At 41.2% G+C, this 57,671-nt stretch carries 48 protein-coding genes (1 of these 48 running past the window's edge); 29 read left to right on the top strand and 19 right to left on the bottom strand.

The window, feature by feature from the left end; translation table 11 throughout:
* On the bottom strand, positions 1 to 646 hold the 5' portion of the coding sequence (locus tag B3P16_RS23055; RefSeq protein WP_286844631.1) for a nucleotidyltransferase family protein. 455 nt of this gene lie to the left of the window's left edge; the window shows 646 of its 1,101 coding nt (coding positions 1–646); its start codon is at positions 644 to 646; its stop codon lies off the left edge, out of view.
* 399 nt (positions 647 to 1,045) lie between these two features.
* Between B3P16_RS23055 and B3P16_RS23050 the strand changes: the two genes are divergently transcribed.
* The 7 genes from B3P16_RS23050 to B3P16_RS23020 all read left to right on the top strand — a co-directional run bounded on the left by B3P16_RS23050 (position 1,046) and on the right by B3P16_RS23020 (position 10,480).
* Complete coding sequence (locus B3P16_RS23050) at positions 1,046 to 1,711, top strand: polysaccharide biosynthesis/export family protein (protein WP_236590159.1); 666 nt, start codon at positions 1,046 to 1,048, stop codon at positions 1,709 to 1,711.
* Between the two features lie 8 nt (positions 1,712 to 1,719).
* A complete protein-coding gene (locus tag B3P16_RS23045) occupies positions 1,720 to 4,119 on the top strand; it encodes a GumC family protein (protein ID WP_286844628.1) in 2,400 nt (799 codons plus the stop codon).
* Positions 4,120 to 4,245: 126 nt separating this feature from the next.
* Complete coding sequence (locus B3P16_RS23040; RefSeq protein ID WP_286844626.1) at positions 4,246 to 4,938, top strand: outer membrane beta-barrel protein; 693 nt, start codon at positions 4,246 to 4,248, stop codon at positions 4,936 to 4,938.
* Positions 4,939 to 4,964: 26 nt separating this feature from the next.
* Positions 4,965 to 6,263: an SUMF1/EgtB/PvdO family nonheme iron enzyme gene (locus B3P16_RS23035; protein ID WP_286844623.1), complete on the top strand. Its 1,299-nt coding sequence runs from the start codon at positions 4,965 to 4,967 to the stop codon at positions 6,261 to 6,263.
* 32 nt (positions 6,264 to 6,295) lie between these two features.
* Positions 6,296 to 7,312 carry a gliding motility protein GldN gene (gldN, locus tag B3P16_RS23030; RefSeq protein WP_286844620.1) on the top strand — a complete coding sequence of 339 codons (1,017 nt, stop codon included), beginning with the start codon at positions 6,296 to 6,298 and terminating at the stop codon, positions 7,310 to 7,312.
* A gap of 160 nt (positions 7,313 to 7,472) precedes the next feature.
* Positions 7,473 to 8,435 carry a nucleotidyltransferase family protein gene (locus tag B3P16_RS23025; RefSeq protein ID WP_286844617.1) on the top strand — a complete coding sequence of 321 codons (963 nt, stop codon included), beginning with the start codon at positions 7,473 to 7,475 and terminating at the stop codon, positions 8,433 to 8,435.
* A 131-nt stretch (positions 8,436 to 8,566) separates the two neighbouring features.
* Positions 8,567 to 10,480, top strand: coding sequence for a polysaccharide biosynthesis protein (locus tag B3P16_RS23020; protein ID WP_286844613.1), 1,914 nt, complete (start codon positions 8,567 to 8,569; stop codon positions 10,478 to 10,480).
* A 62-nt stretch (positions 10,481 to 10,542) separates the two neighbouring features.
* Here the strand turns inward: B3P16_RS23020 and B3P16_RS23015 are convergent, their stop codons facing one another.
* From B3P16_RS23015 to B3P16_RS22980, 8 genes are all read right to left on the bottom strand, one after another.
* Positions 10,543 to 12,225 carry a RagB/SusD family nutrient uptake outer membrane protein gene (locus B3P16_RS23015; protein WP_286844610.1) on the bottom strand — a complete coding sequence of 561 codons (1,683 nt, stop codon included), beginning with the start codon at positions 12,223 to 12,225 and terminating at the stop codon, positions 10,543 to 10,545.
* An 11-nt stretch (positions 12,226 to 12,236) separates the two neighbouring features.
* Positions 12,237 to 15,215 (bottom strand): SusC/RagA family TonB-linked outer membrane protein, encoded by a 2,979-nt coding sequence (locus B3P16_RS23010; protein ID WP_286844607.1) that lies wholly within the window; start codon positions 15,213 to 15,215, stop codon positions 12,237 to 12,239.
* 380 nt (positions 15,216 to 15,595) lie between these two features.
* Positions 15,596 to 16,138, bottom strand: coding sequence for a hypothetical protein (locus B3P16_RS23005; protein ID WP_286844605.1), 543 nt, complete (start codon positions 16,136 to 16,138; stop codon positions 15,596 to 15,598).
* Positions 16,139 to 16,195: 57 nt separating this feature from the next.
* Positions 16,196 to 18,658, bottom strand: a complete 2,463-nt coding sequence (locus B3P16_RS23000; protein WP_286844603.1) for a zinc-dependent metalloprotease — start codon at positions 18,656 to 18,658, stop codon at positions 16,196 to 16,198.
* Between the two features lie 19 nt (positions 18,659 to 18,677).
* Positions 18,678 to 20,102 carry a RagB/SusD family nutrient uptake outer membrane protein gene (locus tag B3P16_RS22995; protein WP_286844601.1) on the bottom strand — a complete coding sequence of 475 codons (1,425 nt, stop codon included), beginning with the start codon at positions 20,100 to 20,102 and terminating at the stop codon, positions 18,678 to 18,680.
* Positions 20,103 to 20,114: 12 nt separating this feature from the next.
* On the bottom strand, positions 20,115 to 23,720 hold the full coding sequence (locus B3P16_RS22990; RefSeq protein ID WP_286844599.1) for a SusC/RagA family TonB-linked outer membrane protein: 3,606 nt from the start codon (positions 23,718 to 23,720) through the stop codon (positions 20,115 to 20,117).
* A 31-nt stretch (positions 23,721 to 23,751) separates the two neighbouring features.
* Entirely contained in the window at positions 23,752 to 24,897 is a 1,146-nt protein-coding gene (locus B3P16_RS22985; protein ID WP_286844596.1) for a FecR family protein, read from the bottom strand.
* Positions 24,898 to 24,953: 56 nt separating this feature from the next.
* Complete coding sequence (locus B3P16_RS22980; RefSeq protein WP_286844593.1) at positions 24,954 to 25,538, bottom strand: RNA polymerase sigma factor; 585 nt, start codon at positions 25,536 to 25,538, stop codon at positions 24,954 to 24,956.
* Positions 25,539 to 25,763: 225 nt separating this feature from the next.
* On the opposite strand from B3P16_RS22980, the gene B3P16_RS22975 reads away from it, so the two are divergent.
* Complete coding sequence (locus B3P16_RS22975) at positions 25,764 to 26,672, top strand: DUF4625 domain-containing protein (protein ID WP_286844591.1); 909 nt, start codon at positions 25,764 to 25,766, stop codon at positions 26,670 to 26,672.
* Between the two features lie 78 nt (positions 26,673 to 26,750).
* Here B3P16_RS22975 and B3P16_RS22970 read toward each other — a convergent pair whose 3' ends face one another.
* The gene (locus B3P16_RS22970; RefSeq protein ID WP_286844589.1) at positions 26,751 to 27,074 is read right to left on the bottom strand and encodes a helix-turn-helix domain-containing protein; all 324 of its coding nucleotides are present in this window, start codon (positions 27,072 to 27,074) and stop codon (positions 26,751 to 26,753) included.
* Positions 27,075 to 27,195: 121 nt separating this feature from the next.
* Here B3P16_RS22970 and B3P16_RS22965 point away from each other — a divergent pair, with 121 nt between their 5' ends.
* Entirely contained in the window at positions 27,196 to 28,284 is a 1,089-nt protein-coding gene (locus B3P16_RS22965; RefSeq protein WP_286844586.1) for a PAS domain-containing sensor histidine kinase, read from the top strand.
* A gap of 11 nt (positions 28,285 to 28,295) precedes the next feature.
* On the opposite strand, the gene B3P16_RS22960 is transcribed toward B3P16_RS22965, so the two are convergent.
* Positions 28,296 to 29,039: a hypothetical protein gene (locus B3P16_RS22960; RefSeq protein ID WP_286844583.1), complete on the bottom strand. Its 744-nt coding sequence runs from the start codon at positions 29,037 to 29,039 to the stop codon at positions 28,296 to 28,298.
* Between the two features lie 313 nt (positions 29,040 to 29,352).
* On the opposite strand from B3P16_RS22960, the gene B3P16_RS22955 reads away from it, so the two are divergent.
* The 3 genes from B3P16_RS22955 (at position 29,353) to B3P16_RS22945 (ending at position 32,060) form a co-directional block, all read left to right on the top strand.
* A complete protein-coding gene (locus B3P16_RS22955) occupies positions 29,353 to 30,963 on the top strand; it encodes a TlpA family protein disulfide reductase (RefSeq protein WP_286844582.1) in 1,611 nt (536 codons plus the stop codon).
* 103 nt (positions 30,964 to 31,066) lie between these two features.
* On the top strand, positions 31,067 to 31,777 hold the full coding sequence (locus B3P16_RS22950) for a hypothetical protein (protein WP_286844581.1): 711 nt from the start codon (positions 31,067 to 31,069) through the stop codon (positions 31,775 to 31,777).
* 103 nt (positions 31,778 to 31,880) lie between these two features.
* Positions 31,881 to 32,060: a hypothetical protein gene (locus tag B3P16_RS22945; protein WP_286844580.1), complete on the top strand. Its 180-nt coding sequence runs from the start codon at positions 31,881 to 31,883 to the stop codon at positions 32,058 to 32,060.
* Positions 32,061 to 32,715: 655 nt separating this feature from the next.
* Here the strand turns inward: B3P16_RS22945 and B3P16_RS22940 are convergent.
* From B3P16_RS22940 to B3P16_RS22930, 3 genes are all read right to left on the bottom strand, one after another.
* Positions 32,716 to 33,612 (bottom strand): Abi family protein, encoded by an 897-nt coding sequence (locus B3P16_RS22940; RefSeq protein ID WP_286844579.1) that lies wholly within the window; start codon positions 33,610 to 33,612, stop codon positions 32,716 to 32,718.
* Positions 33,613 to 33,746: 134 nt separating this feature from the next.
* Entirely contained in the window at positions 33,747 to 34,025 is a 279-nt protein-coding gene (locus tag B3P16_RS22935; protein WP_286844577.1) for a hypothetical protein, read from the bottom strand.
* A 78-nt stretch (positions 34,026 to 34,103) separates the two neighbouring features.
* Entirely contained in the window at positions 34,104 to 34,334 is a 231-nt protein-coding gene (locus tag B3P16_RS22930) for a helix-turn-helix domain-containing protein (protein ID WP_286844575.1), read from the bottom strand.
* Positions 34,335 to 34,923: 589 nt separating this feature from the next.
* On the opposite strand from B3P16_RS22930, the gene B3P16_RS22925 reads away from it, so the two are divergent.
* From B3P16_RS22925 to B3P16_RS22910, 4 genes are read left to right on the top strand one after another with little or no spacing between them, the layout of a single operon-like run.
* Positions 34,924 to 35,301, top strand: coding sequence for a hypothetical protein (locus B3P16_RS22925; RefSeq protein WP_286844573.1), 378 nt, complete (start codon positions 34,924 to 34,926; stop codon positions 35,299 to 35,301).
* A gap of 1 nt (position 35,302) precedes the next feature.
* Entirely contained in the window at positions 35,303 to 35,935 is a 633-nt protein-coding gene (locus B3P16_RS22920; protein ID WP_286844572.1) for a TlpA family protein disulfide reductase, read from the top strand.
* A 43-nt stretch (positions 35,936 to 35,978) separates the two neighbouring features.
* Positions 35,979 to 39,134, top strand: coding sequence for a SusC/RagA family TonB-linked outer membrane protein (locus tag B3P16_RS22915; protein ID WP_286844571.1), 3,156 nt, complete (start codon positions 35,979 to 35,981; stop codon positions 39,132 to 39,134).
* A gap of 16 nt (positions 39,135 to 39,150) precedes the next feature.
* Positions 39,151 to 40,503 carry a RagB/SusD family nutrient uptake outer membrane protein gene (locus B3P16_RS22910; RefSeq protein WP_286844569.1) on the top strand — a complete coding sequence of 451 codons (1,353 nt, stop codon included), beginning with the start codon at positions 39,151 to 39,153 and terminating at the stop codon, positions 40,501 to 40,503.
* Between the two features lie 43 nt (positions 40,504 to 40,546).
* On the opposite strand, the gene B3P16_RS22905 is transcribed toward B3P16_RS22910, so the two are convergent.
* Both B3P16_RS22905 and B3P16_RS22900 read right to left on the bottom strand, forming a co-directional pair.
* Entirely contained in the window at positions 40,547 to 40,936 is a 390-nt protein-coding gene (locus tag B3P16_RS22905) for a hypothetical protein (RefSeq protein WP_259255377.1), read from the bottom strand.
* Positions 40,937 to 41,043: 107 nt separating this feature from the next.
* Complete coding sequence (locus B3P16_RS22900; protein WP_286844565.1) at positions 41,044 to 41,667, bottom strand: Crp/Fnr family transcriptional regulator; 624 nt, start codon at positions 41,665 to 41,667, stop codon at positions 41,044 to 41,046.
* 517 nt (positions 41,668 to 42,184) lie between these two features.
* Between B3P16_RS22900 and B3P16_RS22895 the strand changes: the two genes are divergently transcribed.
* From B3P16_RS22895 to B3P16_RS22855, 9 genes are all read left to right on the top strand, one after another.
* A complete protein-coding gene (locus tag B3P16_RS22895; protein WP_286844562.1) occupies positions 42,185 to 43,105 on the top strand; it encodes a hypothetical protein in 921 nt (306 codons plus the stop codon).
* Positions 43,106 to 43,176: 71 nt separating this feature from the next.
* Complete coding sequence (locus tag B3P16_RS22890) at positions 43,177 to 44,235, top strand: histidine kinase (RefSeq protein WP_286844559.1); 1,059 nt, start codon at positions 43,177 to 43,179, stop codon at positions 44,233 to 44,235.
* Positions 44,236 to 44,262: 27 nt separating this feature from the next.
* Positions 44,263 to 45,015, top strand: coding sequence for a LytR/AlgR family response regulator transcription factor (locus B3P16_RS22885; protein WP_286844557.1), 753 nt, complete (start codon positions 44,263 to 44,265; stop codon positions 45,013 to 45,015).
* A 30-nt stretch (positions 45,016 to 45,045) separates the two neighbouring features.
* Positions 45,046 to 45,351 carry a hypothetical protein gene (locus B3P16_RS22880; RefSeq protein ID WP_286727193.1) on the top strand — a complete coding sequence of 102 codons (306 nt, stop codon included), beginning with the start codon at positions 45,046 to 45,048 and terminating at the stop codon, positions 45,349 to 45,351.
* A gap of 370 nt (positions 45,352 to 45,721) precedes the next feature.
* A complete protein-coding gene (locus B3P16_RS22875) occupies positions 45,722 to 46,366 on the top strand; it encodes a DUF6266 family protein (RefSeq protein WP_286844556.1) in 645 nt (214 codons plus the stop codon).
* An 82-nt stretch (positions 46,367 to 46,448) separates the two neighbouring features.
* On the top strand, positions 46,449 to 46,991 hold the full coding sequence (locus tag B3P16_RS22870) for a DUF6266 family protein (protein WP_286844555.1): 543 nt from the start codon (positions 46,449 to 46,451) through the stop codon (positions 46,989 to 46,991).
* Positions 46,992 to 47,019: 28 nt separating this feature from the next.
* Positions 47,020 to 47,406, top strand: coding sequence for a hypothetical protein (locus B3P16_RS22865; RefSeq protein ID WP_205400149.1), 387 nt, complete (start codon positions 47,020 to 47,022; stop codon positions 47,404 to 47,406).
* A complete protein-coding gene (locus B3P16_RS22860; protein ID WP_286844553.1) occupies positions 47,325 to 47,885 on the top strand; it encodes a CHAP domain-containing protein in 561 nt (186 codons plus the stop codon). Before B3P16_RS22865 ends, B3P16_RS22860 begins: the two co-directional genes overlap by 82 nt.
* Positions 47,860 to 48,357 (top strand): hypothetical protein, encoded by a 498-nt coding sequence (locus tag B3P16_RS22855; protein WP_286844551.1) that lies wholly within the window; start codon positions 47,860 to 47,862, stop codon positions 48,355 to 48,357. Before B3P16_RS22860 ends, B3P16_RS22855 begins: the two co-directional genes overlap by 26 nt.
* Positions 48,358 to 48,423: 66 nt before the next feature.
* Here the strand turns inward: B3P16_RS22855 and gldM are convergent, their stop codons facing one another.
* Both gldM and gldL read right to left on the bottom strand, forming a co-directional pair.
* A complete protein-coding gene (gene gldM, locus B3P16_RS22850) occupies positions 48,424 to 49,959 on the bottom strand; it encodes a gliding motility protein GldM (RefSeq protein WP_286768670.1) in 1,536 nt (511 codons plus the stop codon).
* Between the two features lie 30 nt (positions 49,960 to 49,989).
* Positions 49,990 to 50,802 (bottom strand): gliding motility protein GldL, encoded by an 813-nt coding sequence (gene gldL / locus B3P16_RS22845; RefSeq protein WP_286844548.1) that lies wholly within the window; start codon positions 50,800 to 50,802, stop codon positions 49,990 to 49,992.
* 825 nt (positions 50,803 to 51,627) lie between these two features.
* Here gldL and B3P16_RS22840 point away from each other — a divergent pair.
* The 4 genes from B3P16_RS22840 to B3P16_RS22825 all read left to right on the top strand — a co-directional run bounded on the left by B3P16_RS22840 (position 51,628) and on the right by B3P16_RS22825 (position 56,288).
* Entirely contained in the window at positions 51,628 to 52,713 is a 1,086-nt protein-coding gene (locus tag B3P16_RS22840) for a mechanosensitive ion channel family protein (protein ID WP_286844545.1), read from the top strand.
* A gap of 85 nt (positions 52,714 to 52,798) precedes the next feature.
* Complete coding sequence (locus B3P16_RS22835) at positions 52,799 to 53,881, top strand: endonuclease/exonuclease/phosphatase family protein (protein ID WP_286844544.1); 1,083 nt, start codon at positions 52,799 to 52,801, stop codon at positions 53,879 to 53,881.
* Between the two features lie 104 nt (positions 53,882 to 53,985).
* Entirely contained in the window at positions 53,986 to 55,116 is a 1,131-nt protein-coding gene (locus B3P16_RS22830) for an acyltransferase family protein (protein WP_286844542.1), read from the top strand.
* Complete coding sequence (locus B3P16_RS22825) at positions 55,113 to 56,288, top strand: C1 family peptidase (RefSeq protein ID WP_286844541.1); 1,176 nt, start codon at positions 55,113 to 55,115, stop codon at positions 56,286 to 56,288. Before B3P16_RS22830 ends, B3P16_RS22825 begins: the two co-directional genes overlap by 4 nt.
* A gap of 57 nt (positions 56,289 to 56,345) precedes the next feature.
* Here B3P16_RS22825 and B3P16_RS22820 read toward each other — a convergent pair whose 3' ends face one another.
* Positions 56,346 to 57,602, bottom strand: a complete 1,257-nt coding sequence (locus B3P16_RS22820; protein WP_286844540.1) for a tyrosine-type recombinase/integrase — start codon at positions 57,600 to 57,602, stop codon at positions 56,346 to 56,348.
* Positions 57,603 to 57,671: the final 69 nt, after the last annotated feature.

Raw genomic sequence — 57,671 nt, 5'->3', positions numbered from 1 at the left:
GGAAAATCTGCAGTTCTGCCGCTAATAATTTAATTGGAGTATTGTTAATTAGTAAAATTTGCTGATTATCTCTATATTTCTTTTGGAGTTTACTAAGATAGTGAGCTTTAAAGGGGTTTTGGATATCGAACAATTTTTTATGGTGTTCAATGTGCACGTTCTCCCAATCATAGTCCAAACTAAAGCCGGCAAGATCTTGGACTGCTATTTTCTTTTCTTTCACTAATTTCCTAGCGATTGCGTAGCCATTGTTTTCAAAATACCAGTCTATGTCGCCGCTCATTCGATGAAGAGGATTCCTATAACATGCCGCTACACCTTGTCCTTTTTGGAGTATAGGCTTTAATCCATATTTAGTAAAATAGTTGTACTGAGATACTAATACTTCGTTCATTTGCTGATTATAGCGTTCTATTTTGTCAACGCGAACGGTCCATTTAAGACGGAGTGAATATGGAGGAAGTTGTTCTTCTGTCAAAAAGGAAAAACTATCATAAATTATACCTTCTACAGTGTGGTTCACAGCATACCGATGAATTTGGCTCCAGTCTTTTTCATTCAAGGATTTCGGAAAATCTAAAATGCCTTCTCCCCATAATCCAACACGTAACAACTGTAAAAAAATATCTCTAATTTGATTTTTCATTTTAAATATGTTAAGTCAAATATAATAAATATAACGTAGTATAGTCTAGATGAAAATAGAATCAATCATTAAGGAAAGAAATAAAAAGGATAGTTTGGTAAATGCGAAAACTTATCTGTTTTTACTGAGGTTTTATTTTTTGATTATTTTGGGCATAAATATTGCTAGCAGGAGGCAGGCGTTAAATTAAGATGATTATATCACTGTTTTTTGTGGAGTATGAATAAAAAAATATACTTTTGTCAAGAGTTCAACAAATCAATTTATAATTTAAAATAGCACATGCGATTAGTTTCAAAGTATAGTTTAACATTCGGACTGTTAATAGCAGTCTTAGTGATGTTTAGTTCTTGCGGATCGCGGAAGAATATGGTTTATTTGCAGCCTGATTCTACGCAGATGAATACGCTATATGAACAATATGTTCCAAAAATACAACCAAGTGATATCTTGACTGTCGTTGTAACTGCAGCTGATCCAAAAGCTACAATTCCTTTTAATCCTGTTAGTATGATGGCTAATGGCAACCTGACACAGCAAACAGATTTAGCTCTTCGTCCAACCTACACTGTAGATAATAGTGGCGATATAATTTTACCCATGCTTGGCAAAGTTCATGTAGCAGGGCTTACAAGAGTACAGGCAATTGACAAAATCCGTAAGGAGTTGGGTGATTATATTAAGGATCCCGGTGTAAATATAAATTTTAATAATTTTAGAATATCTGTATTGGGGGAGGTTAATCGACCAGGTTCTTTTATTTTGCCAACTGAGAGAGTAACCATTTTAGAAGCTTTAGGATTGGCGGGAGATTTAACAATAAGAGGGGTGCGTGAGAATATTATGTTAGTACGTGAAGTAGATGGACAGAAAACTATCCATCGAATAGATCTAACGCAACAAAATACATTAAATTCTCCTTACTATTATTTGGTACAAAACGATGTGGTTTATGTCGAGCCAAATAAGGCCCAAATTAATAATTCAAAACTTGGTGCAAATACAAATATTATAATTTCTATTGCCAGTTTATTAATTACCGTAATCTCCGTGTTGACACGTTAATATAATTCATGGAACAGCAATCAAAACAGCTTATAGATAGGCGCGACGATGAAGTCAATTTAAGACAACTTTTTGAACAATATGTTTATTATTGGAAGTGGTTTGTATTAGCCATAGTTTTGTCATTAGGAGTAGCGATAACATATCTTCGTTACGCACAAAAAACTTATAGGACGACTGCAAAAATTTTATTAAAGGATGAGAAGAGTGCTTCGGCTGGTGAACTTGCTGGAATCGCTGAGCTTACAAGCAGTATGGGATTCGGTGGTACTCGCGCAGCTTTTGTAACAGACCAAATTGAAGTATTATCTTCCCGTAGATTAATGCGTAAAGTGGTGGAAAAATATCACTTAAATGTGATCTATACAGTGAAAGGTAATATAAGGTCTTCTGAAATTTTAGAAGCTGATATGCCTTTTATTTTCCAGCCACAGCCTGAACAGGATAGTCTGATGTCGAATTTCAAAGTAACTTTTAGAGATGATAATCACTTAAATATAACAGATGTAAAATCGGGTAAGAAATATGTTTCGACATATGATAAACTTATTAAAATTGGTAGGGTAAGTGGTGTATTCAAACGGCAAGATTCAAGAAAAGTAGATTTAAGTTCCAGTTTTGAGGTCCAGGTAATGCCAAAAGATTGGGCTGTGGATGCAAATTTAGCATCAATTAGCATACTACCAAGTAAGGAGATGCAGTCTTTTATTGTCAATTTTGCAATGATTTCTACGTTAGATAAAAAGGCTGAAATAATCTTAAATACGTTAATTGAAGTGTATAATGAGGATTTAACGAATGATAAATCGAGAATGACGAAAGCGACTTCGGATTTTATTAATAAAAGATTGATGTTAATCTCCAAAGATTTGTCAGGCGCTGATCAAGAAGCTGCTGATTTTAAATCTTCTAATTCGATGGTTGATATGGCGACTGAGGCAGGTGTTTTTCTAAATACAGCCTCTGACAACGAAAGAAAAGTTTTAGAATACCGTACACAATTACAGTTAGTTAAGCATATGAATGACTTTTTGAAAAATCAAGAAGTCGGTAAGTTATTACCTTCAAATATAGGACTTCAAGACGCTTCAATTGCCGGTGCTATAACTGCATATAATCAATTGGTACTTGAGCGTGATGATTTGCTTAAATCTGCTTCTGAAAAGAATCCTGGAGTAATTATTTTGAATGAAAACATAGCCGAGAGTGATAAGAATATTCGTCAATCTTTAAATAATTATCAAAAGGTTACTGAGTTGGCCTTAAATAATATAGAGCGAAAGTCCAATGAAATTAGAGGTCGTATAAGTTCTATACCAACTCAAGAGCAAGGTTTCAAAAAGATATCGAGACAACAACAAATTGTGGAATCACTTTATCTATTATTGTTGCAAAAAAGAGAGGAAAGTGAAGTCAAAGCCGCTGCCACTCCAGACAATTTGAAAATTATAGATTCTGCATATGGAAATGGAATGCCAGTCTCCCCTCGAAAAGCTATAATTTTACTAGGAGCATTTGTAATAGGAATATTAATTCCTTTTGCAATAATTTATTTAAAGTTTCTATTGGATAACAAAATTCATTCGCGTAAAGATATCGAAGATCTTGTTAAAATTCCTGTCCTTGGAGAAATTCCAACTGCAGAGGACACAATTGTACATTTAAATGATCGTTCATCGCTGGCTGAAGCCTTCCGTATTCTGCGGACCAACATGAATTTTATGTTTGGCGCTGATAACAAAGATACTTCCAAAGTGGTTTTTGTAACGTCTACGATCTCTGGAGAGGGAAAATCATTTGTAACAACTAATCTTGCTCAGATTTTATCAATGTCGGGAAAAAAGGTATTGTTAATTGGCGCAGATATTAGAAGTCCCAAAGTACTGGATTATTTGGGTTTATCGCACTTACAACATACTAACGTCGGAATTACACAGTTCTTGATAAACCCTGATATGGATGTGGATAATATCATTATTAAGAAACCCGGTAACTATGATTTTGACGTGGTTTATTCAGGATATATAGCACCTAACCCTGCTGAATTATTAATGAATGGACACTTCGATGATGTAATTAAATATGCGCGAGAACATTATGATTACATTCTGGTTGATACAGCACCTGTGAGTTTGGTAACAGACACATTGTTAATTGCACATAATGCAGATCTTACGCTATACGTTTCTCGTGTAAACTATCTAGACAAACGTTTACTTCAAGTGCCGCGTGAACTCTATGTGGATGGCAAATTAAAAAATTTAGCCTCCGTGGTGAATGATGTTGACTTTGCACGTGGTTATGGTTACGGATACGGTTATGGCTACGGATATGGTGACAAAGGAGTCAAGAAGACCGGACTTCCAAAGGTGTGGCAAAATTTGAAAGATCGATTTAATATAAAATAAAGGTTCATAAATTCTAATTTTGGCCTTATTGTTGTTGAACCCCAAGTCGAAGATTCGACTTGGGGTTTTTATTATATTATAATGATGCCTTAACCGTTCTATTGTTAATTTTATACACTCAACCAAATGAAAAAACTTCTCATTTTTAGTTTTATTGGAATTTTATTTTTAACGGGTTTATCCGCCTCAGCTCAGTTCTCAAAACCATTAAGTGTTGGAGCAGGTGCAGGTAGTACCATCAATTTAACAGATTTAGGGAATGTAGAATCCAAATTTGCATTTTATGGAGAATTGGATTATCTATTCACACCTTTCATTTCCGTTGGATTGCATGGAGAAAAAGGGACGTTGGCTGGAAATGGATATGACAGTGATTTTAAGAATAGATATTTTGCTGGAAATATAAATGGAAAAATCCGTGTAGGTCAATTTTTGGGTGAAGCTAAAAATTATAGCTATTATACACTACAAGCAAATATGCTATCTCGTATCCTTTCTAATGTGTATGTAGGAGCTGGAGCAGGATTGGTTAAAAATCGCATTACTAGAAATATTTCGCAATACTATGCAAACTATTTGGAATCGGTGGGAGGAGAGATAAGTAATGATGTAGGTGAAATTCATTTTGTAGTCCCTTTAAATGTGGGCGTTGATATTCCATTTGGTCGTACCCTGTATGGGCCACAATGGGCAATTAATGTTAATTATCAGCATACTTTAACGTTTAACGATAATCTTGATGGCATTATTAATAAGAATAATGATCAATACGGTCTGATATCTGTTGGTGTAAAATACGCTCTATTTAACCGTAAGTAGGCCAGTTTAAAATCTAAATATTAAAAATGATGAATATATTTAAGAAGTACAATAGCAATCGCCTTTTGGGACTTTTATCCTTAGCTATATTAATTGGTTTCGCCGCTTGTAAATCGAATACAGCGATGTACAAGGCGCCCAAAGTTAATGCATTTAAGGGGGGAAAACTACCGCCGCCCCCAGGAATGGTTTATATTCCTTCAGGAACCATTCTGTTCAAAGGATCTTTGGATAGTGGCAATGTAGGGAAAAATGTAAGTGTAAGCGCCTTCTTTATTGATGAAGCCGAAGTCACTAATAAACAATATCGCGAATTTGTAAACTGGGTTGCTGATTCGGTTGCTGTAACGGATTATCTCAATGATGATCAATACTTCCTGGAGATTGCCGGCGAACAGGTAGGTCAAAAGCGCATCAATTGGGCCAAGGTGAAAAAGATATCGCCAATATGGAAAAGCAATGACCCAACTATTCAGGAAAGAATAGCTCCTATGCTTGAAATGCATGGAAATAGACGTGCACTCAATCCAGAGGTGATTAGATACCGCTTCTCTTATTTACAGTCCAAAGGTAATGTAAAGAAGAAATATGTTACTGATACAGTGGCTGTCATGCCGGTCGAAGATATTTGGACAAAAGATTTCCCGAATGCCCAGCTTGCATCTTTAGATGCTAATTATTTTACGCACCCTTCTTTTGATTATTACCCTGTCGTCGGTGTTACCTGGAGACAGGCACGTGCCTTCACAGACTGGCGTGCAAACGAGATGGCCGCCACCGTACTGAAGAATTCTTATTTAAACGGTTACCAGTTGAGTCTAAGCTTGCCGACAGAAGCGCAATGGCAATATGCTGCTTCGGGCAAATTGGATCCACAGGATACGATCGCAGGATCACGGATGACAATTGATGGAATAGAAGGTAAGAAAAAATTAGCTGTCAACTTTAAACAAGGGGAAGGAACCTATTCACGTGACGGTGCCACATTCACACTCCCCGTAAAATCATATATGCCAAATGCTTTTGGTGTTTATAATATGGCGGGTAATGTGTCTGAATGGACATTGGATGCCTATAGCCCTTCAGCCGTCGTATTTGTCAACGACTTGAATCCAGCGTTGTTGTATGATGCGGATGCCAAAGATGGTGATGCCCTGAAACGGAAGGTTGTACGTGGCGGATCCTGGAAAGATAATGGTGAACAGTTAAATAGCGAGACGCGTAATTATTCGGTAGACTATGAACCGCATTCTTATATCGGTTTCCGCTGTGTCATGTCGGCTTTTGAAATGCCTACAGTACAGAGCAAAACACGTAAGTACTAACCCGCTGTTTTAAAACCTCAAAATCGATAACAATGAAAACAAAAATAGTATTGATAGCTGCGATGACTTTTGGAGTTGGGTCATTGTTTGCTCAGCAAGAGACAACGATAGATACTGTACCCAAAAATCAGAACATTTTAAATAATGTCAATTCATCCAGCCCTGTTACATCAGGGGAAGTGATTCAAGATACAATTCCGCTAACAGATGGATTTTATCAGGCCAATAGCATGGAGGATGCTGTCCCCTTTGCATATCCTGAGGTAAATAAGAAGAATATTCGTTTTTACAAACGTGTATGGCGTGATATCGATCTCAAAGACGAAAAAAATAATATCCTTGCTATTCCTGGAAATTCTTTGATTGAGGTGGTCATGAAAGCCATTGAGAAAGGCAAACTTTCGCTCTATAGTCCGGATGATGATTCTTTTAAAGGCCGACTGAGTGCCCAAGAGGGGATGGCCAGATTTGCGGATAGCGTACTTGTGCCAATTTTTGATGGTGAAGGTAATCAGATTGATTCCAAAATGGCGCTGAATGAATTTGACCCGGCGCGTGTGACCAAATTTAGAATTAAAGAAGATATCTTCTTCGATAAGCAGCGGAGCAGATTAGAAACACGGATTATCGGTGTAGCTCCCTTAATGAATATTACAACTTCCGCGGAGCTTGCGGAATCGGTGGGTGCAACTCCTGCATTCTGGTTGTATTTCCCACAGTTACGCTATAGTCTTATCCAAGTGGATATTTCTGATCCGGATAAGGGGCTTTATGACATGACCATGGATGATTTTTTTGTGCAAAACAAATTTGCTAGCACCATCGTGCGTGAATCTTCACCAGGTATGTTGCAAAATCTAAAAGAAACGGAAAATGGGGGACAGCAGTTAGACGGAAAAAAAGTGGAAGAGAAACTAGATGCTTATAAGAAGAAATTATGGAGTAATCCAAAAGGAGTAAAGGCTGAAGAACTGGAAGGAAACCAGTCTAATGATGACAAAGCTTCACAAAGCCAAAGTCAGCAGAAAGAAACGGAACAGAAATTGTAACACAATACAATCTGTCCTGTTCAAAAGCGAGCTTTTCAATTTATAGAAAAGCTCGCTTTTGTTTAATAATTCATTATTTATTAATATGGAAAATTATGAAACTGGTACCAATATTGCTATTCGTTGCACACGCACGATAAAAAAATACATTTAAATATAAATGAAGAACAGTATTGAAAATACACAAAAGCCTATTCTAGTTATTTTGGCCGCTGGTATGGCGAGTCGTTATGGATCGGCTAAGCAGGTGGAAAGTTTCGGCCCATTTGGTGAAAAAATAATAGATTATTCCATTTACGATGCCATTCGCGCTGGATTCGGAAAGATCGTATTTGTCATTCGGGAAGAATTTTTAGAAATTATGAAATCAAATGTTGGTTCCAAACTTCCTGAATCTGTCGAGGTTGCGTATGCCTACCAGGATTTTGACCTAAAAAAGTATGGTATTGATAGAGTTGTGGAACGCCAAAAACCTTGGGGTACCGGTCATGCCGTAATGAGTGCCGAGCATGAAGTAGATAGACCGTTTTGTGTGATCAATGCGGACGATTTCTATGGCTATGATGCTTTTCAAAAGATGGCTGATTTTCTAACCCAAAGAGCGGATGATCAAGAGATGGCACTGGTCGGTTTTGAAGTAGGTAATACCCTTTCCGACTTTGGCTATGTCTCGCGCGGAGTATGTGAAGTGAATGGAACAAATCATTTGCAGAGTGTGACCGAACGAACCAACATTTACCGAAAAGACCAGGATATTGTCTACGCGCAGGGTGAAAAAGAAACTGTGCTGTCTGGAGAAACTCGGGTGTCCATGAATTTCTGGGGATTTACACCCAAAATATTTGAGATTGCCCGAAGCTTGTTTCCTGATTTTGTGGAGAAAAACCATGAGAATCCCAAATCCGAATTCTTTATTCCTGATTTACCGGATTATATGGTCAAGCAAGGTGTTGCCAAATTTTCGGTGCTACCAACCAATGCGAAATGGTTCGGTGTAACCTATAAAGAGGATAAGGAAGAGGTGCAGCACAATATTCACCGATTAATAAAGGAAGGTCATTATCCGCAACGATTATGGCCAGAGAAAAAGGTAGTCGATGAAAGTATCTATTTAGATTTTTAAAACGTAATATTTTTAATCGATACGGTAAAAGTTCTCCTGTATTGCGGGCGAACTTTTATCGCATTTATACTTTTTATTTTGGTACATTTGCACTGACTTAAACTTTGAAAGGGAATTTTAATATATTTTAAATGAGTAATTTATGGAGGGAGGGCTTGTCCATCAACAAGCCTCGGTGGGTCATTCTGATATTAGATATGATGATAGTAGCTATGGCCTTTTTGGTCAGTTATACACTCATTTTTAAGCATCGGGGTGGAGTTGAGCTTGATGCCTTGGGTATACAGCTTATATTGGTATCTACAATATATTTGATCTGTTTTATTTCGCTGGGAACATTTAAGGGTGTTATTCATAAAACTGGAATCCGTGAATTGCAACGTATGGCATTAGCGGTCGTAATGGCTTATTTTTTGTCGGTCATTGTATGTAAAATATTAGAGTGGACACAACCTTCATTCTTGCATGCCGCATTTCCTTTCTCCGATACACAGCTTCTTTTTCATGCATTGATTGTGGGTTTTGGGATGACTTTTAGCCGCGTACTTTACAGAGCATTGTATCATGAGCTTATGTGGGGCGGGAAAGACAATCGAATTCCTGTGATTCTTTTCGGAGCGGGAAATATGGGCAATACAACCTTCCACTTTATCCATACGACTTCGCGCAACAAATACCGTATTGTAGCGATTATGGATGATAATCCGCATCGTATTGGTAATCGAATTCAAGGCTTTAGAATCCATGATATTAATAAATTGAATAAAGAGTTTGTCGACAGGCACGGAAATGCTGCAGAGCTAATAGTAGCAGTCGATAATAGGTCTCCTGAGCGTTTAAGCAAGGTCTTTAAGTTGGCCGAACCGATTCCATTAATCGTTAAGATTATCCCAGATACGGCTCGCCTGATGGCCGGGGAGGTGGCGACCCGACAAATACGCAGTTTGCGCATAGAGGACCTGCTGGGACGTAAAGCAATCGACCTGGACAATCCTGCTATTGCTGCAGAGATGAAGGGACAGATCGTATTGGTGACAGGGGGAGCTGGTTCTATCGGTGGAGAACTGGTGCGCCAGCTCGCGCATACGGATTTAAAACAGCTTATTGTGGTGGATCAAGCGGAATCTTCTTTGTATGATATTCAACAGGAGCTGAGCTCCTCCGCAAATTTTGGGCGTTGCGTATTTATGGTAGGCAATGTCCGGGATGCCATATTTATGGATACACTATTTCAGTTCTACAGACCGACATACGTCTTTCATGCAGCAGCTTATAAACATGTGCCTTTGATGGAAGCCAATCCATACGAATCTATTTTAACAAATGTATGGGGTTCGTATAATGTTGCTTTGCTGGCCGATAAATATAATGTAGCTAAATTTGTTATGGTCTCCACGGATAAGGCTGTGAATCCTACCAATGTCATGGGGGCTACCAAACGTGTCGCGGAGATTGCTATATCGACGGTGAATATAAACTCCAAAACCAACTTTATCGTTACGCGTTTTGGTAATGTATTAGGTTCCAATGGTTCTGTCATTCCATTGTTTGAAAAACAAATGCTCAAAGGTGGACCGCTGACAATTACCGATCCGAATATCACCCGTTATTTTATGACCATACCCGAAGCCTGCCAATTGGTACAGGAAGCCGCAGTAATGGGTAAAGGCGGTGAAATATTTGTCTTCGATATGGGCGAACCCGTTAAGATTATGGATCTCGCCAAACAGATGATCCGCTTAAAAGGCTACAATTACCCCGAAGATATTGATATTAAAGTCGTAGGCCTCCGTCCAGGTGAAAAGATTTTTGAAGAGCTCCTGGCGAATGGGGAGAATACCGAAAAGACGTATCATGAGAAGATTATGATTGCAAAGGTTAACACCCCAGACTTAGCATTGCAAAAATCGCGAATTGAGCAACTTTGTGCACTCGCCAAGACTGCGGATCCGAATGATGATAAAATGAAACTAGTGCAACTGGTGAAAGATATCGTACCTGAATTCCGCTCTCAGAATTCTGTCTTTATAGCATTGGACAAGTAATTCTAATACAGAAAAAGCCAACCTGCATAAGCAATCGCAGGCTGGCTTTTTTATTATAAATTTTAATATCCCGGATTCTGTGCCAGGCTGCTGTTACCGGCAATAGCCTGGTTGGGTACCGGAAAACGATTCAGATGCGTGGAAGTACTTGGATTATGATCCCACCACTTTTCTGTCGTGAAAGCTTTCCATCGGATCAGATCGGTACGTCGTCGACCTTCTCCTAAAAACTCAATACTCCATTCATCCAAAATACGATACTTGTCCATATTGGCAGCAGTTACGGGATTAGGATCTGCAGCATTGGTAAAGTTCCGTTTCCGGACGGTATTGAACAGTTCCACAGCCTTTTCCTTATTTCCTAATCTATAATCACATTCGGCAAGCATATAGTAAATTTCTGCCAATCGGATAATCGGCATATCAGCTCCCCAGCGTAAAGTATTATTGGCGAGATTCGGGATGGGTACCTTCACAAGACGTACACCTGTGTTTTCCTCGCCTTCGGACATTTTAGAAGGTAGCTGGTCGATGGAACTGTATTTTTTCCCTGGACCAACTTCTGAAAAGCGACCCACCTGGTCGACAAAGTTCAGGGGCTTGTCCTTATATTCCTCACCGCCAAGAATAGCCTCGCCGCTCGGTGTTTTATGGGGACCAACGATAAACATGCCCTCATATTGGTCCGAGCCACGGTAAACGTAGGGTGCTTTGCGCAAATCGCCTTGGTCGAAGGTTTCAAAAGGTGAACCTAGCTTAAAGTCTGCGGTATAAAGTGAGCCATTGGGTTTCTTCGACGGCGTCAGGTGGGCTCCATTGTTGCCGCCCATGTCCTGTGCAAAGAACTGTTTCGTGTTGTAATGATAGAAGTCGGCATAAAACCAGTTGTACTCCAGCATCTTGAATTCTGATGGCATAGACCAAATAATCTCGGGCGATTCATTGTTTTTAAACCCATGTACTCCGTTCCATTTTGTATCTAGGGCATAATTACCATAAACCTTATTGACAATGTCCTGTGCCAATTTTTGGCTTTCAGCATACATTGCTTTGCCGATATAGGCCTCTGCATTGAAGTAGAGCTGTGCTAGCATGGCTGCAGCGGCAGCTTTTCGGATCGCGCCTTCTTCCTTGTCCCCGGCCTTCTTTGCCGGAAGATTTTCAATAGCAGCTTTGAGCAACTTTTCGATATGGGCAAAAAGTTCCTGATCGCTATTGCGCGGTAGGGACTCTTGGTCTAGGGATTCGAAAATAGGCATCCCCCCAAAATAATCCAATCCACGTAGATAAAAGTAGGCGATCAAGGCATCCAATTGTGCGAGGTCTGCTGCTTTCCGCTCGTCACTCAGGGCAAATTTGCCATAGTCCAATTTGCTCAGATCGCTCTTTGTATCCAGTGCGAGGGCGACCCCCATCAGGGTTCCGCGCCAGCTTCCCCAGATCCAATTGTCATCAGCCGTCCAACGGTGGTAATGATAGCGCTCATTCTCGCCACCATTATACCAGTGGCGTCCCTTGGTGGTAATGGCAAAATTGTCTGCCGTATATTCCTGTAGTCGCCAGCGGTCTTCGCCCATATACCATTTGGCATGGGTAAATGGTCTAAACAAGGCCGCCTTGATGTCTTTCTCACTTTTGAAAAAGGTGTCCGGCGTGACCGAACTATAAAATTCCTGATCCAATTTGGTGCATCCTGATAGCAATAATGCTACGGATAATGTTGCTATGGAAATGTATTTTTTCATGTTTGTTCAGTTTAAAAATTTACTTGTAATCCCATCATAAAAGTCCTTGTCTTTGGATAGACATTGCGCTCCTCAAAGCCCGGTTCGAGGCCATTGATATTGACTTCGGGATCCAGGCCACTGTAATTTGTAAACACAAAAAGGTCGCGTGCAGTGGCATAGACACGCATTGATTTCAGTGGTTTGATCCAATTTTGGTTAAAACGATAACCGATGTTCAGCGCGTCAACCTTCAGAAAAGTGCCTTTTTCCAGCCAGTAATCGCTCAACTCTTTCTCTCCCTTGATATTTTTATGTTTGTCATAGGCCTCTTCCAATACATTCTGTCCTTTTACATTGGGGAGGCTATAGTACATATTGATCATATTGAATACATCGTGGCCGATCCAGCTACGCATATAGATACTTGCATCCCAGTTTTTATAGGTAAATTGGTTGTTCCAGGATAGTTGTAAGGTCGGGATCGCATTGCCTACAAAAGACTTGTCGCCAACGGTCTTGTTGCGGTCGCGCACATCAAAGGCATTTCCATCCTTGTCATAGAGTTTCCAATAGCCGTCATCTGTAAATCCGGCAAATTTCCAGAGGAAAAACTGGCCAATATCCTGCCCTGGGTACAACCTGACCGCCGAGCCTGGTGAACCTGGTGCCGGGAAGTCTTTCCGGTCGGTAAAGGTCTGACTGCCCCATAAGGTGTTAAGCCTACTTTTGTTATGCGAGGCGACAATGCTGGTGGTATAACTGAAATGCTCATTATCTACGGCTTTAAAGTTTAGTTCAAATTCATATCCCGTATTTTGCATGCTACCCACATTCATGGTGGTTTTATCGTGGATCGCCGGTGGTTGTGAGACGCTGATGTCGTAAATCAGATCGTCGATCTTGCGTTTGTAAATATCAAAGCGACCGCTTAAACGGTTGTTCAGTACGGTGAAATCTAAACCGAGGTTGTATTCTTTTTTGACCTCCCATTTGATATTTGGATTTTGGTTGTGCATCACGCCATAGGTTCTGAACCATTTGCCATCCTGCAAAAACCAGGTATCGGCGCTATACATCCGTGTGGCAACTTTTGCATCAAAGCCTTCATTGCCCGTTTCTCCGTAGCCTGCGCGTAATTTTAAGTCATTGATAAATTTGACATCCCGTAGGAACGGTTCCTGGGAAACACGCCAGCCTGCGGACAGTCCCGGAAAGAATCCCCATCTGTTTTTAGGCGCAAATTTGCTGGAGCCTTCATAACGTGCCGTTGCGGTCAGGATATAGCGGTCCAGATACGAGTAGTTGACACGTCCGAAAAAAGCAGCAAGCTTGACCCAGGGGTTTTTCCAGGAGCCAATGCCTGCACGTCCATCAGGCAAATAGGTTCCTGTGCCCATATCGTTTTCGCCAATACCATCAACAGGGAAATTGGAGTTTTCGGCCGAAAATCCTTGTCCATTAAAATCCTGGTAACTATAGCCTGCCACAGCATTCAGGGAATGAGAGTCCCATCGGTTTGTATAGTTGGCGGTCCATTCGAAGACGCGGTCATTGAACCGGCTATAATATTGTTTGGCGAATCCGTCCACATTATTCTCCCGCGAAATGCGATGTTGTGCCGATCGGTAATAATTGCCATGTTCGCTGTTGTTCTTAATTCCGATGGTTGCGCTCGTGGTCAGATGTTCTGTGAGGTTTAGTTTTAAGGTCGCATTCGCCAAAAGGTATTTAAATTGTTTTTCGTCGCTGCGAAGACGTGCTTCGGCCACAGGATTCCAGGTATCATAACCCCCTTCCAGTACATTATATCCACTGACATCATTGGCATCATACGGTGTTTCCGTAGGATTCATCACCAGGGCCATGTTAAAAATGTCATTGTTGTTAAAGATGTCGCCATTGGAACCAAATGCTTTCACCTGATTGTAACTTACATTGGTATTTAACTCCGCAAAACCGTCGAAAAATTTGAATGCACTATTGATCCGTCCACCGATTTCATCCCGTTTAGACGTGATCGCCATTCCTTTGGCATCGCGTTTGGTAAAGGTGGTATAGACATTGGCATTTTCGGAACCGCCGCTGATATTGGCGACTTGCCGATGGCTGAATGGATTATTGTTGGTAACCTCATCATACCAGTCGGTGCGATGTCCCAGATCTTCACCGCGGCCATATTCCACAAATTTCTCTGCCGATAGGACCTTGGGACGTTTGCGGATGGATTCGACAAAGTATTCGGAGGTAAAATTCACCTGTGCTTTTCCGACCTGTGGTCGTTTTGTGGTGATCAAGATCACACCACCGGAGGCACGCGTTCCGTAGATCGCGGCAGCAGAGGCGTCGCGCAGCACGTTAATGGATTCAATATCTTCCTTCGCCACGGAGTTGATATCACCGCCGGGAACGCCGTCAATAACCACGAGCGGTCCCTGTGAGGCGTTTACTGAATTGACACCGCGCAATTGCAAGGAGATACCGGCATTAGGGTCGGTTCCATTGGTGGATATGACACTGAGACCAGGTACTTTTCCTTGGATCGCCAAAAGGGGAGAGACAGCACCCGCTACCATGTCTTTCTGTTTGATGCTCGAAACGGCACTGGTCAATTCTTTCTTGTCAAGGGAGCCATAACCGACGACGACAGCCTCCTCGAGCTGCTGCGTGTCAGATACCAGTTGTACGTTTACACTGGAGCCACCCGTATACGTGATTTCCCTGGGGCTAAAGCCGATCATTCGAATGACGAGGACAGCATTTCGCTCCACGTTGGTCAGTGTGAATGTACCATTGGCGTCGGTGGAGGTGCTGCTATTGCTTCCCTTTACAGACACCGTGGCTCCGGCTAAGGGATTGCCCTGTTGGTCCTTAACACTCCCCTTGACCGTTGTTTGGGCTTCCTGCACATAAGGTGCATGGGGTAGGGCATAAGCGGCTCCAGCAAAAAAACTGCTGCTGAATAGCAATAATTTAGTAGCCACTTTAAAACTGTTGATTTTAAAATTCATGTGCTAATGTTTATTAAAGGATATTGGTTGTTTACGAAAAATGAGCTTGACAGGATTTTTGTGGAATGGTCGATGTCAGCTGTCGGCTCCAGATAAAATGGATATGTTCAAATTCAAGATACTGCATATAATTGGTGTGATATGAACACTAAATTTACAGCATTAGCAGTATAGGTACTGCTGCTTGAGACAATATGAGGATATTTTGAGACAATTTGTAAGGTCAGCTTTCACTTGAAATAATGTCGGTATTTGGGAACAGATATATACTCGGATTTTAAGCTTAGACTTATTCATTGTGAGTCGAAATTTCTAAAACAAAAAAGAGCTGATAAAATTTTATCAGCTCTTTTTTCGAATTTCTATATTGCGTACACGCTTTAATGGCAGGCCACGGGCTCGGGGTAATCAGCTTTAGCCATTCCTTTGACCAATTGGCCACAATGGCGCATCGACGCTGCGTAAGGATTTTCAATCGCCTTGTCGTAACTTAACCAATACCCTTTCTCCATCGGACAGTACTGTAGATAAACGGCTTCATCTGTACATTTCATCGTTTCCATAATGGTAAATAGGGATTGTGTGACAGCAGAAAAGGATAGCTTCATCGCTTTCATATCCTGTGCAGATTTTAAGCTGGCAGCATCGGTCTTCATGGTCCGGCTCACCTTTTTTAGGCGCATCATGTCATCGAGCTGTAGACCCTTCAACCGGAAATTCTGAACTTCCTTTTCGAACTGAACCACATGTTCCTTACTGCCGACAAAGTTTTCGTCCATGATGTCTTTTTTTACTTCCATATAGGCTTTAAACAACTGGTCGCGTTGTTGTTGGGGAACATCCTGCCCATGGCTTGATTGACAGGAAATCATCATGATACAGATCAAGCATATTGTGTAAATTCCTTTTAAGTTATTTTTCATCCTAATATTTTCTTTTTAATGGCTGATGAGCGATCGAGCAATCTCGATTTCATCTTTTTAGTCTTTGTTGATTTGATTTTGAATACGTTTAATTTCGAGGAGCATGAGATCTAAATGCTGTTTATTTAGGGCGTCTACCTGTTTTGTGGACAGTTGATTGATCGCTGGAACTAAAGCAGTCAGGTAATTTCTGACAAAGAGCTGTATGTCGCTACGTTGTGCCTGTGAAATGATATCTGATCCTTGTGCAATTTTGGGATTGATGATCTGATTTACCTTTTCCAGAAAAAAGCGTTGCTGTCCACGTTTGAAAACATTTACGCGAGGGTCACCACCTGGCAGGGTCCAAATCGTTCCCCCGATATCGTTTAGATATTCATCAAGTCTGTAGGGATTTTCATTCGTCAGGGATTTCATATAGACATTATAGAGCATTCCCGGGCTCATCAACATATTCAGCATCTGTTCCTGTTGATCGGTGATTTCCTTATTTGCATCTTTTCCGATCAGCTCCTGTATATCTTTGGGATACAGCCACAGGGGTGGGGTTAATACGTTGTCGCTCACATACTGCATGGCAGCTTTTACCTTTTCTCGTGGAATTGCCGCATAGACAGTGCCTTGTTGGCCCCGTACCTTTTTTGTAATCTCCTGACTGCCGATATTTTTCAATACATGGTAAAGATAACGGTCAAACTGTGCGCGCACCGCTTTATGCATATCTTTTAGATTACTGTAATCATCTCCAGTTTCGGCAGTCCATGCTATCAAATTGGAAACGACTCTTTTCAGATTTTTGATACCATAGCTACTGGCCAACATCGAGTCATCACCGAGATCTTCCTTCTGACTGCGTGGATCCTCTTCGTTTCCTTCACCGCCAAACCACAACTTGGGGTTCGCCGTTAGGCTGTCCGTCAATTGTTTCGATAGATAAACTCGTTCGTCTTCGTCATTTGAAAATTGTGGAAGGTACTGATAGCCCCATTGAATGGCCCATTTGTCGTAGCTGCCGATGCGCGGATATATTCCCGCTAGCCCCACTTGGTCTTCGGGCTGCGCTACATAATTGAAACGTGCATAGTCCATAATGGATACCGTATGGCCATTTTTTTCGACCCATTGCTTGTCACGCAATTTCTCTACGGGCGTTTGGCTGCTTGCTCCCATATTGTGGCGGAGACCTAAGCTATGCCCCACCTCGTGCGACGAGACAAAGCGAATTAACTGGCCCATCACCTCGTCATCCAACTGCATTTTTTGAGCAGCCTTGTTTAGCGGTCCCACTTGCACCATAAACCATTGCTGAACGAGTTTCATCACATTATGATACCAGCCTACATGTGCTTCGATAATCTCGCCACTTCTGGGGTCTGAAATACGGGGACCATAGGCATTCGCTTTTTCAGACGCAAAATAACGGATCACGGAGAACCGGGCATCCTCAAGGCTCATCGTGGTATCCTGCTCGGGCCATTCTTTGCCCACAATGGCATTTTTAAATCCTGCTTGTTCAAATGCCTTATTCCAGTCATTGATTCCAGCAATCAAATAGGGACGCCATTTTTTTGGTGTTGCTGGATCGATATAATAGACAATCTGCTTTTGAGGCTCTACCAGCTCACCTTTTAAATAGCGTTTTACATCTTTCGCTTTGGGTTCAAGGCGGTAGCGCTGTATAAAATTAAGCGTTTGGGACCGTTGACCTTTATCGGTGAAGAGGATATACTTGTTGGCAAAGTAGCCCACTCGGTCATCGTATATCCGTTTTTTCATCGGCTCTTTTGGCAACAGCACCATGGAGGTGTTGGTTGTAAAAGTTAAGGATCCTGTCAACATAGCTGCAGGAGTACCCGATGTTGAGGAATATGTTTTTGTCGTTTTTACTTCCAGGTTGATCGGAAATACCTTCATATCCGTAATGAAAGACCGGTCGTCCGCCAACGATGAAAGCTTATTTTCGCTTTTTATCTTGCTGTCAAAGGAAAGTGCGGCGTTGTCTTTCCGAAAAAGATCAGTTACCTCGATCAAATAACTGTTGCCTCCTGCCTGTAGTCCTTTGATATCCAAAATAGCGACAATCGGGTCTTCCTGCGACTGCATTAACGCTGTACGAATGGCATCGTTTTCTGGAGCGTCCTGTTTATAAATTGCTGCCCGCAGCTGTATCCGGTCACCAAGACCTTTTTCAAAGTAGAGTGTCTGCTCATTCAGCTTTTCTCCTCCGTACATCGGAAATCCCTGTGGAGCTGAAACCAAGCGGGTTACGGTGAGGAAATACCGGTTCAACAGACTGTCAGGGATCTCCAGATACCACTTCTTTTCCGACTCGATAACATTGAAAACGCCTGAGCGAGGAATTTTTTGCTTATTTACAATCTTGTTATAAGCTTCATGGAGGTCATTTTTTGATTTTAGCGTATCTGTTTTAGCCGCTGTCTTATTCGGGGTCTGCTGTGCTTGAACCATAGCTCCAGACAAAAGAAAGGCGAGGGTACTAAAGATAATTTTGTTTTTCATGTGTTTGTTATAGCATCTATTAAAACGGTACAGCTTCGTCTGTATTTAACCGCAAGTTTGGGTTTAACTTCATGACATCCAATGGAAATGGAATAATGTACATTCTGGAGTTTGGTGCCAGTGTGTAGGTCTTTTGTTCGACAGTCTTATTGACAATCGGGAATACACGGACAAGTGTTTTCGCATATTCTTTTTCAAGATTCAAACGTTTCAGATCAAAGAAACGATGGAATCCGATAGGCAGCTCCCGTCGGCGTTCGTTAACGACCAGATCCATGGTTTCCTTTCGGGTAGCAGGGACTGCCAATAAGGCTTTACTCCCTTCGATCCGGGTTTTACGCAAGGCATTCAACATATTAATAGCCTTCGCAAATTGATCCTGACGGGCATAGCATTCTGCCAACATCAGATAAATCTCCGGTGTTTTCAGTCCTACTGTGGGGAAGAAAAAAGCCGTATATTTCACGTTGTAGTAACTTGCTCCGGCGCCAATATCCAGAAAACTAGCATTGGACTTGGTATAAAATAAACTAAAGCGCTTATCCTCCTGATCAAACATGCTCGTCAATTCTGGACTTAAGATATAGCTGTAACCAAAGTTCATTTCTGTATAACCGTTGACATACATGTAGCTTAATACTTCTGGATTATTTTCCGCGATGATAGGCGTTTTGCTGGGGCCGCCCAACTTTTCATACTGGACAAGGTCAATTAACTGCCCATTCAGCTGCATGGCTTTTTCTGCAGCGGCTTGTGCTTCTGTAATTTCTCTTTTGAAGAGATGTACCTTTGCCTTCAGGGCATATGCAAAAGCCAAGGAGGGATGATAGGGGTTGGTGGGTTTTTCCTGCAGATGAGGTATAGCGTCGTCTATATCTTTTTGGATAAAATCGTATACCTGCTGCACGGTTGATTTTACTGGCTTCGCTTCCAGATCATATTTATCCATGATACAGACACCGCCGTCCTGGGCTGCTGTACTGGCATCATAAGCTTTTGCATAGACATTGATCAGATGGAAATAATCAAAGGCCCGAAACATCTTGGCTTCCGCCTTGGCGAGCGTCTTTAATTCATTGTCCCCTGTACTTTCACCAACCAAGGAAATAATCATATTCCACTGTGCAATGTATTTATAGCACTGATTGTAAAAGCTTGATGCGGAAAGTTGGCTTACCCGATCTTCCTGTTCCTGAAACAGAAAGTTGATGGTATTGATATTGGGCGTCAAACCAATGACATTGGATTCTTTGAGGTATTGGTCATCGACCAGATACTGAAAGTTGTTGATCGGATAGCCTCTATTTGGATAGGCGACCAAATCGTAATAATCTTGAGTTGTACGCACCAATTGTGAGCCTTTGGGCGTTATATCAAGGTATTTATCGCAGGCAGTAAAGACCACTATAGTCGCACATGCTGCCATTAAGGTTTTTATAGTCATCGTAGATTCGGGTTAAAAAGTGAGTGAAAGTCCCATCAGGAATGATTTGGCCAAGGGCAGATAGCGCGTTCCGCTATTGAGCGAATAGGATTCTGGATCGATGTCATTGCCGGCGGCGCTCCAGGTCCATAAATTGTTCATCTGCAGGGTTAGTTTGACGTTTTGCATCCCAGCTTTATGGGCCAATTGCTTGGGCAATTGATAACCTACGGCTATGTTCCGAAGCTTGATATAATCAGCCGACAGAATCTGCTGATCACTATAGCGCCATAAAGTGGATAAGGTTCCTGCGGAAGAACGTAGGTTGTCTGGATAATCGACCAGTAAACGGGGATAATCGTTATTGGCTCCTTCTGCCCATCGGTTCACCAAGCCAGCGTTTGTGAGTTCATCGCTTGCCAGATCGATGGCATCTTTACGTAATTTATGTCCGCCAGAGAAGACAAACATGGCCGAAAGATCGAATGCTTTATAGCGTAAGCGCTGATTGATAGACCCTGTGTATTTTGGGAATAGCGTGCCCATGTCGACCAACGCATCGGGCGAATTGATCGCATTAATTTTTGTAGGGGTACCGTTTTCATCAAAAATAACATTGGATTCGCCGTTTTGATCCAAAAAGTAAGGGTAGCCATTCACCATGCCGCCATAGCGGTAAGCCAGGACAGCGTTGTAGCTTCTTCCTTGGAAAAAGTAATTCGTTGGTGAACCAACATAGGACTGTGCGGTCGCAGTTAAGCCGTTGACTTTCTCGACCTTGTTTTTATTAAAGGAAAAAACCAGTTGGGTGCTTGCTGTTAAATCTTTCTTTTTAAGCCACACAGTATTGATATTAAACTCAATCCCTTTGTTGCGTAATGCACCATTGTTGATAACACGCGAATTGGCACCTACGGTTGGGTCGAGAACAGCACCGATCAACAAATCGGAGCTGTAGCGACTATAGGCATCAATACTAGCAGACAGGCGGTTGTCGAAAATCGAAAAATCTATACCGAGGTTTGTCGTTGTTGTTTTTTCCCAGCGCAGCATGGGGTTTGGTAATGATTTTTGTTCCAGATATTGCAGGTAGGGGAAAAGTTTATCGGATTTCCAGGTAGCCGTACCGTAGCTTGAGCTTTCTTGGTCCACATTACCGGTAATACCGTATGTTGCCCGTAGTTTGAGGGAATTCAACCAGTCTTTATTTTTCATAAATTCTTCGTTGCTGACATTCCAGCCTGCTCCTACAGACCATAACGGACGGTACTTAAACTTCGGATCTACCCCAAAGAGATCCGCCTGATCCACCCGTATGCTTCCCGTAAGGTTGTATTTGTTGCTAAAAGTATATCCGGCATTGGCGTAAAGCGAGGTGAAGCGGTGTAAGGTTTCCTTTTGTGCGACGCCATTCAGGTCCCCCAGGCGGACATTCCCCCCATAGATATAGCTGGTGATACCAGATTTACTCAATGTGGCCCAGTCGATGGTTGTGGAGGTCAATGTCACGGGATTGTAGCCCACAAGTAATTGTTGGATAGGGCGCGGTACATGCGACTGACGCATCTCGAAGCCGGCCAGGGCGGTTAGCTGATGTTGGCCATATTGGCCAAAGGTATTATCATAATTAAATTGATTCCGAAACGTATAGTTGTACCGTTTGGATTCAAATTGATAGTAGCGGCCTCCTGCTGGTAGGTTTTTCGTGTATACTCCTGTGGCAGCATTATAGCTCACCATCGCGTTTGAGGCAACACGCATCATGTAGCTATCTTCGTCGTAGAAACTTTCACGGGATGCTTGCCCCAATTCATAGGAAAACTGCGTTTGAAAAGAGAGGCCTTTGTAAATAGTGGCCCGCAACGATGTAAATGCGCGAAGATTTAAACTCTTGTTGCTCTCGATACCTTCGCCTAAGGCTTCAAGGACATTAAAGGATGTACTTTTTAAATTTCCGTTTGCAGCGATCTGTTCGGCTGTCTCGCCGTTTATGGCCGATCCGGGCCCGATAGAACTTGAAAGATCAACGTAAGGCGCATAGATTAGGTTGCCATTTTCATCTTTAATGCGTGTATAACGAGGCTGTAAGAACAGATCATTGTAAATGCCATCCGTTTCTTTATTTACGGAATATGTGCCGTTCAATCCGACTGTTGCATTCAACCATTTGGTTATATTAAAGGCCGATTTTAGATACAGGTTAAATTTCTCGTTTTTTTCGTGGACAACCTGTCCTTTTCCTTTGTCGTAGTTGAACGATACAAAGGTGTTGCTTTTGGACGAATTCTGGGAAATACTTGCATTATACCTTTGGCGTGTTTCATTTTGCCAGACATTATCAGTAAATTCCTTGATGTAATCGTTTTTCCGCCAGGTATTTATTGTTTCATCCCGTTCTTGCTGATTAATTGTCCCGATGGACTCTTTACGAAATAGATCGTACAGCGGTGAATAGTATTTTAAGCTTCCACTACCCAACTTTCCATAGTAATTGAACAAAGATTCGGTATTCGCATAGCGCGAACGCTCTTTGTTGTAAACATCAATTTCGTAGTCTATCAGATCGGACGTACTGGCATAATGCATTTTGGCGATATCCGGTTTCTGCGTAACGAATTGATCGACATTAAAGTTGACGGAAACGCCTTGCCCTTTTCCTTTTTTTGTGGTTACGACAATAACTCCATTGGCTGCCCTGGCTCCGTAAATCGATGCAGCTGTTGCGTCTTTCAGGACGGTCACGGACTCTACGTCATAGGGGTTGATATCGTTTAAGGTGAGCTCGGTGGGTAAGTCGTCAATGACGATGAGCGGATTGGTGGTCACGTCACTGGAATAGGTACCGATTCCGCGAAGTACGGGATTGTCTGCGGCAACGCGCGCGGGGTTTTTGATATAGGTCAACCCAGCTACTTGGCCTTCGAGCGCAGAAGTTAAATCGACATTAATCTGTTTGTTCAATTGATCATTGTTGATCATGGAATAGGCTCCAGGACTACGTTCTTTGCTGATTCGTTGGTAACCTGTTATCATAATTTCGTTGAGCATAGATTCCTTTGCACTCAACATCACACGGACCGGTCTTGTTACTTGCTCAGGACTGAAACGCATGACTTTTTCATTAAAAGAGACATGTCTAAAAGACAATTGGATCTCCGGGCTGGTCACGTTGAGTTCGAAATCGCCTTCTGCAGAACTCATCGTTTGGCTATTGTCCTGTATATTATGAATCGAGACACCGGGAATTGTATTGCCTAGGCTGTCGATTACTTTTCCCCGGACAAGCTGGCTATTGTTCGATAGGGTTTTACGATACAGAATAATCCGTTTATTTTCTAAACGATAACTGAAGGGCTGATCCTTAAATAAAATGGATAAGGCATCTTCAACGCTTGCTAGTTTGAGGTTAACGCTGATGGGGCGGGCCGCTTTTAATAGATTGCCGTCGAACACAAACTCATAGCCATAGTGATCCGATATGCTCGTAATCACCTCTTTGACATCGGCATTTTTAAAATTTAACTGTACCTGCTGGGCATGTAGTTCGTAGGGGTCAATCATGCTCATCAAGGCAATTCCAGCGACCAAACTCAAGTATTTCCGCAAAAATACCGGTCGCTTTTGGGTTAGGTAGGACATGGTAGATGAAGGTTAATGTACTATTTAGTTGTTATTTTTTATATGTAGTTTTTAATATGATTTTTTTATTGTTCAATTGAAAATCCAGGCCGCTTGCTTCATTTAAGAGATGCAGCATTTCCTGTAATGGGATATTTTTTCGGACCTTCATATAGATCGATTGGTCCGTAGGCAGCGCGATGGTATCGACATCGACGCCATACCATCTAGACAGGTCAGACAGGATTACGCGAAGTGACTGATCCCGATAGTCAAAGTAGCCGGCCGTCCAGGCCACAGCTTGCTTTGGAGCTAAATGTTCAATATGTATTCCTTTTTGATCGGTTACAGCTGTTTCCCCTGGACGAAGTATCATCCTTTCAGCTGTGCCCGATTTGCTTAAAGCGATCCGTCCGGACAGCAGGGATGTTGTAACAAGTCCGTCGCCTGCGTAATTTCGCACGTTAAAGACCGTTCCCAGCACTTCAACTTTTGTGGTACCAGCAGTTACAGTAAAAGGCCTCTGCGCATCATGAGCAACCTCAAAGTATCCTTCTCCTTCTAAGGAAACCTCTCTTCTGGCTATATCAAAAGGAAGCTGAAACCGTAGGGTAGATGCGGCATTCATGGTAATCTTGGTCCCATCTTCCAAAACAAGCCTAAAGTCCGAATTGGGGGTATAGATCGTTTGCAAGCTTGGATTTTTGCCTATCGCCATTACTTTTACAGTTTGACTGTCGATACGGGAAAATGCAATGTCTCCTATTTGCCATACAGAATCTATCTTTGGCAAAATGGCAATTTCTTTCCCGGACTTATCTTTAACATATAACGTGGGTGCTGAAGGCGCAGTGACATCGGCAGGTTTTGGGCCTTGCCCTAAATAAAACCAAGTCGCCAATCCAGCGACAAGTAGGATGGAAGCGGCGGCCCACCATTGTTGTTGTCGTCTTAAACGAATAGATTTTTTCTTCGATTCGTTTAATTTACCTTCCAACCGTTCTTTAATTATTTCGATATGCGAAGCAAAGGGTTGTTCGATTTGATCTTCCTCAAAGTCGATCGATGCCAAAGAAGTAAGGGTTTCGAGCTCCTCGTCGCTTGCTTGATCGAAATAGTGAAGCAACCTATCGAGATCAACGCGATGGATACTTCCGTTTAAATAGCTCTTGTAAATATTTTCTATTTTTTTTGCCATATCTATAAGTTAATACGCAACTTATTAGCAAAAACACTATCGTAATCTTGATTTTTTTAAAAAAAATAGAATGTAACAAGAATTACCAAAATCTCATCATAATGGTCCTGTACAAATTGGCGAATATGTTGATTGGATTTGACCATCGCGTTGCTTACCGTGGATACAGAAATATTCAATTTTTGGGCAACTTCTTCGTAGCTTTTCTGCTCTAATTTACATAAGACAAATATTTCTTTTCTACGCTCGCTTAAGGTATTGAGTGCTCTTTCTAATAATTCGGCTTGCTTTTCATGGATATCGCTTTCTGTTTCCATGAGGTAGAGCTGCTCGAAATGTTGGTATAAGTTTTCCTGCATCGCGGTTTCTTTTGCTAATTTTCTATACCAAGAAATAACATCATTTTTAGCTATGGTAAAAATCCACGATTTAAAGCTTCGGTTTGGATCGATGCTGGCTCTTTTTTCCCAAACTTTCAGGAATACATCTTGCACGATCTCTTCACTGACCTGCTTATCTCTAACCATTCGAAAGATAGTGGAAAATAAGGCGTGGCTATACTGGTCATATAAAGCAAAAAAAGACTGTTCGTTTCCATTGGAGAGCGAAATCAATAGCTTATTTTCTGCAGTAGCATCCATTGTAGAGTTTCAAAAGGGCAGATAGTATGCTGTTTAAACACCTAATCGGCGTTCAAATTTACAAATTTCAACTTAATATTAAGGGCAATAGCTTTCATACGGATATTAATATGCAGTTAGCGTTTTAAGATTAAAATTTAAACAATCGTTTTAATGCAACTGTATTGCTTTTGCGTTGGTTTTATTATATTTGCAACAATATTGCAATAATAAGTACTATACCATATGATCAAACCAATAAAAATTATCCTGGCATTTATGCTCATATCTGGGCTTTTTGTATCCTGTAAAAAAGAAGGGGAGACAGCGGAAGTGGTTTCACCAAAAGCAGAAAATGTAGAAATTGGCTATGCCAATAATAAGCAAGCAATCCGAGGGCGGGATTTTCATTTTAATGCAGATATTCTGGCTGGAGATAAAATCGAGTCTGTTCAAGTTAAAATTTTACCGAAGGCTGGGCTGAATAATTCATCGCCATGGAAAATGGAAATTGCTTGGGAAGAGTTTAAGGGATTAAAAAATGCCAATGTGCATAAGCATTTTACCGTTCCAGTGGAAGCGCCTGAGGGCAAATTTGATTTTTTCTTTATCGTAAACGATGTTAATGGATCAAAACTTGAGTTAAAGGAAGATTTTCAGATCTTCGATGCGGCTAATATGCCTGTTGACCCGATGGTAGACCGTGATATCTTCTCCCGAAACGATGATATGGTATACTATATGAATACCTATGTAGAGAATCCATTGGTTTTCAAAAAAGGGGATAAGTTTACGGCACGTGCGCAGATCAAGCAAATCCAAGGGGATGGTATTCTATATACAGCATTGATAAAGCGAACGCTGAATCATTTTCCTGAAACGGTTGATAAACTTGACTTGACGAAGGCTATCATTATCTCTAAAGTGGAGCATAAAGATCTGGGACCGGCATCAAAAGTCAATACTTACAAGTTGGTTAATGGCGTGATAAGTGGCGATGATATTTTAATCGGAGTAGAGAAAGATGGTTTAGACAGTCAGATTGCAGGTGACCGACAATGGCAATCTGGTCAGTATAATCTCGTGATATTATATAAAAATACCACATTTAATATGAGTACTTTTAAGTCGATTCCAATTACTATTTCTTATTAAAAATTCGTTATATGCCTCTTAACCCAAGCTTCCGATCAAGCACGAAGGAAGTTTGGGATTAAGGAGGAAGTTTCAATCCTAATACAGTTGACCATAGAGATCGATGACTTTTTTCTGAAGTTGTATTATTTCCTCTTCCCGTTCTTTCAGCTTTTGTTGAATTGAAGTTATTCTGTCAACATTATCATTTACGTCATCTGTCTCAGAAAAAGATAAAAGCTGCACCGCTGTAAAATTAAATAACTTGGCGATTTGGATTAATCTGGAGAGATTAAGATCGGTAATGCCTGTTTCCATTTTTGAAAATGCGGGAATGGAAATCCCCAGTTTTTTTGCTACATCCTGTTGGCTCCAACCTTTTTGGTGCCGAAGTAACCTGATTTTTTTTCCTACTTTATTCATATAAAACTTTCTTAAAGGTTAAGATACAAAAAAGGTTACAAAGAATGGCATCATTTCTGTTGCATTAATTTTTTAGAGTTCCCTATATCTATACATTCACGATTGCTAAATTTCTTTCTGTATGCCTTTTGATGAGCACTTTTTGCTGTCGGTTCTGGAACGGTCTCCTTTAGCCACGGCTATTTATGACAGTCCGGAACTCAATATTGCCTTTGCCAACCAGGCGATGCTGGATACATGGCGTGCAAGCAGCTCAATTTTAGGACATACTTTGTGTGCCTGTTTTCCCAGCTTTGAAAAAGAAGGATTTTCATCTATTTTGAAAAATGTGTGGAAGACAGGGATTACCTATCGTGCCAAGGATACTCCGGCAGATATTGTATCCGGGAGAAATATTATGAAACGGTACTTTGATTTCGAGTACAAAGCATTATTGGACGAAAGGGGAAATACTTATGCTATTTTACATTCCTCATGGGATGTGACGGAAAGAAAACTTGCCTATGATAAAGCTGAAAGCCAAAAAGAGCAAATATCTTTTAATAGAAAGCTGGATCTATTATCAAATACCCTTTCACATGATTTAAAAAACCCATTATCCATTCTAAAGATGGGAAATGATATGCTGCGTAAAAATATAAGTCTACCTAAAGATGTTCAGCAAAAATGGTTCGACAATATGCAAGCTGCCATAGAAAATATTCAGTCTATTATCAACCAAACCCTGCAGCTAAATAAAATTAGAGCTGTCAATCCGGTCAGGGAATGTTTAGATATGGATAAAAAGATCGCGGAATGGATAGATGAGGTAAAGCTTCTTTATCCAGCATCACAGTTGGAGTTTAGATTGGGAAATCTCTACAAGCTGGATGCAGACTGTGGGGTTGCTTATCAGATTTTTTTTAATCTGATTTCCAATGCGGTGAAATATGCTAAAGATACCGAGCAGGATTATCTTGCGATCTATAGTGAAAAGACAAGCAAAGGGATTGTATACTATTTGGAAGATAATGGGATCGGTATTCCAGATGAAGACCTAGATGTTGTATTTAAAGCCCATGAGCGCGCAAAAAATGCGCTTGCAGCACAGGGCTCAGGGATAGGACTCTCCTTAGTTAAGGAGTTGATGGAACGTCTGGACGGTAACGTTAATCTCTCCAGTAAGCTGGGCAAGGGGACGATCATTCGCTTGTTCTTTCCGAATAATTAGGTGCTGTCTCGTTATTGTCCGTTAAAAGGCAGTTTGCTGATGTAAATGATCGCTGTATCTGTGGACGTCGGATAAGTACGCTCATTGCCTTTAACAGTCCACTCAAAGCGTGTTCCTTCAGCGCCAATATAAAGTCGGTTTTTCTTATCGTGGTAAATATAGTTCAGTTGTCGGCGGAAAGGAAAATCAAGTAGCTGTTCACCTTTATCAGTAACCCTTACTAATTTGTCGGGCTGCATTAACGGACGTCCATATTCTTTGTCGATGATTTCTTTCGGCTGCGGGATGATTTTGTAAGATTCGTTTTCACTGATCTTTGTTTCTTTTCGATTGACCTGTATTTTATCATAGACTTCATACCCATATTTGCCCTTTCTGCTCCAATTTTTACCCTGGTCCAACGAGAATAAAGTCGGACTTGTCGAATGGTCTTGGAAATTACTTAAAGCCATCAGTTCTCCCTGATACATACTGAAGCTAGGTATGCCAAATCCAGCATCGTTGACCATTTGCCACGAAACTCCTTTATCCGTAGTCATATAAATCTTGTACATGGTAGCCACAACCAGGGTGTCGTCGATATTGCCGTAAATAGCCGATGTGCCTCTGAGCTGTCCTGGGATACTCAATTTCGTCCAAGTAGCATCTTTCGTTTCAATATCGATACGACCCTTTGGATTAGAAGGGTCGTCCTTTTGGCAAGAGCTGAACAACAGGCTTAGGGCGCAGACAAAAAGCAGTGGTCGTAGAGTCATTTTAAATTGCATGTTTTTTGCGATTTGAGTAAACAAGCTGTGTGATTTTTGAGCTTTATATAATTTTAAAGATAGTTATGATAACTGAAAGTTATTGTATGGTTCAAATTTTATTTCTCTAGCAGTTCGTATATTATATGAGGCTGCTAATAAGTCTTCCTATCGGACATTTATCTAATTGGATGAATAATCAATCTATTGTATTTATTCAAAAATTTGTTTATTCCTATGGGAAGGGAATTCAATTATAAACCATTTTATTCGTTGTTGTCTAAATGAAATGATTAACTTTATGGAAACCAATAGCCTAGTTATGAAGTTGTCATTACTTTCTTTTTTTTATTTCTTCTTGTTATCATTTGCTACAGCGCAATCATCCGCTGAAAAACCGCTTAAAATCAATGCAAATGAGTGGATAATGCAACAGCTGGCTAACGCTAAAGTGAAAAACAATCTAGTGTCGTATAAAAACAATTTTTTTCAATTTGATACGGTACGTTTAGTTGGATTTATCGAAGATTATACTCCTGGACTAGAATTCACAAGTGGTATTATTTATAGCAGCAATGAGCTGACTCGCGAAGATTATCCTACTACCGTACAGGTTTATCCTGACGGCCGTTTTGAGGCGAGCTACTTGGCCACAAGCCCGAAAATTAGTTATATTACGTTTAAAAATAACCGTTTTAAATTTTATATCGAGCCGGGACAAACGCTGGCGTTGCGATTAAGAGTTACTGAAGATCAAAATTTAGCGTTAATAGGTTTTGATGGTCCCCTTGCTGCCGAGAATCAACATTTCAGAAGCTTTGATTGGGAAAATAATTTACGGACCTTTTATCAGGACATGGAAAGCCGTTTGAAAGCGCAACCAATTTCAGCAATCAAAAAGGAAATCATGGGAGCCTGGGATTCGGTGCAAAATGAAGTAAATGGACAGTTAAAGAAATCAAATTTTTCGCCTAAAATAAAAAATCTGATCCAAACGGAAGTTGCACTCAATTATACAGTACAATTAATGGATCTGCAGATGTATCGAGAGCATTACCTAAGAAATAATCCTACAAATGCCTTTCTAAAAGAACCGCTACCCAATGATTATTTTAGTTTTATAACTCGTTTAGACCTAAATGATCCGGTTATTTTGGTACAAAATGATTTTTCAACATTTATCAACCGATTTGAGTATTCGACGTTATTTCGTACTGATGCATATTATGATGCCCTAAATAGTCAACGTAAAGGGAATCTATATTTGGTATTAGATTCGGCAAATCTAAAGTCTAATCCTACGATCGCAAATACTTTGGTTTCAGAAATTGCCAAATTGCGTACCTTGAAGTTTGCATTAAGTGGTGCGGCTGATACAGTTGGGATAACAAAAACTACAGAACAATTATTGGCCGTGTTAAAAAATAGAGATTTAAGGGATGAAGCTCTCCAACTATCAAACCGTGTAAGGAAGTCCAGAAACGGCTATTTGCTGCCTCATACTGATGCTGCAGCTATCTTTAAGAACATGACAGATAAATACCGTGGTAAAGTCGTTGTTGTGGATTTTTGGGCGCAGTGGTGCGGTCCCTGCCGCTCCGGTATTGAATCATCGCAAGGGAAACGCTTAAAACTGAAAGATAATCCGAATTTGGCGTTTGTTTTTGTAACAGATATTGAGGGGACTCCAGATATGGAGTTTTATAAAGATTATATCGTTAAAAATAGCATGTTTGAATCCTATCGGGTTTCTGCCGATGAATATAGAGCATTGCGCGAATTATTTAAATTTAACGGAATTCCGAGGTATGTACTGATGGATCCTGATGGTAGAATTAGAACTGATAATTTCCAAATGCATAATCTGACAACTGAACTTCCAAAAAATTACCCACAGCTTTTTACGTATCAACAGATGCAAGGAATCAATTAATTCGGTGTGCAACAACATAAAATGCTAATTATATTAGTATTTTATGTTGTTGTTTCCTATCTTTGTACTGTTAACCAATTAATAAATAATTAAGACTCAAATTATGGGCGTGCAGCAAGGTTTTAAGCCTCCAAAGAAGAGCGATGAACTTCTGAAGGCTATCTTTGAAGATAACTTTCCCGACTTTCTGCGGTTTATGTATCCCAAAGCCGAGGCGATCTTTGATTTGGACCGGGGATTGACGTTTATGGACAAAGAGTTATTGGAGATCATCCCCAACCGTGAGCGTAAAAAAGGCAAGCGTATGGCGGATCTATTGGTGAAGGTATTTTTGCGAGATGGTACGGAGAAATGGATCTTGGTGCATACGGAAATAGAGGGAGGCAATGATCCGGGATTTTCACATCGGATATTTCAGTACCATTATCGTTTATTGGACCGATATCGAGTTCCAGTAGAGACGATAGCTATTTTTACGGGCGATCGTAGGCAACGGCGGCCTGCTATCTACACTTATACGGTATTCCAGACATCGTTGGAATTCCGTTATCTTAATTATCAGATCTTCGATCATAGTGAGGATGAGCTTCTTGTTATGGACAATATTTTTGCGTATATTGTATTAGCTTGTCAGAAATCCTTACAGGAAGATAAAGTTCCTGAAGAAGAGCTGGCGGAGCATTGGAGTACAATTGCACGTACACTGATTCAGACGAATCGATACAGTAAAGATCGTATAATGAGCTTTTTAGTTTTTTTAAAGAGTTTTCTATTTATACGAGATAAAGAAATAAATAGTAAATTTCCTCTATAAATTGTTATTCTGTGGCTGAGGAGAGAGCGATAAATTGCTTTTTATTTGCAATTTATCTAAGTTTGACCAATACATTTATCAAGTGACAGGAGGCACAATTGAAATGGGAGTAATTGAAACAATAAAAAAACAGGAACGGGAAAAAGGTCTTAAGACTGGCATTGAAAAAGGAAAGCGGGAAGAAGCTATTGCCATTGCATTGGAGTTTAAGAAAATGGGATTACCTATTGCTGATATTGCTAAAGGAACCGGTCTTTCTATCGAAGAAATCGAAAAACTGTAATCAAATACTTTTAAAGTTTATAGATATTTATTTTGAGCCATTTCCGGAAGGGAGTGGCTTTTTCATTTTAAAGATGCTATATGCTCAAAAAAACTCCCCTTTCGTCGCTGATAAAAGAGGAGAAACTTTATAAATCTAAATTATGAAAAATCTTATTATTAATAATGAAGAGCCCTAACAGATTGAAGCTCTTCGCTAGATGTTGGTAAATCTCAACCGGCTGATTTAATATAGAATAATTTTTTGAAATTGAAAAGTTAAAAATAATTTTTTGCTGTTTGTTTTTCCTCGTTTTTGGGGCTGTCTTAGCTGAGTATACATTATTGGGCGCTTACTGTGCAGTAAATGTAGTCGAAAAAGTTGGCTAGGGGACGCTTGCTAATCTTCTTCACCTTTGTAATACTCTTGTCTTTCAATTCCTTGGCTTGGCGTTGAATTTTTTGTAAGGAAATACTGGACTTGTTTGAATTTGCTTGAACTGCCAACAGGTCCATCTCTAAGAATGATATTTTGTAGTTCATTTTTAATGTTTTTATTTATGCATTTCAGATATAGCGATTTATTATGATATTTCTTGTAGCTTTTGGCTTCTATCAAATGTATTGGATCGAGTTAATACTGATTACAAGATTAGAAGCGACGGTGCACATGAATTTTATAAGAAAATAGGCTCATTAAACCAATATTGAGGAAACCCCATTTTGTAAATTGCTGTATTTGGAAATGACTGTATTAACTCATGAAGCTCTTTCCTTAAGGAGTGACCAGAGGAAATTTTGTCATTCATATATATCATTGCACACATAATCGGAAAAACCTTTTTCTTTTTTTGTTCATCAGGTACATAGCTGAGAATGACATTCGTCAAATTTGATGGCCAAGAGTACTTGGTTATCAAAACTCTATTCCATAATCTACTATGATGTGCTATAATGTTTCTTATTAGCGTGATCGTCCTGAGCCAACTGGAAAAATCTTTAGCACTACTTAACCCAAACTCATTTGCGATTTTAGATTTTTCAGGAAGCTGGGGATTTAAGTTATCGAAAATTTTAGAAAGTGTGCCTAAAGTGACTACTTCTAGCCCTTTCCAAGCCTCGGGATAGTCATCGGGATGGTTCTGGTAATGTTTGACCATAAATTCCTCACTACTCTGACACATATCATTTAGAAGCTTAGATAAGAATTTTATATGTTCCTTTTTGTCTTTAAAGATAGATTGCATTAGATACCATTCAGCTCCATATGCCAAGGAAAGGTGATATATCAATTTAGTTCTTAGTGCAATCTCAATCCTTTCTATGGCATTGAAAATAATCAATCGAAAATGCCGATCAAAATTATATAAATCAATAACATCCTCGAATACAGAACCCTGTTTGAAATTATGATTCACAAAATCAATTTGCATTTCCCACCAATACCCTTTCAATCTATAATAACTGATATTCGCTAGAAAATGAGGCGCCACGGTGATGTCTCGAAACGCCATGTTACGCTGTTGGAGCAGACTTAACTGATCTTGTATTGTCAATGGAATTTTTCCAGGCATTAAAATATAATTGGCTATAAAATAAAAAGACTCGCATGCTGTTCTAATGGGAAGCAGTACGAGTACCGTTAGTACAAAGATAATAATATTAGTATTATTAACAAAATAATTAAAATAAATTCTGGAATAATTTCTTAATTTAATATGTCAATTTGATTCTTTATCACTTTGTAAATTAAATCAGGATCTAGATCACATCGATCTGCCATCTTAAATATATGGGCAAAAGTAAATTTTTGAGGGTTGCCTAGTTTATCAAGGCAGGAATTATATTGAAGGCCTAAAGCCTTGGCCATCTTCGTAGGCCCTTGTTTTTCTAATAACTTTATGGATTTGATGATGCCCGATGCAAATAAGGATTTTATCGCAAGAAAACCAGGATCAGTATTGTTAGATTTAGTTGAAGTATTCATTTTTTACGATTCAAGACAGCCTTAAATCTCAATATTGGCCAAATTATAATTTAAATGGCTATCACTGATTATCCAAAGTCAAAAATTTAATAATTCAGATAAGGTAATATCGAGGCTATCTGCAATCTTTTTAATAATTGAAATTGTTGAATTTGTTTCAGCTCTTTCTATGCGTCCAAGTTGACGTATTTCAATGTCACAGATATTAGAAAAATATTCTTGTGACCATTTTTTGTCTTCTCTTATAAGTCTAATACGGTTACCCAATTCAATTAGATATTTTTGATCACGATATTGTTTTCCAGCCATATTAAGAAATATCTTGAAATGTTATAATTTAAATTGAGACATATTTGTCCTATTGTTTATTTATTACTATATTTGCTTATAACCTCATTATAGAGGTGTACATTTTTGATCTGAAATAGCTTTGCTCGACAGACCTAGGAAATCTTAAGCATGTAAAGCAGCGGTGAGAAAATGCCTACATTTTGTATATTTGACTACAAATGTAGGCTCTCCCCGTGCACATGCTTAGAGGTTTCGATCTCTGCCCTTCCTAGGGGGTGTCGAGCGTACGGGGGGAGCCTACTATATATTCCACTCAAAGCTTTTTAGCGAGATAAACTGAAAAGTGATGAAAAAACAGACAACAAAAAATCTTATTACTGCTCCCGAGTAGCTCGGGTAGCTAAGTCAAATATGATTTGACCCTACACTGCTATGGATTGCATCACGCCAATATATAACCTTTGTGATTAACCATTCAAATGCGATCTAGCTCCTCAATTAAATTATTGTTTACCTGACCTAAGCAAGTTTAGGCATTCCCAAAAACAGCTGATTTCGGTCGGATAGGGAATGCTATGTGCTATGGTCACAGCTAAAAACTAAACACATGAAAGCCATTTATGAAGATCTCCTGCATCTTGACAGGCCATTCTACGAGATCCATGAAGACAGTTACGATCCATTGAAATGTATCGAAAGCTTTTGGGATAATTATCCGCTAGTCTCAATACGCGAAAACCTCTACGCATTAGACCTCAAATGCAAAACCCTCGGTGCAGCTACTGAATGCAAATTAGAGGCTCTACAGCAAACGCTGTTTTTGTCGGATATTTTGCGCGCGCTAATAGCCTATTTCCTGACGCATAGCCGCCATTTAGATACAACCCAAGTAAAACTGTCGACACTGGACCTGAATATGGAAGAAATCAGACTAACCAAAAAAATCAACGTTTTTTTTCAATCCATTAACCAACCAAACCCTTAAGATGATGAAATCAATACTATATAATTATAATTTATACAAGGCTTTTAAGAGCAAACGAGCACGAGCGATACTGCTGTGTTTGGTTTCTATGTTTAGTTTATCTGCTCAGACGCCCCGCAAGGACAGCGGGGCGGATGGGCTTCCTGCAGTTGCAGCAATCAATGTAGGCGATCGGGTTCCCGAAGATGTTTATACCCGACAGTATAAAGTTTACACGAATGGTAAGGCTGTCACTACAGATCTAAAACACCTGAAAGGTAAGTTGGTCATCTTGGACTTCTGGGCCTCATGGTGCGGAATGTGTCTAACCCAGATGCCCAAAGGAGAGAAGCTGAGTCAACGGTATGCAGATACGCTAGCTATAGTCCTTGTCAATACCAGACATCGCCGGGATGATCTCCAAAAAATTAAAAAGACCTATAACGAAACCTTATCTCGGATAGGAGGAAATTTGCTCCCTACTGTGTATGATGATGAATACTTGATACGCTTGTTCCCGCATGCTTCAATTCCGAGATATGTGTGGATCTCGCCACGCGGTACCGTGCTGGCAATTACAGGTCATACATACGTAAATAAAGAACAGATTGATAATGTAATTGACTTGTTGAGGGGGCAAGGTAATTATGACTAGATGGTTAATTTACGCGCTGTTCATTACATTATGCTTCATGCAGATGGAATTGAAAGCGCAGCACAACTATACTGGAACAGTAGTAGATGAGTCAACCCACCCAGTTGCCGGCGCAAGCATTACGCTGTTAAAAACGAAAACACAAACTAGGACAGATCGCGAAGGTAAGTTTCAAGTATCGGCGACTGATCTTAGTGAACGGCTATCTGTCAGCTACATGGGGTATGAAACGCGTGTACTGGCGCTCGCTGAATCCAAAAATAAGAACTTTTGGATCGTTCTTACCAAGAAAACAAATCAGCTTGATGAGGTGATGGTCGAAACAGGCTATCAGCGCATTCCAAAGGACCGTGCTACAGGGGCTTTTGCACAGGTAGATGATAAGATCATAACCCAGAGACTATCATCGGCCAACATTATGGACCGCCTGGAAGGGAATTTTTCAGCGCTGCAGATGGATCGGCGCGATGGTACCAATCAGATCAATATTCGTGGTATCAATACGCTTTCCAGTGCGCTCATGGGGCCACTAATTGTTGTCAATGATCTCCCTTTTGAGGGTGATATAAATGCGATTAATCCGAATGATGTGGAGAGTGTTACGCTACTTAAGGATGCCGCAGCGACATCGGTCTGGGGGGCACGGGCTGGAAATGGTGTTATCGTGATCAAACTAAAAAATCGCAATAAACAGGAGGGAACAGCGGTGGACTTTTCGTCTAACCTGACCATTACCGCAAAACCTGACCTGATGTATTTACCTAAAATGTCTTCGGCAGAGTTTATCGATGTCGAAAAAATGCTTTTTGATAAAGGATTTTATAATACCATATTGAACGGTACTAATTCGAATAGGGGTATTGTTTCTCCAGTTGTAGACGGCCTGTATGATCTATCCAAAGGATTAGTCACACAAGAGGAGATGGATGCACGTATCGAACAATATAAGACGCAGGATTATCGAAAAGACCTGCTCCGCTACGTCTATCGCAATAGTGTCTTAAGCCAAAATAGCATCGCCTTGTCAGGCCGTGGTGAGCAGAGTGGTTACCGGGTAGGGATCGGCTACGATAGAAATATGCTCAGCAAAAGGGAGAGCAGCAATCAACGGCTGGTGATCAATGGAAGTTATCAGCTGAATTTCTGGAAACACTTTAAGCTGGAGAGCAACTTGCTTTATTCCAATATGAAAAACAGCTATAATCCGGACCTCATTGATTATCCAATAGGTGTCGGCGGAGGTAGGACAAATCTATATCCTTACGCACAGTTGATGGACGATGCCGGAAATCCGCTGGCGATTCCATCACAATATAATTTTAGGTATATGGAGTCTGTAGCGACGCGCAATGAGGGCCTGCTGGACTGGTTTTACCGACCTTTGGACGAATTTGGTACATCCAGAGCCAATAATAATACCAATTATTGGAATGCAGGGCTTAAGCTGTCGGTCCAACTGTGGAATAGCCTGGATATTACGGGCCAATACGGCTTTGAAGGTCAACTGGGTGCGAATCGAACCTTACGCGGACAGGAATCTTTCTTCACGCGTGATCTGATCAACCGTTTTACGCAGATCGATAATGGGACGGTAAAACGGATTGTGCCGCTGGGAGGGATACTGACCAATGGTAACAATGATTTCACCAGCCATAAAGGAAGAGTACAGCTCAATTTTGCACACAAATGGAGTGACCTACATGAACTGAGTTTCTTTGGCGGGGCTGAAGTGTCGGCACGGACGGAAGAAAGCGGCCTGTTTACAACCTACGGTTTTGATGAAAATCTGTACAATAGCCAACTGATAGATCCGATAAACGCTTATCCGATCTATGATGGTCTGAGTGGATTGAGCCGTATTCCCTATACAAATGGGTTTGATAAACGAATGCGTCGATATGTATCGCTATTTGGGAATGCTTCCTATACCTACAGGGGGCGTTATATCTTTTCGGTAAGCGGCCGGAAAGATGCCTCTAACCTGTTCGGAGTAAATGCCAACAACAAATGGAATCCTTTGTGGTCGGCTGGACTGGCATGGAAGCTGTCGGACGAAGCTTTCTTCCCGAAGAATAGAATGGTTAATAGCTTGAAGCTGCGGTCTACATTAGGGCATAGTGGTAATTCGGGTGGTATGACAACTAGTTTGCCTATTATCAGTTATATGTCGGGACTAAATACAGATGTCAGTACTTTTCCACGTGCCATCGTCTCGTTGCTGCCCAATCCATCGCTCCGTTGGGAAGATGTCCGCATGTTCAATGTAGCGTTGGACGCTTCCTTGTTCAATAATCGTATTATGCTTTCCGCGGATGCCTATTTTAAAAAGTCGACGGACCTTTTTGCTTCGGATCCCATCGACCCGACTTATGGTTTTAGTACTGTGCGAAGGAATGTGGCTATTGCTTCGGGAAGGGGTATCGATATTGATCTCAATGCAAAAATATTGGATGGAAACTTTAAATGGAACGCGAAGGTGCTATTTACAATCAATAAGGATAAAGTGGACAAGTATTACGGCGGTACCTGGCGTGCTTTGACCTTTACAGCTTATTCTGGGCGAAATGTTTCTCCAGTCGAAGGTAAGGCGCTTTATCCAGTATTCTCTTACCGCTTTATGGGACTTGATCCTGAAAATGGCGATCCGCAGGGATCGCTGCAAGGCGCTATTTCTAAGGATTATACTAAAATCCTGGCAGACTCTATCCAAAATCTGGTGTACCACGGTTCGGGAATCCCGCCATATTACGGTTCGCTCAACCAGACTTTTAGCTGGAAATCCTGGCTCTTGAGTGTCAATATCGCCTACAAGTTTGGCCACTTCTTCCAAAAGGAAACAATTCGGTACCTCGATCTTTTCAATGGTTGGCGTACGCATGGGGATTATGCCAAACGTTGGCAGAATCCGGGAGATGAATCTCAAACAACCGTTCCATCGATGACTTATCCGGCCAATTCAAACCGTGATGATTTCTATGCTTACTCGGAAGCCAATATTGGTAAGGGGGATATTATACGCTTGCAGGATATTCGTTTGCAATATCAATGGCTGCTCATGCGTAAGTTTCCCGTACAGGCTTATGCTTCGGCCAACAATGTAGCGCTGTTATGGAAAGCCAACAAATGGGGCATAGACCCCGATTTTAACAATATGCCTCCCGCTCGAAATTACAGCTTGGGGTTATCAATTCATTTTTAATAGAAAGGAAGAGATTATGAAAAATATGATATGGATAGGCATCTTCCTATGGAGCCTTTGCTGCCAGTCTTGTACTAAATTTTTGGACGAAAAGCCGCAGTTATCTGCGGCGACGCCCGACAAGGAAGAGGACCTAAGGGCGCTCTTGGACTTTGAGTCTCAGATCAATCTCTATTATCCGGGATTGATTGAATTGGGGACAGATGACTATTATCTGAACCATGATACCTACAATAATATGTTGGCCAGTTTTCAGGAGGCTTATCGATGGGATAAAGAAATGATCTCAACGGATGTCGCCTACTGGAGAGCCTGTTATAATACCATTATGATCGCCAATATTGTGCTGGAAGGCGTGGATCGTCTGAAGCCAATCAAAAATAAAGATATTGAAGGCGAAGCCCTATTTGTTCGTGGACTGGCACATTTCTATGCGGCTCAGTTATATTGCCCGCTTTATAATGAGGCCGTGGATAGCCCTTTTGGGCTGCCGATACGGCTGACTTCTGATTTTAATGTTCCTGTTACACGTGCTACGGTACATGACACCTACAAACAGATTATTGATGATATTAAGGGGGCAATCCCGTATTTGAGGGATCAGGCCGCTGAGATCAATAGACCGGGCAAACGAGCAGCGTATGCAGCATTGGCAAGAATATATCTGAGTATTGGAGACTATGAGCAAGCAAGGTATTATGCCAATGAATGCCTGAGATTAAATGCAGATTTGATGGATTTTAATGTCATCGATGCTAAGCTCAATTACCCCATCACGCCTAAAAACGTAGAGATGATCTACTATGGCTCGACTATTTCGGGGAGTGCTGCACTGAACAGTAGCCGGGCCAGAATACCTATGGCAGTATATAACCTATTTGATGCTAATGATCTCCGCAAACTCATTTATTTTAGATCCGTGAATGCAACAGAATATGCTTTCAAAGGTTATTATTCTGGACGTTCGGCTACTTATTTTGCGGGTTTTGCCAACGATGAGCTTTTTCTGATCCGTGCAGAATGCAATGCCCGTTTAGGAGCTACGGAGGCTGCATTGGCCGATATCAATAAACTGTTGGAACATCGGATCCGAAAGGGTTCATTTACGGAATTAAAATTGTCAGATCCGAAAGATTTATTGCTTTTTATTCTCAATGAACGCCGTAAGGAAATGTTATTTCGGGGTGTAAGGTGGTCAGATTTGAAACGATTGAACCTGGAACCCAGCCATGCCGTAAATTTAGTACGGGAGGTCATAACTAATGGAGAGACAAAACGATATGAGCTACCGGCTAACGATGCTCGTTATCTATATCCCATTCCGGACGAAGTGATTAATCAAAGTAATATTGAACAAAATCCGAGGTAAGAAACGGAAGCAGGCTTCCGATGAGGGAAGCCTGCTTTCTTGTTTACTGGTTGGAGCGAAATGCTTGTACAGTAGTGTTGGTGTTGGAACTGGATACTGCATCTTCAATCTGATCCTCAACTGTCACGCCGGGTGATACTTGATGCGACATATCGGGCTGACCCGAACCGTTGTCTGGTGCTTTGATGGAACAGATCTCCTGGTCATCGTCACCACACTCAAATTTAGGTGTCAACGCATAATTCGCTGGATTGGTTGGATCTGAATTGACCAGCTCATTATTGTACCAAGTCTGATCATCAAGTGATCTTGATACTGTTTTCTCCATTTTCACCTCTTCCTTTTCGGTGAAACTTTGGGCTCCATAAGCGAGGCCCAATCCTAATACGGTTAATGTGCCGGCGCGTAGCCAGCTGTTTCTTTTTGTAAGCATAAGCTTAATGTTTAGTTTATAAAATGTTTATCAAAGCCAGCAATTTCGCTGCCTCTAATACAAAGTTGCATGCAAAACAAGTCTGATATAGGCCTGTACCATAGGAGCTATTTTTGAGCATATTTGCCCGTCAGCAGAAAATACTGCGCCTGCTGAACCGTGTGGCGCGAGATGCCGAGCAGATCTGCCTGCTCAATTTGAGTGGTCGCAGCTTTAATTTCGGGCAACAGCCGGGCAAAGTTGAGGTAGCGCTCAAAAGGCGAGTAGCCCAAGGTAGCCTGCCTAAGCAAAACCAGTTGCCTCTTCTTTTTATTACCCAATACGTCAATCAATGTATCGATGGATTTTTCCTGTTCCTGAAACTGCCGTAGTACCGAATGTGGGATCGCAATAATAATTCCTGAACGGAGTGCTACAATATGCCCGCTGTGTAGATGATGTGTATAGAGGTGATTGGTCGTCATCAAAGCCATATTAGGAATAGCCAGACTCATGATCCTGCGCTTGCCTGTTTCGTTGTTTTCTTCGACCCGTGCCAGGAGGCCTTTCGCGACAAAATAGGTCATCTCCGAATGACGGTCAGCTGAACTGAGTTGCTCGCCTCGTTTGACAATCTTGACTTTGAGGTTGTCCTTTGCCCACTGATAGTGAAATTGATCTATCGTGTGATATTTCCCCAAAAAATCAAATAATAGTTTGAATCCCGCCTTGGGGTTATGCTTAATTGACATAATAAAGTGTTTTGTTGGTTTATCGAGTTTACTGACAGTAATATCTATTGAACTAACAAAACTACGATGATTGAAGATCAATGACGAAACTACCCCTATAAGATCTTTTGCCTCTAGAAAAACCTCTTTTGCCCCCGAAGTTATCTACAAAAAGGAAAGTTTAGGAACCAAATGGTAGATGAAGGCGATGTCCTTTGGCTCTCCAATTATTAGTTGAAATTTTACTCCCGATCGATCCACAGTCTTCAGTGCCTGAAGCCGTAATGCTGTTGCGAGAACAGCCTATGGTTTTATCTTTTACGAGAAACAACGTGGAAATAACAACATTATTAGCCCAATTTGGACTATACAATCCACCTCCTCTGACCATCACTGACCTGATGTTAGGTAGTGATGAAGAGGACGATGGAGGGAAATGCAATATCGTTTTCCCTTAAGAACGTGGTGATAACTGAGTATGCTATGCCTTATCCTTGGGCATAGCATATTCCCAATATTAACCCTAAAATATTTTTATATGCAATTTACTTGGAGAGCCGCTATGCAGGTTTACACCGAAAAGGACTGGCGGGACTTTGTTTTTTTCTCGGCCAATGTGCAGCATCTTTTGGGTATCCATCAGCTCGATATTCAGCAAAATCTACACCGTGCGGCGATCAATTTCTCAAGGCGGCAGGCAGAAACGGACGCTATTAAATTTCAGTTTAAGGACGAAACCTATTGGATTGCTCCAGAACGCGCTCAATTTATCTTAAGTTTTCACTTTGGCTACTATAGGGCCGTCCCAGCTTTTCTGGTTCAGCGCGGCTATAAACTTTGTATACCTGTGGCTAAAGAGGTTATATTGCAGCAGTCACAGCATTACGCAGCTTTGCTCGGTGATCGTTGGCAAAAACAAGTTGTATTTCTGGAAGCCGAGGATCCTTATCTTTTCTTTAAGTTAAGGCAGCAGATGGATCTTGGCTTTCACATATTCTGCTACCTCGATGGCGGGGTAAGTGCCGCAAAAGATTTCCAGGCGCAAAAATTAAGGGAAATTCCTTTTCTAAATGGCAGCATTAAGATAAAGCATGGGATTCTACATATGGCTTTTTTGCTTCAAAAAAATATAACCGTTTTGATTGCCAGAATAGTGGCAGAAAATGAGCCCATTGTTATTTGTGAATTGAGTCATTGGTATAAAAACTGGTTTCCGAGCGGCAGGCAGTTTACGGACTATTTTAGCCGCATTATTTATGAGGATTTTGAGGAAGCCTTATTAGAATATCCGGAGGCCTGGGAGGCCTGGTTTTACCTACACAAAATCATGTCACCGAGCTCGGATGTAGCATCCTGGCCGGCAACTAATCGCATAATTTCATTTAGCATGAAGGAGAAACAGTTGCTGCTTGATAAATTTACTTACCTGAGTTATCGCTTGCCTGGAACTATTTTTTGAAAAATTGATCTAGATACTTGTTTAAACATGATGTTATAATTATCTTTAGGTTATCAATATAAACCAATAATATGAATAGGTTCTTTAAAGGAAAGTGGTTGTTGCGCTGCTACTTCTGGATAGGATATAGTTTTTATTTTTTCGTGGTAAATGCACTGGGCAATTCCAGACTGAATCTGGGAGCTTCCTTCATCACCGTATTTTATTGTGCGATCATCTTCTATGCGGTTTATCTGATCTTGAAGTATGTTTACGATCGGGGTCATATACTGGGAACTCTAGTGTTGATGATAGGCTTCTATTTACTCTCCGGAATATTCGTGTACTACGAATTGTATGGAAGATTTGGTCTGGAGATAATAAATAATAGGTATGTCATCACTAAACACGCTTTTAGTTGGGCGAAGTATATCCAGACCTTTCTCGTCATGCACAGTAATTATACGGTCATGGCGGTGGGCTATTATTACTATAAGAGCAAGCTTCGTGAATCAAGTGATAAGCTTGAAGCTGTAAACGCACGTCTCGCCGCAGAATCTAGCATGAAATCCTTTCAGTATACAACCTTATCTGCGCAGGTGCATCCGCATATGATGGCGAATATCTTTAGCCATTTAAAAAATAAGGTAGACCCATATGATGTTGAATTGGGTATGCAGCTTTCGGAAATTTATCGCTTAATGAAATTCTATATGGAGGCTCATCACGTGGAGGGGGCAACCCATATTTTATTGGCGGATGAAGTGACAGCACTGAAGCAGTATCTGTCCATACAGGAGAAAGTCGAACCAAATCCTTTTTACATAAAACTTTCCTGCTCGGGCAACCTGATGCGATTTAGTATTGCACCAACAGTATTGCAGACGCTCGCTGGTAACTTATTTAAGCATGCGGACTTGTGGGATAAGGATCACCCGGCCCGAATCGACATCCTTGTCGGCCATGCCGGTTATCGGATAACGGTTCAAAATAGAAAACGAAGCGGTCCTCAAATCCTACCAAGTCACGATGTGGGACTTCGGAATGTAAGAACACGCATGGATTACCTCTTTGGAACGGACTTTTCGATGGAAGAAAAGCAGGACGATGAGCATTATGAACTCACGTTATGCGTGCAACGCTACAACTAATTAAAGGAACAAAAAATGACGGAAAATATGAATAGAATATGGATAGGAATCATCATTGATGACCAAAAGTCGCATATAGACCATCTGCTTAAGATGGTCGAAGAGATTGGCTATGTGCAGATTGCCAAAACGTTTAGTGATCCGCAGGAAGCCCGGATTTTTCTGCGTGCCAACAAAGTGGACTTTATGATCCTCGACGTGGAGCTTGGAAGGATTAACGCTTTCGATTTTTTAAGAACCTTACCCAGCTCAAATCTAAAAACGATACTTTATACGGCACACCGCCAATACGAAGATCCGGGATATGATCTCGGTGTCGTTGATGTGTTGCTTAAAGAGGTGTCTAAGAGCCGTTTCTATGCCGCACTGCGCCGGGTGGATGAAGCGCTCGCTAAATTGATCCCACTCGCTGATCACGATTCACTGGAAAATTATACGTATTATTTTATGATCAAAGGGCCGGTGCGTTATCAGCGTACGGAGGTACGTATGAAAGAACTTGTTTATGTGGAAAGTACCAATGGACAGGTTAAATTTCACATGATCGGGGGTAAAACACTGAGCTGCAGTAGTACCATGCGGGAAGTACTGGCGGGACTGCCGGTTAAGTGGTTTAAGCAATGCCATCAGAGTATTGTAATTAATATCAATTTTTTTTACAGCTATGGAGTCGGCGGTGTCTTGATGACTGAAGGGACGAAAAAAACACTTCCTGTAGGTGATAAGAAACTGTATGCAGACTTCTTTAGCTTCATTAACTCCAATATCCTTGGTGGCTAAGCGTATTTGTCATTATAAACAATTAAAAATATGAGAAAAGATTCGTTTAACAATATCGGCCGTAAGACAGATGCGCATCTCTTGCAGGCTTTACATATACTCTTTACAGAAATACAAGTTTTAAAAAGAGCAATACAGGATAGCTTTCAGACAGCGGATTCTACTGTCGAACTTCGTGATACAGCATTTGTCAAAGACACCGTAGGCGTATCAGACCGTACGTTGCTGCGGTATCAAAACTTAGGCCTTATTCAGGTGTACCAGCGCGATAAAGGGGGCAAAAAGTATTTTAAGCTTGATGACGTGCTCCGGCTCAAACGTTACTTAAATGGCTAGCGCCTCGCGCCTGCTTATGCCTTTATTCACTCCTTCCATAGGCTTTGTTCGATGATATCCCTAGTCTGCACCTAGTTTAGACCTAGTGTTTACCTACTAAACTAGGTCGGAACTAGGGGCTTCGTCGGTAGCTGATAGGTTAACCTCAGACGCAGGTCATAAGCGGCCCTGTCAATGGTCTGTGCAGCGGCGTTGGCGTTGGCTATTGGCGGTCGTCAGACAATTCGTAGGCAACCTTCGGACAAGCGTCGGACAATCGGTTCTGTCCTGTATTTTTCTGTTTATGAATGCCTTATGTTTGTTCTGTCAAGCAAAAATACCGGTATAAAAATCTTGGCGATTTATTTTTTAATCCTTAAAATTTTTAAAAATGGGAACAATAGTAAACGGAGCAAACGGGGGCTTTAGTGGTAAGGCCGGCTCAGTGATCGGTGCCAGCTGGAAGAGCATCAACTACATCAGAGGACTCGCTAAAAAGAGCAACAAACCTTATACGGAAGCGCAGCTCATTGTGCAGGCAAGATTTAAGACACTGATGCGCTTTCTGCTGCCAATCAATAATTTTCTAAAAATCGGTTTTGGCCAAAAGAAGGCAGACCGTATCACGCCACTTAACTATGCTTTTCAGCTGAATCAGGAACTGGCTATTCAGGGTGTTTACCCTTCACTTAATTTGGATTATAGCAAGATCAGAATTGCCGATGGAATCTACGGTGGTGGTGGAACAGTAGAAGCGGGATTCGATTCAGATGCCCTAACAGTGGTCTGGTCGACGGCTAATAACGATGTCTACGAAACAAAGGGTGACGATCTATTTTATTTAATCTGTTATCATCCGGTGAAAGATGAATTTATGACTTCGCCGACCGTGGCGAAAAGGCAAGATGGAGAGGTCACATTTGGGGTACCTGAGCATCTGCTGGGTGATGCTGTGCATATCTGGTATTTTATGTCCGATCGGACAAAGACCAAAATCAGTAGAAGCAGTTATCTCGGTGAAATAATGCTCGCATAAGCTGGATCAATTGCCAGGGGATCATTTGCCCCTGGCAGATTTTAGAAAGGAAATTTGAACGTTATCATTAGTACAGTTTCAGATGAAAAAAAGAAAACAAAATAAGACAATAGGCATGCTGCTGACGCAGCAGAAGTTTTACCTGGCGAGCCAATATCTGCTTCCATTGGCATCGATTATTAAGGACGGGTTTGCGCAGCGTGTACAGCGGGAAAAAGCAAAGCATCTGTCTGCACGCAATCTGGCGATGGCGCATGCTGTAAAATATGCTATCAGGGGTGAGTACCCCCAGTTGTATGTTGATCCGGCTCTTATCCTGCTATCCGATGGCCCCGTGCAGGATGTAAGCGTCGAAAATATTAGACTGGAAAATAATGCCTTGCGGCTGAGTTTTGACGGTGGTGAGATTACATCCTTAAACCACGATGACGAGCTGCTACTAGTGGTTTATGATCCGATAGCCGGAGTTGCTATCCGTAATGAGACGCTGGTAACGCGCTCGGACTCAGGATTAGTGCTCGAACTACCGGATTACATGCAAAATGTCGGCCTCGATGTCTTTATCTTGGTGCGCGACCGGAATCGGAACCGCTATTCGCGCAGTCAATATGTAGGTAAGGTATAACTATTTTATATCATTAAATTATATCACTATGAACAGTGTAGAAATGAAAGGACCATGGTATGGTCTAACACAAAAACTACCGATTGAGCCCAAGTATCTGCTCGGTATGGCAAGTATATTACTGGTAATTATTTTCCTATTTGTTGGGAGTATATTACAATTTTTCGACCCGGCATCAGCTGCGCTTGATCTGGGGGTACTGTCCCTGCTTTATTTTGGGCTAATGGCCGGACTGGTCTTTATATGTTGCTGCATCTGGTTGCTGGAATACCTATGGAGACCCTTCAAATATTATAGACAGGATATTTATTACCATTTTAATCAATTGAACTCATGGCAACAATCCATTCTTTATTTCTCGGTTTTCTTTCTATTGCTCTTTGCATTTCTGCTCCTACTGGAAATGCTGTTTTAGAGAAAACGTATAGCAATGCTTATACGACAGGACGTAACACCGATCTGCTTAGGCAGCAGATCTATGAAATTGCAGCGAATGAAATAGGGGTAAGGGAGGCCGGAGGCGATAATAAGGGGCCAGAGATTTCGGAGTACCTGGCCTATGTAGGCCTAGGTGATGGTTATGAATGGTGTGCCGCATTTGCCAGCTGGTGTTATGGGCAGGCTGGTCTTTCAATACCGCGCAGCGCATGGAGTCCTGCGCTATTTCCGAAAGCACGTCGTCGTCCACAAAACCAAATCGATAAGGGATATACCAAGCCGTCAGATCTATTTGCGATCTATAGCAGCCAATTGAAACGGATCCATCATGTAGGCCTAGTTAAAGTTATACAGGGTCATATGTTGATTTCGGTAGAAGGCAATAGCCATGACCGGGTAGAATCGCGGCGGAGACCCTTAAAAACCATTTATGCGATTGCAAATTGGATCGATTGAGGAGGGCACGGTCATGAATAAATATCTAATTTCGGTCGTTGGAAACCTCCTGTTTTTCCTCTTTATTATCAGTACTGCGGTAGTCATCAGCTGTAGCGTTTTCAAGGGAAAAAAACAGCTGGAAGAGAAATCCACGAAGATCCATAATCAATATGAGCAGCAGAATTTTCAATTTCATCAGAAGCAGCAGGATAGTTTGTCTTCCTATTGGTATTTTAGTACGGATAGTGCATTCTGGTTTCACCCGGATAGTGGAATATGGGCTAAGCGCGGAAGAATTTTTTCCCACCAATCGAACATAAAACGTGCCGAAGAGAATTGGCAGTTGCGGCAGGCAAACAGCGAGGCGGCAAGCGTTTCGGATTCGCGTGTGAAACGGGAAAATAAAGTGTTGTCAACCGATATTTTTGCGATAGGAACCGTTTTGTTAGCTGGTTTAAGCTATTGGATCTGGTGGCGGCGGAGAAAGTAGGTTCAAAAAAGCCCTGCTTCTTTTTGGGAGCAGGGCTTATTACGTAGTAGATGTAGGTCGGTTATATTAATTTGCCGTCAAAGCAACTGCATTGAGCTGTCTGGAGGTTCCATCAGGTCCTACAGCAACGATATTGTCGAAGATAACGCGTGTGCCTGGTACAATGCCATTGAGGGCTGATGACATGCTTGAGCTTAACTGGCCTCCAGAAGTGGACAGTACGATTGCATCCGCACGGGGCTTGGCAATGATCATCGTAAATTTGGTGACCCTAAAAGTTGCATCAAAGTCAAAGTTATCCAGTTTTGCAAACAATGCATTTTGTGCCTTAAGTGCAACGGTAGCCATTGATCCTCCTGTTTTGCCCGCAAACTTGGCAATAGGGTCCGGAATACGTTTCACACGGAATTCTGTCGAACTCAAGGTTTGTGTTTTTCCTGGCGCCACCTCAGCCGAAACCGAGATATGTGCTGTACCCGGAGAACTTACTTTCACATTATATTTACCACCCCCCGCGCTGGAAATACTACCGCCACTCATGCTGACGCGGATTTTATCGGTAGATGTACCCGGAGCTGATACCGATATCGGGTTGTTCACTCCGATATAAAGTACATTCATTTTGTCTGGTGATACGACCGCCGAAGGACGCGCAACCTGATAAGTCTGTACAGGGGTACGATATTCTTTATAAGATCCGTCTGTCTGTTTTACTTTGATCACACCGGTCCAGGTATAAATACCTTCACGACTGGTATTGACCGAATAAACACCTTTTCCATCCACCACCTGAAGTGATGATCCATTAACAGAAATGGCCGGTTCAGATTTGGAATCGGACGCCGTTAGAAATACCTCGGCTTTATAGGGCTGTCCTTGCACCAAATAAGATGTAGGAGCTACAGCAACCGCTGCAAATTTATCGAGGTTCACGACGGCCTGATCCATTTTACCTAAAATAAGCTTAACCACATCAGACTCTGCGTTTTGTGCGTCGGTCTGTATTTTGGTCAAGATGGTCATGGCTGCGGTCAAAGGGGTACCACTGCCAAAATTAATTTCCTCCCAGGATTTTTTGCCGTTTACAGCCTTTTCTGGATCTTTCGCCTCCAAAGAGAATGAAACCATTTTTTGTTCTTCAGGTGTCAGTAGGGCCAATAGTTTGGTACGCGTGGTATTGATTTTGTCTTTTAAGAGCGTACCCTTTTTCTCGTTGATCATCAGATTTGGGGAGATGTCTTCGTTTTCACGTTGAGCAAGATCGCCCTTTTCTTCATCGTAGCCACCGCCTTGTTTGACGAACTCTTCTTTTAAGGAAGCGATATATTGATTGAGTTCCCCAATAATAGCCTGTGCTTTTTTAGCCTTGTCATAAATGGGCTTGGCACGTGCGGGCTCTTCCTTTAATTTGGTGTTTTCGAATGCGGTGAACAGCTGCTGAACGGCCGTGCTGACATTCGACTTGGATGTTTCGAGACTGTTGTTAATATTTTTGAATGCATCCAAGATGGAATCCGGTACATTGAGCGCCAATAAGGCGAGCAAGACCAGATAGAGGATGCCAATCATCCTTTGTCTTGGAGTTTCTCTTCCTAATGCCATTGTTTTTGATTTAAGTGATACAAGAATTAATTACACACGCGGTTGATTCATCGCGCTCAACATGTTGCCATAGATGGCATTCAAGGCATTGAGGTTTTTCGCTAGCTTGCCCACTTCATCTTTAAACGCTTTGGAATCATCCAGCGATTCGTTGAAGTTCTGCATGGTAAAGCTTAGGTTCTCATAAAACTTGTTCATGGATTGTAAATGTGATGCCGAATCGCGTAACTCACGCTCATACATCGCATTTAATTGACTTAGATTGGTCGTCAGACTTTTTACCTGCTCGTGGTAGTTGGATGTGTCACCCGAGGTATTCGACATGGCGACTAGGTTTTGCGAAGCTTTTTCAAACGCTAGGCTTAAGTTGTCAAACTTAGAAGTTGCTGTGCGGAGTTTATTCGTGAACTCTTCGGTTGCTAATGAAACATCAGACAGTTTATTGATGGCGGATACTTTTTCACTAAAATCACGCAGGCCACGACCGAGATTTTCAATGCTTGCGGGCTCAATATTGGCATCGGCAAACATCTTATCCAAAGCGGCTGTGGCCGATGGACTTGCGGGTTGGGCAACAACAGCTTTTCCTCTTTGTGGTAGCTCACCATTAAAATTGTCGTCCAATTCAGGATAAACCCGGGTCCAGTCTGGTTCCGGTGCAGGCGGATTGAAACCCATTAAAAAGAAAAGGAAGGCTTCTACACCTAAACCGATTCCGATCATATAATTGGCTGTGGTGCCGCCGATATGTAGAATCTTAAATAGTACCCCGATGATGACGATACTCGCTCCCCAGGATATGGCCACATTCAGCCATCTAGAATTGTCTTTTTTCTTGCTCATTGTTATCTCTATGTTTTGGTTTAATTTTTCTTGGAAAGCTTGAAATTCCCACGCTTTGAACTTTATTATAAACGGTCAATATCTTTTTTATAGTATGTTTATGTGAAGCACGCCATGTAAAGCTACCATCTGTTTGTAATTGGCTCTTTAGGCTCAAAAAACATACCAAAAGGCTATTCATCACTACCAAAATGTTTAGATACTGAGAATTTAAGTTGGGAATTGAGGGTCTTGGGAATATTTCTGGTAATCTGCTAGAGATTGATTGGATTTTATTGTAAAGGATGTTTAAAAAGCACCTTTTTTGATGTTTAAATATAAAATAAAAAAAAGGTTTTCACTCGGGGAGAATGAAAACCTTCAAATAACCAATTATAAACCTATCAAGGTGATGTAAATATATGGTTTTTTTTGTTCTGTTTGCAATTTTAATCCGTTTTTTTATCTAATTTTTTAAATTTATGGTTGTTTTTATTGATATTTTAGTTCAGAGTGTCTGTTATTTTGCATTTTATTATTAATATCATGTTTTTTTTATTCAATTTCCTGTCTATTTGTGGCAAATAGGTGTTTTGTTTGATTTTTTACTTCTTCTTTATTGAATAAGGGTGTGTTTGTGTGGTTTTAATCGTATGGAAGGTGTAAAATTTTGTTTTAAATCCCATTTTTTTGGATCGGTAAATGCTCGTCTAAGTTTAGCTATATGCGTAAAATTGTTCTTAGCTATCCTTTCAACCGATTTTTTTCAAAATAAAACAAACGTTAGACCTTCATGGCAGTTATACTTTAATGAGATATAAGTCGTAAACAAAAAGAAATAACACTATGTTGAACGAAACATTAATTCAACTTTCACAGAAGTGGCCCGCCTGGCTCTGGAATATTGCATTAATCCTATTTTCATTTTTGATCGGTATCCTGATTAAACTCATATTTATTCCTCTACTACGGCGTCAGGCCATCCAACAGGAATCCTACTCCCTTTTCCGTTCCTTTATCCGCCGCTTTAATCGTGTGCTGAGTGTGTTTATCCCATTAATTGTTTTCAATAGTCTATTGCCCTTTACACAATTTAACGAAAGGACCCTCCGCGTGGTGAGCAAAATCAATGAACTTTTATTGGTCAGTTTCTTTGCAGTTGTGCTGATACAGGGGATTAAGGTTTTTGAAGATTATCTCTACCATCGTTTTGATATCAATAAGGAGAATAACCTGCGCGAACGAAAGATTAGGACGCAAATTGTCTTTATCCGAAAAGTGGTGGTCACGCTGATTATTGTGATTTCATTGGCAATTATCCTTTTAAGCTTTGATAGTATGCAAAAGATCGGCGCCGGTTTGCTCACGGGAGTGGGGGTTGGCGGTATTATCATCGGTTTTGCTGCACAGAAGTCCTTGGGAAATCTCCTCGCTGGCTTTCAGATTGCTTTTACACAACCCATTCGTATGGATGACGTATTGGTTGTTGAAGGGGAATGGGGGCGTGTGGAGGAAATTAATCTAACTTATGTCGTGGTCAATATCTGGGACAAACGCCGTTTGGTATTGCCCATCACGTATTTTATTGAAAAACCCTTCCAAAATTGGACACGCACGACTTCTGAAATATTAGGTACTGTATTTATCTATACAGATTTTACCGTACCTGTCCAGCTACTGCGTGAGAAACTGACGGCATTACTCACCGGACATCCGCTTTGGGATGGTCAAGTAAACGTGCTTCAGGTGACTGATTTTAAAGAGCGCACCATGGAGATCCGCTGCCTGATGAGCTGCCGCAATTCGGGTCAGGCTTTTGACCTACGCTGTTATATTCGGGAACAAATGATTGCGTATATCCACACGAACTTCCCGAATGCATTGGCCAGAACACGGGTGGATTATATGGAGGGCGAACAAAAGGGTATGTAATAGCTGACGAGCGCTTGATAAATGATGGTCTGTTGAAAATAAACGTAATTTGTTTAAGTTTGTTTAAAATGTTTGCGCGAATGATATGCTGATTTTCTATACTGTTTTCTCAGGATTATTAATTTTACTGAGTGTATTGCCCTTTGCCCAAAGCCAGCATTGGATTTTTCGGGTAGCTGAATTTGTGAAGCTGCAGCTGCTGGTATTTCAGGTGCCCGCATTGGCGATGGGTTTTTATCTCGTGGGGGATGATTCCTGGATATGGTGCTTGCAGGTAGTACAGTTGGCGCTGATTGTATACCATGCCTATATATTGATCCGCTATACCAAATTTTGGCGTCGTGAAAAATATGAAAAGGGCAAGGATGCTTCTGATAGTATCAAAGTGATCTCCTGTAATGTACTGCAATTTAATACGGCTTATGATCGCTTTATTGACCTGATTCAGAAAGAAAAACCGCATATTTTTTTGACCATGGAAAGCGATGCGGCATGGGAAGAAGCCTTACGTGTGCTGGAAAGTGATTATCCAAATTTTGAGAAGGTAACGCTCGACAATACCTACGGCATGCATTTTTATACCAATCTGAACATCAACAAATGTCAGGTGCATTATTTTGTGGCGGATGATATTCCAAGTATTGAAGCTGAACTGGAAACCGCCGATGGACATCGTTTTATCTTTTTTGCTGTTCATCCACCTCCACCGAGTCCGACCGAAGAAGAAACTTCCAAAGAAAGGGATGGCGATCTGCTCAGTGTCGCCAAACGGGTACGCGATTATAAAATGCCAGTGGTCGTTACTGGGGATTTTAACAATGTAGCCTGGGCCAAATCTTCGCTCTTGTTTAAAAAAACCAGCAAATTGATTGATGCACGTATTGGTCGGGGTATTCTTTCCACCTTTCATGCCAATTATTGGTTTTTCAGAGTTCCTTTGGATCTGCTGTTTCATAGTCCGACCGTATTTATCGACAAGTTGTTTATCTATCCTTCTGTTGGATCCGATCATTTTCCCATGGGCTGTACCTTTTTTATCGACCGCTACTCCGAAGAGCAGGCGGAAGATATTGAGCATTTGGAGGAAGGTGACATGGCCGAAGTCAATGAAATGATTGCTGATGGTAAAGAGGAAGAAAGTGACAATCGAATTCCAGAAGGGAAATAGGGAAGTTAAATTCCGGATTGGCTTTCTTTTTAATGAAAAAAGGAAGAAAATTTGTTTAAAATGCTTAATTTAACGACACTAAGCAAGATAGCCAAATCCAATCCATGGAAAGAGATCATTCTTCTTCGTTAACTTCGGCAATGCTCTTGTCGAAAACTATAGATTTTCTCCGCTTCCCCCTGATCGTAGGGGTCGTATTTATTCATACTGATTTTTCGAATATCGTCATTCAAGGTTCAAAACAGGTTAATACGCTCCATTTTCCTGTTTTCGCACAGGTCTTTTTCTTATTTTCGAAGCTCGTCTTCGAAGTCTGTGTGCCGCTTTTCTTTTTTATATCAGGCTTTCTTTTTTTTTATAGTACGGAGTCCTTCACGTTTGAGGTCTATTTCAAAAAATTAAAGAGCAGGCTGCATAGTCTGTTTATTCCTTATATTTTTTGGAACTTGGCGGTACTGCTTTTTTTCTTTCTGGCACAGACTTTTTTCGGTGGACTTTTATCGGGCGCCAATAAGCCAATTGTTCAGTACAGTATATCAGATTGGCTTTGGTCTTTTTGGGATACTTCGCATATCCATGTCCAGGCGACAAAAAACTTACCCATCAATTCGCCTTTTTGGTTTATCCGTGATCTCATGGTGCTTGTGGTCCTGTCGCCCATCGTTTATATTTTAATTAAAAACTTACACCTATTCGCAGTGCTGGTAATAGGGGCTATCTGGGTCTGCAATCCCTATTTTTATCTGCCTGGATGGAGTACGGTTTCTTTCTTTTTCTTTTCGGCTGGGGCTTACTTTAGTTTGCATAAGATGAATTTTGTGCTCCTCATGAAGTCTTTCTTGCCCTGGCCAATTCCATGTTATATCCTGCTGCTCGTATCGTCATTTTATAGTTTGGGCGAAGACTGGTGGAGCTATAGCTACTGTGCTAGTGTATTGGTAGGCTTAATAAGCGTGGTTGCAGTAACCGCCTGCTTTATCGAAAAGGGACTCTGGCGGCCTAATTACTTTTTGGCCAGCGCCAGCTTTTTTATATTTGCTTACCACCGTTTGCCATTGGTTTTTATTATCAAATTCTTATTTAACCAGATCAGACCGCAAACGGATGCTACACTGCTGTTTTTGTATTTTCTCTGCCCAGCTATTGTTATACTGTTGGGACTATTGTTTTATTGGGCTATGAAGAAACTGTTGCCCAGCTTTACGGCAGTTATCTGCGGGGGTAGATTATCATGAAAAAAAAGAATTGGATCATTTTAGCAATCATCGTTGCTATATTGGCAGCCGTAGCCGTACTTTATAGATTTTATTATCCGAAAAATATAAAGTTGCTCAAGTCAGAGTTTGTTTTTACGGAGTTGATCCGATTGAAAAGTACAACAGTGAAGAACCAGGGCGCTTCCAATACCTGTTGGTCTTATACCGGGAACTCTTTTCTCGAATCAGAAATGATCCGAATGGGTAGAGATCCTGTAGCGATTTCGCCACTATATACCGTCAGGAAGGCTTATCTTGAACGAGCGAGAAACTACCTGCGCCTGCACGGTGGCCTAAAATTAAATGAGGGTGGACAGCTTCACGATGTCATGCAGATACTGCGTCTTTATGGGGCGATGCCTAGAGCTGCCTACACGGGAATTAAAGCGGGTAAAAGCTCGAGCAACTTTAAGGGGCTGCGCGCTGTACTCAACAGTAGACTATCCAGTATGGTAAAAAGCAGGGAGCTGAAAAGGAGCTGGGAGCGAGATGTGGAGCTGCTAATGGATGACTATCTGGGCAAAGTTCCCGTGAATTTTGACTATCAGGGTAAATCCTATACAGCACGTAGTTTTGCTGATCATGTGATAGGCATCGATCCGGATCAATATATGCACATCGCTTCTGTTGCCACTGCTCCCTATTACAAATCATTTGTTTTTTTGATTCCCGACAATTGGTCTTTCAGTCAGTTTTATAACTTACCAATGGAAGACCTAACAGCTGTTATTGATCAGGCTTTAAAAAAGGGCTTTACGGTAGCGTGTACAGTTGACATTTCGGAACCTGGTTTTTCCTGGCCTTATGGCATTGCGTATGTTTCCCAAAAGTCGGCATCAGAGATGACAGCGGAAGAAAAGAAGACGCAATTCGTCAGGCCACAACCTGAACGTAAAGTTGATGCTATGGCGCGCCAAAGCGCATTTGATGCATGGCAAACAACAGATGATCATGCGTTACATATTATAGGCCAAGTAAGAGATCAAAGTGGAAAAGAATACTATGTAGCCAAGAATTCTTGGGGCAGGGGCAATGCCTTCCAGGGCTTTGTCTACCTCACGAAAGAATATATACGCTATAAAAGCACAGCCTTGATGCTTCACAAAGATGCTCTTCCTTCTGGCTTAAAGAATAAGCTGGCGATCCACTGAAATTGTAAATACCAATTGACTCGGCAAGTACTCGATTTTCCCAGTTAGGTGTATAACCTAACTGATTGACTGATCTTCTTTTGTCCTGCTTCGATTTTGATACATGTTTTCCAGGTAAGTCCCTAGGGATCGGGTACGTTCGGTATCCACATTGCTGATATACCGTTGAAACATCTGTTCTGTACTGTGTCCAGTGGCATCCATCAACAATGCTGTAGGAATTTTACCGTAAAAATTTGTGGCAAAACTCCTACGGCCGATATGGCTGGTAATGGCCTCACATTTTGGAATAAGCTGGTCTGAAGATCGAAACCCCTTTCGCTTCCTGACTTTTACCAGCGTGGTAATACCTGCAAGGCGTGTCACTTCCTTGATTTGCTCATTATATTTTTGAGCAGTCATTTTATGTGGGAAGCGATGCCCGTTATTCGACATAATAATTAATGCCGTAGGATGAAGTGGAAGTAAAATGCTTTTCTGCGTTTTCTGTTGGGTGAAGGATAAACAGGGCTTGCCGTCCAGAATCTCCATCATATCCAGATTGAAATTCATAAAATCGGACACACGCTGGCCTGTGTAACAACTGATCACTAGCCAATCTTTTGCAGCCTTCAGATGGACTGGCACCTCTATATTTTTTATTGTGCTAATTTCATCTTCACTGAGGCTGACTGCATGGTTTATTTTTTTGACCTTGGGCAGTTCTAATTCATAAACAAAAGTTCGTACGCCTCTTTTTTCTAAAAAATTAAGTACTGTGCGCACAAAATGTATGGTGCGGTGAATGGTGCTTATACTGTAGTTTTCGGCTTCACCATAGGCAATAAATTGCTGTACAAAAAGGCTATTCACCTGATCTAACATCAGATATTTTCGCTGGTATCCCTCAAAGCGTTTTAATAAACGGAAGAATACGAGGTAGCGTTTGTGTGTGGTCGAAGTAATAAGGTGCAGACGGCTTTTGATAAAATTGTCTACACTTTGTAGCAGTCCACCTACTGGAAGAGAAGACGTCGCCTCTGAGCAGCATTTTTTGACTAAGCGATTCACTGCCCTAATCGAAAAATCCTTTTTACTCGACTTTAAGTCAGAAAGATAAGTAGCTATTGCAATCTTCAGTGCATCCAGCTTTGTATTTAGCTTTTTAAAGTTTTTTAGATAAATATTAGTAGGGCGCTGTTTCTCCTCGTCCCATTGAGCCGGAATAATTTTTAAAGGAGTTTTAATAAGAAGTTGCTGTTGTTGATCGTCAACAAATGCAAGGTAGATGAATGATATTGAAGTAGGATTCAATAAGGTAAAATTAAAAATCATGAGGTAAACTTTTTGCTATTGTCTGAGCATAAAGATACTAGATTATACAGATTAGTCTAATTCAGACTA

Source organism: Sphingobacterium sp. UBA7631 (assembly GCF_002483935.1).
In the GTDB taxonomy this organism is placed as follows: Bacteria; Bacteroidota; Bacteroidia; order Sphingobacteriales; family Sphingobacteriaceae; genus Sphingobacterium; species Sphingobacterium multivorum.
Note: the sequence above shows the minus strand (reverse complement) of the source record. Positions and strands in the feature narration are given on the sequence as shown.

Excerpts from the sequence above, each read along its gene's own strand:
- B3P16_RS23050 (WP_236590159.1), top strand. The coding sequence starts at position 1,046 with ATGAATACGCTATATGAACAATATGTTCCAAAAATACAACCAAGTGAT.
- B3P16_RS23045 (WP_286844628.1), top strand. The coding sequence starts at position 1,720 with ATGGAACAGCAATCAAAACAGCTTATAGATAGGCGCGACGATGAAGTC.
- B3P16_RS23040 (WP_286844626.1), top strand. The coding sequence starts at position 4,246 with ATGAAAAAACTTCTCATTTTTAGTTTTATTGGAATTTTATTTTTAACG.
- B3P16_RS23035 (WP_286844623.1), top strand. The coding sequence starts at position 4,965 with ATGATGAATATATTTAAGAAGTACAATAGCAATCGCCTTTTGGGACTT.
- gldN (WP_286844620.1), top strand. The coding sequence starts at position 6,296 with ATGAAAACAAAAATAGTATTGATAGCTGCGATGACTTTTGGAGTTGGG.
- B3P16_RS23025 (WP_286844617.1), top strand. The coding sequence starts at position 7,473 with ATGAAGAACAGTATTGAAAATACACAAAAGCCTATTCTAGTTATTTTG.
- B3P16_RS23020 (WP_286844613.1), top strand. The coding sequence starts at position 8,567 with ATGAGTAATTTATGGAGGGAGGGCTTGTCCATCAACAAGCCTCGGTGG.
- B3P16_RS23015 (WP_286844610.1), bottom strand. The coding sequence starts at position 12,225 with ATGAAAAAATACATTTCCATAGCAACATTATCCGTAGCATTATTGCTA.
- B3P16_RS23010 (WP_286844607.1), bottom strand. The coding sequence starts at position 15,215 with ATGAATTTTAAAATCAACAGTTTTAAAGTGGCTACTAAATTATTGCTA.
- B3P16_RS23005 (WP_286844605.1), bottom strand. The coding sequence starts at position 16,138 with ATGAAAAATAACTTAAAAGGAATTTACACAATATGCTTGATCTGTATC.
- B3P16_RS23000 (WP_286844603.1), bottom strand. The coding sequence starts at position 18,658 with ATGAAAAACAAAATTATCTTTAGTACCCTCGCCTTTCTTTTGTCTGGA.
- B3P16_RS22995 (WP_286844601.1), bottom strand. The coding sequence starts at position 20,102 with ATGACTATAAAAACCTTAATGGCAGCATGTGCGACTATAGTGGTCTTT.
- B3P16_RS22990 (WP_286844599.1), bottom strand. The coding sequence starts at position 23,720 with ATGTCCTACCTAACCCAAAAGCGACCGGTATTTTTGCGGAAATACTTG.
- B3P16_RS22985 (WP_286844596.1), bottom strand. The coding sequence starts at position 24,897 with ATGGCAAAAAAAATAGAAAATATTTACAAGAGCTATTTAAACGGAAGT.
- B3P16_RS22980 (WP_286844593.1), bottom strand. The coding sequence starts at position 25,538 with ATGGATGCTACTGCAGAAAATAAGCTATTGATTTCGCTCTCCAATGGA.
- B3P16_RS22975 (WP_286844591.1), top strand. The coding sequence starts at position 25,764 with ATGATCAAACCAATAAAAATTATCCTGGCATTTATGCTCATATCTGGG.
- B3P16_RS22970 (WP_286844589.1), bottom strand. The coding sequence starts at position 27,074 with ATGAATAAAGTAGGAAAAAAAATCAGGTTACTTCGGCACCAAAAAGGT.
- B3P16_RS22965 (WP_286844586.1), top strand. The coding sequence starts at position 27,196 with ATGCCTTTTGATGAGCACTTTTTGCTGTCGGTTCTGGAACGGTCTCCT.
- B3P16_RS22960 (WP_286844583.1), bottom strand. The coding sequence starts at position 29,039 with ATGACTCTACGACCACTGCTTTTTGTCTGCGCCCTAAGCCTGTTGTTC.
- B3P16_RS22955 (WP_286844582.1), top strand. The coding sequence starts at position 29,353 with ATGAAGTTGTCATTACTTTCTTTTTTTTATTTCTTCTTGTTATCATTT.
- B3P16_RS22950 (WP_286844581.1), top strand. The coding sequence starts at position 31,067 with ATGGGCGTGCAGCAAGGTTTTAAGCCTCCAAAGAAGAGCGATGAACTT.
- B3P16_RS22945 (WP_286844580.1), top strand. The coding sequence starts at position 31,881 with ATGGGAGTAATTGAAACAATAAAAAAACAGGAACGGGAAAAAGGTCTT.
- B3P16_RS22940 (WP_286844579.1), bottom strand. The coding sequence starts at position 33,612 with ATGCCTGGAAAAATTCCATTGACAATACAAGATCAGTTAAGTCTGCTC.
- B3P16_RS22935 (WP_286844577.1), bottom strand. The coding sequence starts at position 34,025 with ATGAATACTTCAACTAAATCTAACAATACTGATCCTGGTTTTCTTGCG.
- B3P16_RS22930 (WP_286844575.1), bottom strand. The coding sequence starts at position 34,334 with ATGGCTGGAAAACAATATCGTGATCAAAAATATCTAATTGAATTGGGT.
- B3P16_RS22925 (WP_286844573.1), top strand. The coding sequence starts at position 34,924 with ATGAAAGCCATTTATGAAGATCTCCTGCATCTTGACAGGCCATTCTAC.
- B3P16_RS22920 (WP_286844572.1), top strand. The coding sequence starts at position 35,303 with ATGATGAAATCAATACTATATAATTATAATTTATACAAGGCTTTTAAG.
- B3P16_RS22915 (WP_286844571.1), top strand. The coding sequence starts at position 35,979 with ATGGAATTGAAAGCGCAGCACAACTATACTGGAACAGTAGTAGATGAG.
- B3P16_RS22910 (WP_286844569.1), top strand. The coding sequence starts at position 39,151 with ATGAAAAATATGATATGGATAGGCATCTTCCTATGGAGCCTTTGCTGC.
- B3P16_RS22905 (WP_259255377.1), bottom strand. The coding sequence starts at position 40,936 with ATGCTTACAAAAAGAAACAGCTGGCTACGCGCCGGCACATTAACCGTA.
- B3P16_RS22900 (WP_286844565.1), bottom strand. The coding sequence starts at position 41,667 with ATGTCAATTAAGCATAACCCCAAGGCGGGATTCAAACTATTATTTGAT.
- B3P16_RS22895 (WP_286844562.1), top strand. The coding sequence starts at position 42,185 with ATGCAATTTACTTGGAGAGCCGCTATGCAGGTTTACACCGAAAAGGAC.
- B3P16_RS22890 (WP_286844559.1), top strand. The coding sequence starts at position 43,177 with ATGAATAGGTTCTTTAAAGGAAAGTGGTTGTTGCGCTGCTACTTCTGG.
- B3P16_RS22885 (WP_286844557.1), top strand. The coding sequence starts at position 44,263 with ATGAATAGAATATGGATAGGAATCATCATTGATGACCAAAAGTCGCAT.
- B3P16_RS22880 (WP_286727193.1), top strand. The coding sequence starts at position 45,046 with ATGAGAAAAGATTCGTTTAACAATATCGGCCGTAAGACAGATGCGCAT.
- B3P16_RS22875 (WP_286844556.1), top strand. The coding sequence starts at position 45,722 with ATGGGAACAATAGTAAACGGAGCAAACGGGGGCTTTAGTGGTAAGGCC.
- B3P16_RS22870 (WP_286844555.1), top strand. The coding sequence starts at position 46,449 with ATGAAAAAAAGAAAACAAAATAAGACAATAGGCATGCTGCTGACGCAG.
- B3P16_RS22865 (WP_205400149.1), top strand. The coding sequence starts at position 47,020 with ATGAACAGTGTAGAAATGAAAGGACCATGGTATGGTCTAACACAAAAA.
- B3P16_RS22860 (WP_286844553.1), top strand. The coding sequence starts at position 47,325 with ATGGCAACAATCCATTCTTTATTTCTCGGTTTTCTTTCTATTGCTCTT.
- B3P16_RS22855 (WP_286844551.1), top strand. The coding sequence starts at position 47,860 with ATGCGATTGCAAATTGGATCGATTGAGGAGGGCACGGTCATGAATAAA.
- gldM (WP_286768670.1), bottom strand. The coding sequence starts at position 49,959 with ATGGCATTAGGAAGAGAAACTCCAAGACAAAGGATGATTGGCATCCTC.
- gldL (WP_286844548.1), bottom strand. The coding sequence starts at position 50,802 with ATGAGCAAGAAAAAAGACAATTCTAGATGGCTGAATGTGGCCATATCC.
- B3P16_RS22840 (WP_286844545.1), top strand. The coding sequence starts at position 51,628 with ATGTTGAACGAAACATTAATTCAACTTTCACAGAAGTGGCCCGCCTGG.
- B3P16_RS22835 (WP_286844544.1), top strand. The coding sequence starts at position 52,799 with ATGCTGATTTTCTATACTGTTTTCTCAGGATTATTAATTTTACTGAGT.
- B3P16_RS22830 (WP_286844542.1), top strand. The coding sequence starts at position 53,986 with ATGGAAAGAGATCATTCTTCTTCGTTAACTTCGGCAATGCTCTTGTCG.
- B3P16_RS22825 (WP_286844541.1), top strand. The coding sequence starts at position 55,113 with ATGAAAAAAAAGAATTGGATCATTTTAGCAATCATCGTTGCTATATTG.
- B3P16_RS22820 (WP_286844540.1), bottom strand. The coding sequence starts at position 57,602 with ATGATTTTTAATTTTACCTTATTGAATCCTACTTCAATATCATTCATC.